Origin of the sequence: Streptomyces lunalinharesii, from assembly GCF_039532155.1 — a bacterium.
Taxonomy (GTDB): Bacteria; Actinomycetota; Actinomycetes; order Streptomycetales; family Streptomycetaceae; genus Streptomyces; species Streptomyces lunalinharesii.
Genome location: NZ_BAAARK010000020.1, coordinates 1 through 54,673, shown reverse-complemented (window position 1 = coordinate 54,673; position 54,673 = coordinate 1). Strand labels below are relative to the sequence as shown.

General features: G+C 68.6%; 64 protein-coding genes and 4 tRNA genes (1 of these 68 cut by a window edge). 63 read left to right on the top strand and 5 right to left on the bottom strand.

Going from position 1 to position 54,673, the window contains the following annotated elements; genetic code table 11:
• From ABD385_RS26485 to ABD385_RS26435, 11 genes are all read left to right on the top strand, one after another.
• On the top strand, nt 1-534 hold the 3' portion of the coding sequence (locus ABD385_RS26485) for an NADH-quinone oxidoreductase subunit B (protein WP_344580602.1). The gene continues 96 nt to the left of window position 1, outside the view; only the last 534 of its 630 coding nucleotides appear in the window; its start codon lies beyond the left edge, outside the window; it ends in the stop codon at nt 532-534.
• Complete coding sequence (locus tag ABD385_RS26480; protein WP_344580600.1) at nt 531-1,802, top strand: NADH-quinone oxidoreductase subunit C; 1,272 nt, start codon at nt 531-533, stop codon at nt 1,800-1,802. The genes ABD385_RS26485 and ABD385_RS26480 overlap by 4 nt, the downstream gene beginning before the upstream one ends.
• Nucleotides 1,799-2,764 (top strand): complex I subunit 1/NuoH family protein, encoded by a 966-nt coding sequence (locus ABD385_RS26475; RefSeq protein ID WP_344580598.1) that lies wholly within the window; start codon nt 1,799-1,801, stop codon nt 2,762-2,764. Before ABD385_RS26480 ends, ABD385_RS26475 begins: the two co-directional genes overlap by 4 nt.
• Nucleotides 2,765-3,352: a NuoI/complex I 23 kDa subunit family protein gene (locus tag ABD385_RS26470; RefSeq protein WP_344580597.1), complete on the top strand. Its 588-nt coding sequence runs from the start codon at nt 2,765-2,767 to the stop codon at nt 3,350-3,352.
• A complete protein-coding gene (locus ABD385_RS26465; RefSeq protein WP_344580596.1) occupies nt 3,349-3,939 on the top strand; it encodes an NADH-quinone oxidoreductase subunit J family protein in 591 nt (196 codons plus the stop codon). Before ABD385_RS26470 ends, ABD385_RS26465 begins: the two co-directional genes overlap by 4 nt.
• Entirely contained in the window at nt 3,939-4,316 is a 378-nt protein-coding gene (nuoK, locus tag ABD385_RS26460; RefSeq protein ID WP_344580595.1) for an NADH-quinone oxidoreductase subunit NuoK, read from the top strand. Before ABD385_RS26465 ends, nuoK begins: the two co-directional genes overlap by 1 nt.
• Entirely contained in the window at nt 4,313-6,310 is a 1,998-nt protein-coding gene (locus ABD385_RS26455; RefSeq protein ID WP_344580593.1) for an NADH-quinone oxidoreductase subunit 5 family protein, read from the top strand. The genes nuoK and ABD385_RS26455 overlap by 4 nt, the downstream gene beginning before the upstream one ends.
• A gap of 113 nt (nt 6,311-6,423) precedes the next feature.
• Complete coding sequence (locus tag ABD385_RS26450; RefSeq protein WP_344580836.1) at nt 6,424-8,013, top strand: complex I subunit 4 family protein; 1,590 nt, start codon at nt 6,424-6,426, stop codon at nt 8,011-8,013.
• On the top strand, nt 8,013-9,536 hold the full coding sequence (locus tag ABD385_RS26445; RefSeq protein WP_344580591.1) for an NADH-quinone oxidoreductase subunit N: 1,524 nt from the start codon (nt 8,013-8,015) through the stop codon (nt 9,534-9,536). The genes ABD385_RS26450 and ABD385_RS26445 overlap by 1 nt, the downstream gene beginning before the upstream one ends.
• A 222-nt stretch (nt 9,537-9,758) precedes the next feature.
• Entirely contained in the window at nt 9,759-10,628 is an 870-nt protein-coding gene (gene htpX / locus ABD385_RS26440) for a zinc metalloprotease HtpX (RefSeq protein WP_344580589.1), read from the top strand.
• 94 nt (nt 10,629-10,722) lie between these two features.
• A complete protein-coding gene (locus ABD385_RS26435; RefSeq protein ID WP_344580588.1) occupies nt 10,723-11,115 on the top strand; it encodes a YccF domain-containing protein in 393 nt (130 codons plus the stop codon).
• A gap of 81 nt (nt 11,116-11,196) precedes the next feature.
• On the opposite strand, the gene ABD385_RS26430 is transcribed toward ABD385_RS26435, so the two are convergent.
• A complete protein-coding gene (locus tag ABD385_RS26430) occupies nt 11,197-11,685 on the bottom strand; it encodes a YajQ family cyclic di-GMP-binding protein (protein WP_344580586.1) in 489 nt (162 codons plus the stop codon).
• A 189-nt stretch (nt 11,686-11,874) separates the two neighbouring features.
• Between ABD385_RS26430 and ABD385_RS26425 the strand changes: the two genes are divergently transcribed.
• Nucleotides 11,875-11,956, top strand: a tRNA-Tyr gene (locus ABD385_RS26425).
• A 295-nt stretch (nt 11,957-12,251) separates the two neighbouring features.
• Here ABD385_RS26425 and ABD385_RS26420 read toward each other — a convergent pair.
• Both ABD385_RS26420 and ABD385_RS26415 read right to left on the bottom strand, forming a co-directional pair.
• A complete protein-coding gene (locus ABD385_RS26420) occupies nt 12,252-12,914 on the bottom strand; it encodes an NAD(P)H-binding protein (protein ID WP_344580585.1) in 663 nt (220 codons plus the stop codon).
• Between the two features lie 57 nt (nt 12,915-12,971).
• A complete protein-coding gene (locus tag ABD385_RS26415; RefSeq protein ID WP_344580584.1) occupies nt 12,972-14,225 on the bottom strand; it encodes an amidohydrolase family protein in 1,254 nt (417 codons plus the stop codon).
• 181 nt (nt 14,226-14,406) lie between these two features.
• Between ABD385_RS26415 and ABD385_RS26410 the strand changes: the two genes are divergently transcribed.
• The 6 genes from ABD385_RS26410 to ABD385_RS26385 all read left to right on the top strand — a co-directional run bounded on the left by ABD385_RS26410 (nt 14,407) and on the right by ABD385_RS26385 (nt 16,949).
• Nucleotides 14,407-14,479 (top strand) — tRNA-Thr (locus ABD385_RS26410).
• 46 nt (nt 14,480-14,525) lie between these two features.
• Nucleotides 14,526-14,598, top strand: a tRNA-Met gene (locus ABD385_RS26405).
• 89 nt (nt 14,599-14,687) lie between these two features.
• Nucleotides 14,688-14,852: a 50S ribosomal protein L33 gene (rpmG, locus tag ABD385_RS26400; protein WP_016578602.1), complete on the top strand. Its 165-nt coding sequence runs from the start codon at nt 14,688-14,690 to the stop codon at nt 14,850-14,852.
• 85 nt (nt 14,853-14,937) lie between these two features.
• Entirely contained in the window at nt 14,938-15,390 is a 453-nt protein-coding gene (locus tag ABD385_RS26395) for an FAS1-like dehydratase domain-containing protein (protein WP_344580581.1), read from the top strand.
• Between the two features lies 1 nt (nt 15,391).
• Nucleotides 15,392-15,826: a MaoC family dehydratase gene (locus ABD385_RS26390; protein WP_344580579.1), complete on the top strand. Its 435-nt coding sequence runs from the start codon at nt 15,392-15,394 to the stop codon at nt 15,824-15,826.
• Between the two features lie 58 nt (nt 15,827-15,884).
• Nucleotides 15,885-16,949: a UDP-N-acetylmuramate dehydrogenase gene (locus ABD385_RS26385; RefSeq protein WP_344580577.1), complete on the top strand. Its 1,065-nt coding sequence runs from the start codon at nt 15,885-15,887 to the stop codon at nt 16,947-16,949.
• Nucleotides 16,950-16,977: 28 nt separating this feature from the next.
• Here ABD385_RS26385 and ABD385_RS26380 read toward each other — a convergent pair whose 3' ends face one another.
• Both ABD385_RS26380 and ABD385_RS26375 read right to left on the bottom strand, forming a co-directional pair.
• Nucleotides 16,978-18,006 carry an adenosine deaminase gene (locus ABD385_RS26380; RefSeq protein WP_344580576.1) on the bottom strand — a complete coding sequence of 343 codons (1,029 nt, stop codon included), beginning with the start codon at nt 18,004-18,006 and terminating at the stop codon, nt 16,978-16,980.
• A 134-nt stretch (nt 18,007-18,140) separates the two neighbouring features.
• Nucleotides 18,141-19,376, bottom strand: coding sequence for a pyridoxal phosphate-dependent aminotransferase (locus tag ABD385_RS26375; protein WP_344580574.1), 1,236 nt, complete (start codon nt 19,374-19,376; stop codon nt 18,141-18,143).
• Between the two features lie 189 nt (nt 19,377-19,565).
• On the opposite strand from ABD385_RS26375, the gene ABD385_RS26370 reads away from it, so the two are divergent.
• The 45 genes from ABD385_RS26370 to ABD385_RS26150 form a co-directional block, all read left to right on the top strand.
• A tRNA-Trp gene (locus tag ABD385_RS26370) sits at nt 19,566-19,638 on the top strand.
• 108 nt (nt 19,639-19,746) lie between these two features.
• Entirely contained in the window at nt 19,747-20,043 is a 297-nt protein-coding gene (gene secE / locus ABD385_RS26365) for a preprotein translocase subunit SecE (RefSeq protein ID WP_344580573.1), read from the top strand.
• A gap of 72 nt (nt 20,044-20,115) precedes the next feature.
• Nucleotides 20,116-21,000: a transcription termination/antitermination protein NusG gene (gene nusG / locus ABD385_RS26360; RefSeq protein WP_344580571.1), complete on the top strand. Its 885-nt coding sequence runs from the start codon at nt 20,116-20,118 to the stop codon at nt 20,998-21,000.
• A gap of 166 nt (nt 21,001-21,166) precedes the next feature.
• Nucleotides 21,167-21,601 (top strand): 50S ribosomal protein L11, encoded by a 435-nt coding sequence (gene rplK / locus ABD385_RS26355; RefSeq protein ID WP_016571043.1) that lies wholly within the window; start codon nt 21,167-21,169, stop codon nt 21,599-21,601.
• A gap of 109 nt (nt 21,602-21,710) precedes the next feature.
• The gene (rplA, locus tag ABD385_RS26350) at nt 21,711-22,427 is read left to right on the top strand and encodes a 50S ribosomal protein L1 (RefSeq protein WP_344580568.1); all 717 of its coding nucleotides are present in this window, start codon (nt 21,711-21,713) and stop codon (nt 22,425-22,427) included.
• Nucleotides 22,428-22,595: 168 nt separating this feature from the next.
• On the top strand, nt 22,596-23,453 hold the full coding sequence (locus ABD385_RS26345; RefSeq protein WP_425585481.1) for an SCO4651 family lipoprotein: 858 nt from the start codon (nt 22,596-22,598) through the stop codon (nt 23,451-23,453).
• Between the two features lie 322 nt (nt 23,454-23,775).
• Nucleotides 23,776-24,306 carry a 50S ribosomal protein L10 gene (gene rplJ / locus ABD385_RS26340; protein WP_344580567.1) on the top strand — a complete coding sequence of 177 codons (531 nt, stop codon included), beginning with the start codon at nt 23,776-23,778 and terminating at the stop codon, nt 24,304-24,306.
• Nucleotides 24,307-24,413: 107 nt separating this feature from the next.
• On the top strand, nt 24,414-24,800 hold the full coding sequence (rplL, locus tag ABD385_RS26335) for a 50S ribosomal protein L7/L12 (protein ID WP_344580566.1): 387 nt from the start codon (nt 24,414-24,416) through the stop codon (nt 24,798-24,800).
• Nucleotides 24,801-25,428: 628 nt separating this feature from the next.
• On the top strand, nt 25,429-28,914 hold the full coding sequence (gene rpoB / locus ABD385_RS26330) for a DNA-directed RNA polymerase subunit beta (RefSeq protein WP_344580564.1): 3,486 nt from the start codon (nt 25,429-25,431) through the stop codon (nt 28,912-28,914).
• A gap of 99 nt (nt 28,915-29,013) precedes the next feature.
• Entirely contained in the window at nt 29,014-32,913 is a 3,900-nt protein-coding gene (locus tag ABD385_RS26325; RefSeq protein ID WP_344580562.1) for a DNA-directed RNA polymerase subunit beta', read from the top strand.
• A gap of 203 nt (nt 32,914-33,116) precedes the next feature.
• Nucleotides 33,117-33,605, top strand: coding sequence for a DUF1707 and DUF4190 domain-containing protein (locus ABD385_RS26320; protein WP_344580832.1), 489 nt, complete (start codon nt 33,117-33,119; stop codon nt 33,603-33,605).
• 383 nt (nt 33,606-33,988) lie between these two features.
• On the top strand, nt 33,989-34,360 hold the full coding sequence (gene rpsL / locus ABD385_RS26315; protein ID WP_003948652.1) for a 30S ribosomal protein S12: 372 nt from the start codon (nt 33,989-33,991) through the stop codon (nt 34,358-34,360).
• A gap of 2 nt (nt 34,361-34,362) precedes the next feature.
• Nucleotides 34,363-34,833: a 30S ribosomal protein S7 gene (rpsG, locus tag ABD385_RS26310; RefSeq protein ID WP_030986135.1), complete on the top strand. Its 471-nt coding sequence runs from the start codon at nt 34,363-34,365 to the stop codon at nt 34,831-34,833.
• A gap of 39 nt (nt 34,834-34,872) precedes the next feature.
• Nucleotides 34,873-36,993: an elongation factor G gene (gene fusA / locus ABD385_RS26305; RefSeq protein WP_344580559.1), complete on the top strand. Its 2,121-nt coding sequence runs from the start codon at nt 34,873-34,875 to the stop codon at nt 36,991-36,993.
• Between the two features lie 157 nt (nt 36,994-37,150).
• On the top strand, nt 37,151-38,344 hold the full coding sequence (gene tuf / locus ABD385_RS26300; protein WP_344580557.1) for an elongation factor Tu: 1,194 nt from the start codon (nt 37,151-37,153) through the stop codon (nt 38,342-38,344).
• A 416-nt stretch (nt 38,345-38,760) separates the two neighbouring features.
• Complete coding sequence (rpsJ, locus tag ABD385_RS26295) at nt 38,761-39,069, top strand: 30S ribosomal protein S10 (RefSeq protein WP_003948644.1); 309 nt, start codon at nt 38,761-38,763, stop codon at nt 39,067-39,069.
• Nucleotides 39,070-39,083: 14 nt separating this feature from the next.
• Nucleotides 39,084-39,728, top strand: a complete 645-nt coding sequence (rplC, locus tag ABD385_RS26290; RefSeq protein ID WP_016571053.1) for a 50S ribosomal protein L3 — start codon at nt 39,084-39,086, stop codon at nt 39,726-39,728.
• Nucleotides 39,729-39,736: 8 nt separating this feature from the next.
• Nucleotides 39,737-40,387, top strand: a complete 651-nt coding sequence (gene rplD / locus ABD385_RS26285) for a 50S ribosomal protein L4 (protein WP_344580554.1) — start codon at nt 39,737-39,739, stop codon at nt 40,385-40,387.
• Nucleotides 40,387-40,710, top strand: coding sequence for a 50S ribosomal protein L23 (rplW, locus tag ABD385_RS26280; protein WP_100604423.1), 324 nt, complete (start codon nt 40,387-40,389; stop codon nt 40,708-40,710). The genes rplD and rplW overlap by 1 nt, the downstream gene beginning before the upstream one ends.
• Nucleotides 40,711-40,749: 39 nt before the next feature.
• The gene (rplB, locus tag ABD385_RS26275; protein WP_016571056.1) at nt 40,750-41,586 is read left to right on the top strand and encodes a 50S ribosomal protein L2; all 837 of its coding nucleotides are present in this window, start codon (nt 40,750-40,752) and stop codon (nt 41,584-41,586) included.
• A 12-nt stretch (nt 41,587-41,598) separates the two neighbouring features.
• Nucleotides 41,599-41,880 (top strand): 30S ribosomal protein S19, encoded by a 282-nt coding sequence (gene rpsS, locus ABD385_RS26270; protein WP_016571057.1) that lies wholly within the window; start codon nt 41,599-41,601, stop codon nt 41,878-41,880.
• A 44-nt stretch (nt 41,881-41,924) separates the two neighbouring features.
• Nucleotides 41,925-42,272, top strand: a complete 348-nt coding sequence (gene rplV / locus ABD385_RS26265) for a 50S ribosomal protein L22 (RefSeq protein WP_344580829.1) — start codon at nt 41,925-41,927, stop codon at nt 42,270-42,272.
• The gene (gene rpsC / locus ABD385_RS26260) at nt 42,272-43,096 is read left to right on the top strand and encodes a 30S ribosomal protein S3 (RefSeq protein ID WP_344580550.1); all 825 of its coding nucleotides are present in this window, start codon (nt 42,272-42,274) and stop codon (nt 43,094-43,096) included. Before rplV ends, rpsC begins: the two co-directional genes overlap by 1 nt.
• Before the next feature lie 5 nt (nt 43,097-43,101).
• On the top strand, nt 43,102-43,521 hold the full coding sequence (rplP, locus tag ABD385_RS26255) for a 50S ribosomal protein L16 (protein ID WP_016571059.1): 420 nt from the start codon (nt 43,102-43,104) through the stop codon (nt 43,519-43,521).
• Entirely contained in the window at nt 43,521-43,745 is a 225-nt protein-coding gene (gene rpmC, locus ABD385_RS26250) for a 50S ribosomal protein L29 (RefSeq protein ID WP_344580548.1), read from the top strand. Before rplP ends, rpmC begins: the two co-directional genes overlap by 1 nt.
• Nucleotides 43,745-44,026: a 30S ribosomal protein S17 gene (rpsQ, locus tag ABD385_RS26245; protein WP_006604882.1), complete on the top strand. Its 282-nt coding sequence runs from the start codon at nt 43,745-43,747 to the stop codon at nt 44,024-44,026. The genes rpmC and rpsQ overlap by 1 nt, the downstream gene beginning before the upstream one ends.
• Before the next feature lie 141 nt (nt 44,027-44,167).
• Nucleotides 44,168-44,536, top strand: coding sequence for a 50S ribosomal protein L14 (gene rplN, locus ABD385_RS26240; protein WP_003998823.1), 369 nt, complete (start codon nt 44,168-44,170; stop codon nt 44,534-44,536).
• Nucleotides 44,537-44,539: 3 nt separating this feature from the next.
• Nucleotides 44,540-44,863 carry a 50S ribosomal protein L24 gene (rplX, locus tag ABD385_RS26235; RefSeq protein ID WP_344580546.1) on the top strand — a complete coding sequence of 108 codons (324 nt, stop codon included), beginning with the start codon at nt 44,540-44,542 and terminating at the stop codon, nt 44,861-44,863.
• A complete protein-coding gene (rplE, locus tag ABD385_RS26230; RefSeq protein ID WP_016571061.1) occupies nt 44,863-45,423 on the top strand; it encodes a 50S ribosomal protein L5 in 561 nt (186 codons plus the stop codon). Before rplX ends, rplE begins: the two co-directional genes overlap by 1 nt.
• Before the next feature lie 5 nt (nt 45,424-45,428).
• Nucleotides 45,429-45,614, top strand: coding sequence for a type Z 30S ribosomal protein S14 (locus tag ABD385_RS26225; RefSeq protein ID WP_003956452.1), 186 nt, complete (start codon nt 45,429-45,431; stop codon nt 45,612-45,614).
• A gap of 239 nt (nt 45,615-45,853) precedes the next feature.
• Entirely contained in the window at nt 45,854-46,252 is a 399-nt protein-coding gene (gene rpsH / locus ABD385_RS26220) for a 30S ribosomal protein S8 (RefSeq protein ID WP_344580543.1), read from the top strand.
• A gap of 21 nt (nt 46,253-46,273) precedes the next feature.
• Entirely contained in the window at nt 46,274-46,813 is a 540-nt protein-coding gene (gene rplF / locus ABD385_RS26215; protein ID WP_344580541.1) for a 50S ribosomal protein L6, read from the top strand.
• Between the two features lie 3 nt (nt 46,814-46,816).
• Entirely contained in the window at nt 46,817-47,200 is a 384-nt protein-coding gene (gene rplR / locus ABD385_RS26210) for a 50S ribosomal protein L18 (RefSeq protein WP_016571064.1), read from the top strand.
• Nucleotides 47,201-47,246: 46 nt separating this feature from the next.
• Nucleotides 47,247-47,849 (top strand): 30S ribosomal protein S5, encoded by a 603-nt coding sequence (gene rpsE, locus ABD385_RS26205; RefSeq protein ID WP_016571065.1) that lies wholly within the window; start codon nt 47,247-47,249, stop codon nt 47,847-47,849.
• Entirely contained in the window at nt 47,849-48,031 is a 183-nt protein-coding gene (gene rpmD / locus ABD385_RS26200; RefSeq protein ID WP_016571066.1) for a 50S ribosomal protein L30, read from the top strand. The genes rpsE and rpmD overlap by 1 nt, the downstream gene beginning before the upstream one ends.
• 1 nt (nt 48,032) lies before the next feature.
• Nucleotides 48,033-48,488, top strand: a complete 456-nt coding sequence (gene rplO, locus ABD385_RS26195) for a 50S ribosomal protein L15 (RefSeq protein WP_344580537.1) — start codon at nt 48,033-48,035, stop codon at nt 48,486-48,488.
• A gap of 228 nt (nt 48,489-48,716) precedes the next feature.
• Nucleotides 48,717-50,030 (top strand): preprotein translocase subunit SecY, encoded by a 1,314-nt coding sequence (secY, locus tag ABD385_RS26190; protein WP_344580535.1) that lies wholly within the window; start codon nt 48,717-48,719, stop codon nt 50,028-50,030.
• Nucleotides 50,030-50,683, top strand: coding sequence for an adenylate kinase (locus ABD385_RS26185; protein ID WP_344580534.1), 654 nt, complete (start codon nt 50,030-50,032; stop codon nt 50,681-50,683). Before secY ends, ABD385_RS26185 begins: the two co-directional genes overlap by 1 nt.
• 107 nt (nt 50,684-50,790) lie before the next feature.
• Entirely contained in the window at nt 50,791-51,627 is an 837-nt protein-coding gene (gene map / locus ABD385_RS26180) for a type I methionyl aminopeptidase (protein WP_344580532.1), read from the top strand.
• 195 nt (nt 51,628-51,822) lie between these two features.
• Nucleotides 51,823-52,044 carry a translation initiation factor IF-1 gene (gene infA, locus ABD385_RS26175; RefSeq protein WP_003956442.1) on the top strand — a complete coding sequence of 74 codons (222 nt, stop codon included), beginning with the start codon at nt 51,823-51,825 and terminating at the stop codon, nt 52,042-52,044.
• 59 nt (nt 52,045-52,103) lie between these two features.
• Nucleotides 52,104-52,217, top strand: a complete 114-nt coding sequence (gene rpmJ / locus ABD385_RS26170; RefSeq protein ID WP_003956441.1) for a 50S ribosomal protein L36 — start codon at nt 52,104-52,106, stop codon at nt 52,215-52,217.
• Nucleotides 52,218-52,413: 196 nt separating this feature from the next.
• Nucleotides 52,414-52,794 carry a 30S ribosomal protein S13 gene (gene rpsM / locus ABD385_RS26165; protein WP_006604894.1) on the top strand — a complete coding sequence of 127 codons (381 nt, stop codon included), beginning with the start codon at nt 52,414-52,416 and terminating at the stop codon, nt 52,792-52,794.
• 64 nt (nt 52,795-52,858) lie between these two features.
• Nucleotides 52,859-53,263, top strand: a complete 405-nt coding sequence (gene rpsK, locus ABD385_RS26160; protein WP_004571845.1) for a 30S ribosomal protein S11 — start codon at nt 52,859-52,861, stop codon at nt 53,261-53,263.
• A 27-nt stretch (nt 53,264-53,290) separates the two neighbouring features.
• Nucleotides 53,291-53,917: a 30S ribosomal protein S4 gene (rpsD, locus tag ABD385_RS26155; RefSeq protein WP_344580529.1), complete on the top strand. Its 627-nt coding sequence runs from the start codon at nt 53,291-53,293 to the stop codon at nt 53,915-53,917.
• Nucleotides 53,918-54,030: 113 nt separating this feature from the next.
• Nucleotides 54,031-54,673, top strand: a 643-nt coding sequence (locus tag ABD385_RS26150; RefSeq protein WP_344580527.1) for a DNA-directed RNA polymerase subunit alpha, incomplete at its 3' end; no start/stop codon positions are given.

The following is a 54,673-nucleotide window of genomic DNA, read 5'->3' as shown; positions in this document are numbered from 1 at the left end:
GTCCTCAACTGGGGCCGCCGCTACAGCCTGTGGGTCTTCAACTTCGGCCTGGCCTGCTGCGCCATCGAGTTCATCGCGGCGTCCATGGCCCGGCACGACTTCATCCGGCTCGGCGTGATCCCGTTCGCGCCCGGTCCGCGCCAGGCCGACCTGATGGTCGTCTCCGGCACCGTCACCGACAAGATGGCGCCCGCGGTCAAGCGGCTCTACGAGCAGATGCCCGAGCCGAAGTACGTCATCTCCTTCGGCGCCTGCTCCAATTGCGGCGGCCCGTACTGGGACTCGTACGCGGTCACCAAGGGCGTCGACCAGATCATCCCGGTGGACGTCTACGTCCCCGGCTGCCCGCCCCGCCCGGAGGCGCTGCTCCAGGGCATCCTCAAGCTCCAGGAGAAGATCGCCCGCGAGTCGCTCGCCGAGCGCTACGGGCGCTCCGCCCGGCCGTCCGCCGCGGCGCTGCGCAGCGGCCTGGTGACCCCGCCGGCCGCCCCCGGGCCGGCCGCGTCCACCGCCGCGGGGGAGGACCCCCGATGACCGAGCAGCCCGAGCAGCCGGCGGTCCCGTCCGAGGAACCGGCCGGGGCGGGTGCCGCGGCCGTCGAGGCGCCCGTCGGCTGGCTGCCGCGTCCGGCCGGCGAGCTCTTCGGCCCCGGCGCCACCGCGGAACTGGCGTACGACCTGCTGACCGTCGACGTCCCGGCGGACGCCTGGCTCACCGCGCTGACCGTCGCCCGCGACGACCTCGGCTGCACCTACTTCGACTGGTTGAGCGCCGTCGACGAGCCCGGCACGGGCTTTCGGATCTGCGTCCACCTCGCCGACGTGGCCCGCCGCGGCACCGTGCGCCGGCTGCTCGTGCGGACCACCGTGCCGCACGACGCGCCCGTGCTGCCCACTGCCGTGGGCGTGTTCGCGGGTGCCGGTTGGCACGAGCGGGAGACCCACGAGATGTTTGGCGTGGACTTCACCGGCCACCCGCACCTGGTGCCGCTGCTGCTGCCGGACGCCTTCGAAGGCCATCCGCTGCGCAAGGACTTCGTGCTCGCGGCCCGGGTCGCGAAGGCGTGGCCCGGCGCCAAGGAGCCGGGGGAGTCCGAGCACGGCGGGCCCAAGCGGCGGCAGATGCTCCCCCCGGGGGTGCCCGACCCCAACGAATGGGGCCCCCTCAAGGGGCAGTTGCCGTCCGCCCCGGCGCGGCCGGCCCGCGGCGCGCGGGCGGCGGGTGCCGCCGGCGAGCGCCCGGCCCGGCGGACCCGCACCGCCGGCGGAGGCTCGGCAAGCCAGCAGGCCCCGGCCACCGGAACGCCGGCCCCCGAGACCCCGGCCCCCGAGACCCCGGCCCCCGAGGCCCCAGCCACCGAGGCGCCGGCCGGCACCCCGGTCGAGCGCCCCGCCCGTGCCGCCCGCCCGGACCGGCCCGCCCGGCGCGCCCGCTCGGCGAGCGACGGTTCGGCCAGCCAGCAGGCGGCCGCCCCCGAGACCACCGCGCCCAAGGACACGTCCGAGACCACCGCGCCCAAGGACACCGCGCCCAAGGACACCGCACCCGACGACGCGGCACCCGGGGGCACCACTGACGCCGGGACCGCGTCCGCCGCGGCCGCCCCGCGCTCCTCCGACGCGCCCTGGCACCACGCCCGCCCGGCCTTCGACGCGCCACAAGCCGCGCCTGGACCGGAACCGGCGAAGGAGCCGAAGCCCGAGCCGGAGCCGGAGTCGGAAGCGCCCCGGAAGCCGGCCCCGGCACCGGAGCCCGCCCCGCAGCAGCCCGACGAACGACCCGAAGGAGGCGACACCCCGTGAGCGACACCCTCGCCCTGGTGCTGCGCCTGCTCGCCGTCTTCGTCGTCTTCCTGGTGTTCCCGCTGGTCATCGGCCAGACCGAGCACAAGGTGATGGCCCACATGCAGGGTCGGCTCGGCCCCATGTACGCGGGCGGCTTCCACGGCTGGGCGCAGCTCGTCGCCGACGGCGTGAAGTTCGCGCAGAAGGAGGACGTGGTTCCGAGCGGCGCCGACCGGCGGATCTTCCAGCTCGCGCCCGCGGTCGCCCTGCTGCCGTACCTCCTGGTCATGATCGCCATCCCGGTCGGACCGCACAACGCCGTCGGGCAGGCCCTGGACGCCGGCGTCTTCTACGTGCTCGCGGTGATGGGCGTCGGCGTGCTCGGCTCCCTGATGGCGGGCTGGGCCTCGGCCAACAAGTTCTCCCTGCTCGGCGGCCTGCGGACGGCCGCGCAACTGCTCGCCTACGAACTGCCGATGCTGCTGGCCGCCGCGTCCGTCGCGATGGCCGCCGGCACCCTGTCGCTGCCGGGCATCCTCGACGCCTTCCACTGGTGGTGGGTGCCGTGGCAGCTCATCGGCGGCGTGGTGTTCTTCACCGCCGGGCTCGCCGAGCTCCAACGGCCGCCGTTCGACATGCCGGTCGCCGACTCGGAGATCATCTTCGGCGCGTACACCGAGTACACCGGACTGCGCTTCGCGCTCTTCCTGCTCGCCGAGTACGCCGGCATCGTCGTGCTCAGCGCCCTGACCGCGGTCCTCTTCCTGGGCGGCTGGCACGGCCCGTTCGGCGCCGACGGCCTGGGCTGGCTGTGGACGCTGGTGAAGACCGTGGCGCTCTGCTTCGTCGTCATCTGGCTGCGGGTCACCTACCCGCGGCTGCGCGAGGACCAGTTGCAAAAGCTCGCCTGGACGGTCCTGATTCCGCTCGCGCTCGCCCAGATCGCCCTCACCGGCGTCGTCAAGGTGGTGATCTCCTAAATGGGTATCCCCGGTTCCGGTCTGGCCAAGGGCTTGGCCGTCACGCTCCGCACCATGACGCGGAAGTCCGTCACCGCGCAGTACCCGGACGCCCAACCCGACCTGCCGCCGCGCGCCCGCGGCGTCATCGGGCTGTTCGAGGAGAACTGCACGGTCTGCATGCTGTGCGCCCGCGAGTGCCCCGACTGGTGCATCTACATCGACTCCCACAAGGAGACGGTGCCGCCGGCCGCCCCCGGAGGCCGCGAACGCAGCCGCAACGTGCTGGACCGCTTCGCGATCGACTTCGCCCTGTGCATGTACTGCGGGATCTGCATCGAGGTCTGCCCGTTCGACGCGCTGTTCTGGTCGCCGGAGTTCGAGTACGCCGAGACCGACATCCGCGACCTGACCCACGAGCGCGACAAGCTGCGCGAGTGGATGTGGACGGTGCCCGAACCGCCCGCGCTGGACCCGGCGGCCGAAGAGCCCAAGGAGATCGCCGCCGCCCACAAGGCCGCGGACAAGCTCGCCGCCCAACAGGCCGCCGCGGCCGCCGAGCCGCCGCCCGCCGACAACGCCACCGACACCACCGGGGAGGGAACGTGACGCTCGCCGCCGCAAGCCACGGCTTCCTGTCGCCCACCGGCGTCGAGATCGCCTTCGTCCTCGTCGGCATCGCCACGCTCGGCGCGGCGCTGCTGACCGTCACCTCCCGGCAGCTGGTGCACGCGGCCCTGTGGCTGGTGGTCGCCCTCGGCGGGGTCGCCGTGGAGTACCTCCTGCTCACCGCCGAGTTCATCGCCTGGGTGCAGGTGCTGATCTACGTCGGATCGGTGGTCGTGCTGCTGCTCTTCGGGCTGATGCTCACCAAGGCGCCCATCGGCCCGTCCCCGGACGCCGATTCGGGCAACCGCTGGGCCGCGCTCACGGTGGCCGGGGCCTCGGCCGCGGCCCTGGTCTGGGTCGTCGTCGACGCCTTCCGTGCCACCTGGATCGACCTCGCCGGGACGGTGCAGGGCTCCGCCGAGGTCTCCGGGCAGAGCCTGTTCCGCTTCTGGGTGCTGCCCTTCGAAGCGCTCTCCGTCCTGCTGCTCGCCGCGCTGGTCGGCGCGATCGTGCTGTCCCGCCGCGGCGGCGATGCCAAGGGCGCCGCCGAGACCTCGGCCCCCGCCGCGGGGGAGGAGCGGCACTGATGCACCTGGCCTATCCGGCGGTCCTCGCCGTCCTGCTCTTCTGCACCGGCCTGTACGGCGTGCTCGCGCGCCGCAACGCGATCCTGGTGCTGATGTCCGTCGAGCTGATGCTCAACGCCGTCAACCTCAACCTCGTCGCCTTCGACGTCTGGCTGCGCGACGCCCTGCACGGCGGCCAGGCGCTCACCCTCTTCACCATCGCCGTCGCCGCCGCCGAGATCGGCATCGGGCTGGCGATCGTGCTCCTCGTCTACCGCAACCGCGGCAGTTCCGACATCGACCGGCTCCGCGACCTCGCCGAGCAGCCGGCCGGGCCGGACGGCGCCGCCGGGTCGCGCGAGGCGCAGCCGGACACCGGGGCGGAGGCCACCGCGTGACGCTCACGACCACCGCCGTACTCGTTCCCCTCCTGCCCTTCCTCGGGGCCGTCGCGGGCCTCCTCATGGGCCGCCGCTCGCCCGGCTTCGTCCGACCGCTGGCGGTGCTGCCGACGCTCGCCGCCGCGGTGCTGACCGTCGCCGTCGCCGTCGGCCAGGGCGGCGGCCCGGCCACCGACGTCGCCACCCGGCTCACCCCGACCGGCTCGCTCCCCATCGACCTGGCGCTGCACGTCGACGGCTTCGCCGCACTGATCGCCGTCCTCGTCGGGGTGGTCGCGACCTGCGTGCAGGTCTACTCCACGGCGTACCTGCGCGACGATCCGCGCTACCCCTCCTACGCCGCGCTGGTCTCGCTGTTCACCTCCGCGATGCTGCTGGTCGTCTACACCGGCGACCTGATGGTGCTGCTGGTCGGCTGGGAGGTCATGGGCATCTGCTCGTACTTCCTGGTCGGCCACTACTGGGAGACCGAGGCCGCCCGCGCCGCCTCGCTCAAGGCGTTCCTCGTCACCAAGCTCGGCGACGTGCCGTTCCTCTTCGGCATCTTCGCGCTGGCCGCCGACACCGGGACCTTCCGGATCACCGGCATCCTCGGCCACGTCGCCCGCGACGGCCTGCACCACCCGACGCTGATCGCGCTGCTGCTGCTGGCCGGCGTCGCGGGCAAGTCGGCGCAGTTCCCGCTGCACACCTGGCTCCCGGACGCGATGGCCGGCCCGACGCCGGTCTCCGCGCTCATCCACGCCGCGACGATGGTCGCCGCCGGCGTCTACGTCGTCGCCCGGCTCCTCCCGGTCTTCGCCGCCTCCGCCGCGGCGCTGGTCGTGCTCGCGGTGCTGGCCGCGGTGACCATGGTCGGCTCCGCGCTGGCCGCGCTCGCCCAGGACGACATCAAGCGCGTGCTGGCCTATTCGACCGTCGGACAACTCGGCTACATGACCGGGGCGCTGGCCGTCGGCGACCGCGGCGCCGCCGTCTTCCACCTGCTGTCGCACGGCGCGTTCAAGGCCCTGCTCTTCCTCGGCGCGGGCGTGGTCATCCACGCCGCGGGCACCAACTCGCTCGCCGCGATGTCGCGGATGGGCGGGCTCGCCCGCCGGATCCCGGACGCCGCCTGGACGCTGGCCGTCGCGCTGCTCGCGCTGGCCGCCATCCCGCCGTTCGCCGGGTTCTTCTCCAAAGAGGCCGTCCTGGGGGCCGCCGAGCACGCCGCCACCGGCCACGCGGCCGGCATCCCCGGCGCCGCCGGCTGGACCGTGCTGGTCTCCGGCCTGGTCACCGCCCTCCTCACCGCCGCCTACGCCACCCGGCTGTGGCTGCTGGTCTTCCGCGGCAGCGGCCCGGAGGTCCCCGACCACGGCCGCCAGCCGCTGGCCATGACCGCCATGCTGTGGGTGCTCTTCGTCCCCACCGTCGGCTTCGGACTGACCGCCCCCCTCCTGCCCGCCTGGTTCGACGGGCGCTCGCTCGTCCCGACCGCCACCACCTCCGTGCTGGGCACCGGCGTCGCCCTCGTCGGCGGCCTGATCACCTACGCCGCCTGGCGCCACACCAAGGCCCTCGCCGCCCGCGCCCCGCTCGGCGCGGTCGTCGTGGCGGAGGACGCCACGCCCGCGCTCGCCGAGGAACTGGCCATCGTCACCCACCCCCCGGCCTACGGCGACGCCGCCGGCGCCCCGGACCCGGCCGACCCCGGCCGGCTCCTCCTCGGCCCGCTGCACCGCCACGCGGCCGCCGGCTTCCACCTCGACGCCGTCTACTCCGCGCTGTTCGTCAAGCCGGTCCGCGGCGCTGCGGAACTGGTCCGCTTCCTGGACCGCGCCGTCGTCGACACCTACGTCAGCGGTGCGGGCGCCGCCCCCCGCTGGCTGGGCGCCGCCGTCCGCCGGGCCCAGACCGGGAACGTGCAGACCTACCTCGGCGCGCTGCTGGCCGGTGCGCTGGTCCTGGGCATCGCCGCCGTCCTCGTCGCCACGGGCACGGGAGCCTGACCGTGCCGCCATCCCCCGGGGGCCGCCCCCCGCACCCCCAGCCGGCAGTCCCCGTGGCCGGCCCCGCCGGAGCCGAAACCCTGAGGAGGGCCTGACCCGTGAACCACACCGCCCTGCAGATCCTCCTCGCGGGCTCCGTCGTCCTCCCCCTCGTCGGCGCGCTCGCCGCGCTGCTGCCGGCCCCGCCCGGCCTGAAGGGGAAGAACCCGGACCAGGCCGTGCTGCGCCACGGCGTGACCGTCACCGGCGTGGTGTTCGCCGCGACCCTCGCCCTGGCCGTCGGCTTCGACCACGCTCACCCGGCGCGTATGCAGGCCACCACCGACCTCAGTTGGATCCCGGCGCTCGGCATCCGCATCCACCTCGGCGTCGACGGCATCTCCCTCCCCCTCGTCGTCCTGACCGCGCTGCTGACCTTCCTCTGCGCCGTCTACAGCTACTTCAAGATGCCAACGGGCCCGTCCCCCAAGGCATTCGTGGCGCTGCTCCTCGTCCTGGAATCCGGCACCCTGGCGACCTTCGCCGTGCTGGACCTGATGCTCTTCTTCCTCGCCTTCGAGATGGTCCTCATCCCGATGTACTTCCTCATCGCCCGCTGGGGCGGGGCGGGACGGCAGGCGGCGGCCTGGAAGTTCATCCTCTACACGCTGCTCGGCTCCGTCGTGATGCTGCTCGGCCTCCTCCTCATCGGGCTGAAATCCGGCACCTTCGACATGGTCGCACTGGCCACTGACAACGGGCCGAAGGCCCAGCTCAGCCACACCGTCCAGCTCGTCGCGGTGCTCGCCGTCGGCATCGGACTGGCCGTCAAGTCGCCGATGTGGCCGCTGCACAGCTGGCTGCCGGACGCGCACACCGCCGCCCCCACCGTCGGCTCGGTGCTGCTGGCCGGCGTCCTGCTGAAGATGGGCACCTACGGCTTCGTGCGGATCGCGCTGCCGATCACGCCCGACGGCCTGCACACCGTCGCGCCGTACCTCGCCGCGCTGGCCGCCGTCGGCATCGTCTACGGCTCGCTGGCCTGCCTCGCGCTGGTGCGCACCGGCGCCAAGGGCGACCTCAAGCGGCTGATCGCCTACAGCTCCGTCGGCCACATGGGCTTCGTCCTGCTCGGCATCGCCAGCATGACCCCCACCGGCATCAACGGCGCGCTGTTCGCCAACATCGCGCACGGCCTGATCACCGGCCTGCTCTTCTTCCTCGTCGGCGGCCTCAAGGACCGCCTGGGCAGCACCGACCTGGACACCCTGGCGGGCACCACCGGCGCCGCCCTCTACGGCCGCGCGCCGCGCTTCGGCGGCCTGCTCGCCTTCGCCGCGGTGGCCTCCCTGGGCCTGCCCGGACTGGCCGGCTTCTGGGGCGAGATGCTGGCGATGTTCGGCGCGTTCTCCCCGGCAGCCGGCCTCAGCCGCCCCGCGTTCCTGACGTTCATGGCACTGGCCGGCCTCGGCACCCTGCTGACCGCCGCGTACCTGCTGCTGGTGGTCCGCCGGATCTGCATGGGCGGCACCCTCAAGGCCCCGACCTCCCCGACGGAGGCCGGCGGGCCGGCCACCGCCCCCGCCCTCCTTGACCTCGCGGGCTACGAATACGCGGCCTGGGGCCCCCTCGCCGTCCTCACCGTCCTCGCCGGACTGTGGCCCGCGGCCCTCCTCGGCCTCACGAACCCGGCCGTCCAGCAGCTCCTCGGAGGCGGTAAGTGATGAGTCAGGTCACCTCGTTGGTCCAGTCCGTCGACTGGGTCGCCATCGCCCCGCCCACCCTCACCGCGGCCGTCGCCCTGGTGGTGCTGGTCGCCGACCTCTTCCTCCCGGCCGCCCGCAAGCCCCTGTTGGGCTGGTTCGCCACCGCCGGCCTGGCCGCCTCCGCGCTCCTGCTGCTGCCCCTCCTGGACGGCCACCGCCGCACCTTCTGCCTGACCGGCACCCCCGAGGCGTGCAGCTACGTCGCCGACCACTTCACCCTGATCGTCCAGTTCCTGGTGCTCGGCGGCGCGCTCCTGACGGCGCTGCTGTCCATCGACGTCCTCAAGGACCACGACCTGCCCGCCGGGGAGTACTGGTTCCTGCTGCTGTCCTCCGCGGCCGGCGCCGCCCTGCTGCCCGCCTCCCGGGACCTGGCCACCCTGGTCATCGCCCTGGAGGTCGCCTCGCTGCCGGCCTTCGCCCTGGTCGGGCTGCGCCGCGGCGACCGGCTCTCCTCCGAGGCGGCGCTGAAGTTCTTCCTCTCCTCGGTCGCCGCCACCGCCGTGATGCTGCTCGGCGTGAGCTTCGTCTACGCGGCCACCGGGAGCCTGCACCTCTCCCGGGTGGCGCACGCCCTGGCCGCCCTCCCGGACCCCCGCCTGGCCACCCTGGCCAGCGCCGGCGTCGCGCTCACCCTCGTCGGCTTCGCCTTCAAGACCGCCGCCGCCCCCTTCCACTTCTGGGTGCCGGACACCTACGTCGGCGCGCCGCTGCCGATCGCCGCGTACCTCTCCGTGGTCGGCAAGGCCGTCGGCTTCTCCGGCCTGATCCTGGTCACCGTCCAGGGCTTCCCCGCGTACGCGGACGTCTGGGGCCCGGCGCTGGCCGTGCTCGCCGCGCTCACCATGACCGTCGGCAACGTCGCCGCGCTCCGCCAGGACCCGGCCCGCACCCACAGCGCGGTCCGCCTGCTCGCCTGGTCCTCCGTCGGCCAGGCCGGCTACCTGCTGGTCCCGATCGCCGCCGCCGGCTACGCCCACGACCCCGCGCACGCCGTCGGCGCCACCGTCGCCTACGCCCTGATGTACGCCGCGGTGAACCTCGGGGCCTTCGCCGTCGCCGCCCTGGTGGCCCGCACCAGCCCCGCCAACCGCCTGGTCGACTACCGGGGCCTCTACCACCGCCGCCCCCTGGTGGCGCTCGCCCTCGGCTTCTTCCTGCTGTGCCTGGCGGGCCTGCCGCCGGGCATCATCGGCCTGTTCGCCAAGGTGACGGTCTTCTCGGCCGCGGTCGACGCCGGACTGGGCTGGCTCGCCGTCGTCATGGCCGTGAACGTGGTCATCGCGCTCTACTACTACCTCCAGTGGACCGCGCTCCTCTTCCGGCCCGCCGAGGCCCCGGCCGGCGAGCCCGCCGGACCGTCCCGCGCCCCGATCCCGGCGGCCCTGACCACCGCCCTGGCCCTGGCCACCGTGCTGGGCGTCGCCCTCTCCGGCGCCCCCCAGCTCGTCCTCCGCTTCGCCGCCGGCGCCCTCCTCTAGGACCGCCGCCGCGCCCCACGGCCCGGGCCGTGGGGCCGCACGGCCCCGCCGTCCGGCGCCCCCGGACGGTCTCCCCGCCGGCCGCACCCCCGCCGCCCGCCACCAGGCACGGCCCGGGGAACCACCCCTGCTCATCTCGCGTTGACCAGTGAGTAAGGGTCCACTGGAGAGTGGAGAAACGAAGCAAAGGGTTCCCCTGCCGCACCACTTGGAGGGCGTACCGTGCACCGCCGGCACAACGGGCTCAGGACCGCCGTACTCCTCGGGGGACTGTCCGCACTCATCATCGTCATCGGCAGCTTCTTCGGCCGTACGGGACTGGTCGTCGCGGTCCTGGTAGCCGTGGGCACCAACGCCTACGCGTACTGGAACAGCGACAAACTCGCCCTGCGCGCGATGCGGGCCCGCCCGGTCAGCGAGTTCGAGGCGCCCCAGCTCTACCGCATGGTCCGCGAGCTCTCGACCACGGCCCGCCAGCCCATGCCGCGCCTGTACATCTCCCCGACCCAGGCGCCCAACGCCTTCGCCACCGGCCGCAACCCCCGCAACGCCGCGGTCTGCTGCACCGACGGCATCCTCCAGATCCTCGACGAGCGCGAGCTGCGCGGCGTCATCGGCCACGAGCTCAGCCACGTCTACAACCGCGACATCCTCATCTCCTCCGTCGCGGGCGCCCTGGCCTCGGTCGTGATGTTCCTGGTCAACTTCGCCTGGCTGATCCCGATGGGCCGCTCCGACGACGATGACGAGGGCCCCGGCCTCCTCGGCACGCTCCTGATCATGCTCCTCGGCCCGATCGCGGCCTCGCTGATCCAGCTCGCCGTCAGCCGCTCCCGCGAGTACCAGGCCGACGCCTCCGGAGCCCAGCTCACCGGCGACCCGCTCGCGCTGGCCTCCGCCCTGCGCAAACTGGAACGGGGCACCCAGCAGCTCCCGCTGCCGCCCGAGCCCCGCCTGGAGACCGCCAGCCACATGATGATCGCCAACCCGTTCCGCCCCGGCGAGGGCCTCTCCCGGCTCTTCTCCACCCACCCGCCGATGCCCGAACGGATCGCCCGACTGGAACGCATGGCCGGCCACCACCACCCCTGAAACCGACCGGCCCCCGAACGACGCAACGTTTCCCGGCACCACTCGCGTCTACGACGGCGGAACCACCACCCGTCCCGCCCTTGGAAGGCCGACCATGAAGTTCATCCTCAACATCATCTGGCTGGTCCTCAGCGGCCTCTGGATGGCGCTCGGCTACGTTCTCGCGGGCGTGATCTGCTGCATCCTGATCGTCACGATCCCCTTCGGCATCGCCAGCTTCCGGATCGCCGGCTACGCCCTGTGGCCGTTCGGCCGGACGACCGTGGAGCGCCACGACGCCGGCGCCGGCTCGGCGCTCGGCAACGTGATCTGGATCATTTTCGCCGGCTGGTGGCTGGCCCTGGGCCACATCGTCAGCGGCATCGCCCTGTGCGTGACGATCATCGGGATCCCGTTCGGCATCGCCAACTTCAAGATGATCCCGATCTCCCTGGTCCCCCTGGGCCGCGAGATCGTCCCCACCGACCAGCCGTTCGCCACCCGGTGAACGCCGCTGGGGCGGCGCGCTCCCGTGCCGCGCCGCCCCAGCGACTCACCGCGTGCTGCTGCACGCCCCTTCCGGGGCCGCTCAGCGGTAGTTGACGAACTGGATCGCGAAGTCCAGGTCCTTGCCGCGCAGCAGCTGCTGAACGGTCTGCAGGTCGTCCCGGCTCTTGGAGCTGACCCGCAGCTCGTCGCCCTGCACCTGCGCCTTGACGCCCTTCGGGCCCTCATCGCGGATGATCTTGGCGACCTTCTTCGCGTTGTCCTGCGAGATCCCCTCCTGCATCGAGGAGGAGATCCGGTACTCCTTGCCCGAGGCCTGCGGTTCGCCGGTCTCCAGCGCCTTGAGCGAGATCCCGCGCTTGACCAGCTTGGACTGGAAGATGTCCAGGACGGCCTTCACCCGCTCCTCGGCGTTGGCCCGCATTTCGATCTTCTCGCCCGACCACTGGATCGACGCGTCCACGCCCTTGAAGTCGTAACGCTGCGAGATCTCCTTGGCGGCCTGGTTGAGCGCGTTGTCGACCTCCTGCCGCTCGACCTTCGAGACGATGTCGAAACTGGAGTCGGCCATGGTGGATTGGCTCCTCGTACGTAGATCCATCAGGGACGCGGCCCTTCCCGGACCGCCCGCCAAGCCTAGCCACCCGACCAAGATCCAGCGCTCCGGAAGCGAGTGGCAGAGCACCCCCTGTCATCGGGTATGGTTTACGTCGTTGCCACAGAGCACCGCCCCACAGCGGGACTCCGGACGACACAACCCGGCGGTGTGCCCGAGCGGCCAAAGGGAGCAGACTGTAAATCTGCCGGCTTCGCCTTCCCAGGTTCGAATCCTGGCGCCGCCACAGCCAAGAAAAGCCCCCGGATCGTAGAAATGCGATCCGGGGGTTCTTTCGTGTTGCCGCCTTTCGTGTGGTGTCGCGGCCCGGTGCCGCGCCGGGTGAATTTCCGCGGGCGCGCCCCTTCGGCGCGCCGCGCCCGCGGCCCCGCCGGCCGCTGACCGGCCGGAGCCGCCGCTACGGGCACCAGCGACCGCACGGGCGCCGACGCCACCCCGGACCCGGGGTGGCGTCGTTGGGGGCGTCACGGGGCGGCAGACGCGCCCTCAGGGCCTTCCGCGGCGCGTTCCGCCGCCGCCCCTCAGTGCGACGCCACGTTCCGCACCGCGTCCACCACCGGCACGTCCCCGCCGATCAGCTCCAGCGTCCGCCCGGCCGTCCCGGGCTCGTCCAACAGCGCCGCCAGCACGGCCGCCACGTCGTCCCGGGACACCGCCCCGCGCCCGGTCGCGTCGGCCAGCGTCACCTGACCGGTACCGGGATCGTCGGTGAGTCGACCGGGCCGCAGGACCGTCCAGTCCAGCCCGGCGCGGGCCCGTACGTCGGCGTCCGCGGCGCCCTTCGCCCGCAGGTAGGCCGCGAAGACCGGATCGGTGCCCTCCGGCGGCTCCCGGTCCGCACCCATCGACGACACGACCACGAACCGCCGTACGCCCGCCGCCTCGGCCGCGTCCGCGAACAGCGTCGCCGCGCCCCGGTCCACGCTGTCCTTGCGCGCGGCGCCGCTGCCCGGCCCGGCGCCCGCGGCGAAGACGGCCGCGTCCGCGCCCTCCAGGTGTCGGGCGACGTCGCCCACCGACGCCGACTCCAGGTCGCAGACCACCGGTTCGGCACCCGCGGCCAGCAGGGCGCCGGCCTGTTCCGGCCGCCGGACGATCCCGGCGACCTCGTCCCCGCGCGCGTGCAGCAACCGCTCCAGCCGCAGCGCGATCTGACCATGTCCACCTGCGATGACAATGCGCATGCTGCCGACCGTACGCCGAACCGCCCCGGCGCACCGCAGGACCGGCCGGTGCGGCGCTCAGCGCTGCGACTGGCGGGGCAACTCCATTGCCACGTCCACCGAATCGCAGTACTCGCGCACCGCACTGGTGCGCGCCACCACGCGGCCCCGGTGCACCACGATCCGGCTGTACGCCAACGACAGCACCCCGGCGATCCGTTCCCCCCGCACCGCCAGCAACTCCGCCGGGAATCCCGCCTCGACCCGCACCTCCGGCAGCCCCAGCGTCGCCCGCGCCGCCGAACTCACCGTCTCGTAGGCTGCCTCAGGCGTCGCCTCGCCCAAGGAGGCCAGCAGGTACGCGGCCTCCAGCGGGTCGCCGCGGCCGACCGGGTTCGCCGCGTCCCGCAGCGCCCCGCTGCCCGCCGCCACCCGCACCCCGGCCGCCCGCAGCAGGCGCACCGGCGCCGGCCGCGACACCCGGCTGCCGTTCCGCTCCAGACCGGTGCAGTCACCCTGCGGCAGGCAGACGACGGTGACGTCGGCGGCCGCCAACTGCTCCGCGACCCGCGCCGCCACGCTCCGCGGCATCCGCGCCATCCCGGCGCACGGCCCGATCGCCACGCCCGGCCGCAGCCCGCCGCACATCGCCGCGAACCGGGCCAGCCGCGCCGGGTCGTCGCCGTCGGTGTGCAGGTCCACCGGGCAGCCGTGCTCGTCCGCCACCTCCAGGACGGTCTCCACGTAGCCGGTCGGATCGGGGTCCAGGTCCGGGCAGCCGCCGATGACCGTGGCGCCCATCTTGACCGCGTCCCGCAGCATCGCCAGCCCGTTCGCGCCGGCCACCCCGGTCAACACCCGCGGCACCGCCACCGCCGCCAGGTCCGCCAGCCCGCGCAGCGCCCGCCGGGCCCGGAGCACCGCCGCCAGGGCCTGGAGCCCCTGGACGCCGCCGATCCGCACGTGGCTTCGCGACGCGGTCGCCCCGTGCCCCAGTTGGAGCAGCGCCGCCTCGGTGGTGCGGCGCTGGACGTCCTCGGCGGAGTCGGAGGCGGGCCCGTCGGCGTCCGCCGTCAGGGCGGTGTCGCAGTGCGCGTGCGGCTCCGCGGGGGCCGGCAGCAGCAGGTAGCCGGCGAGGTCCACCCGGGCGCCCTGCGGGGCCAGGCTGCCGGCCGTGCCGACCGCCTCGATGCGCCCGCCGCCGAGCCGGACGTCCACGGTGCGGCCGTCGGCGAGCCGGGCGCCGCACAGGACCAGTGCGCCGGAATCCGGCCGGGCGTACCGGCCGGCACCCCCGGGCTTCCCCGGCTGCGGCGAACTGCTGTCGGACATCGCGCTCCTCGAAGCCCCGGCGTGCAAGATCACGCGGCGTGGAACCGAGCCTAGGGCGCGGCCCGGAGCGCATCGCGCAGGCGCGAAATAGTCGTACCGGTGTGGTGCGGGGGGTTCTTGGGACGCGACGCGGATACGGATTTCACGTTTGGCGGCGGGCCGTGTAATGTCTTCATCGCTCGCCCCAATAGCTCAGTCGGCAGAGCGTCTCCATGGTAAGGAGAAGGTCTACGGTTCGATTCCGTATTGGGGCTCTGGTGTGTGAGGATCCCGTCTTCGGACGGGGGAATCTCGCACCGCAGCGGTGTAGCTCAGTCGGTAGAGCAAGCGGCTCATAATCGCTGTGTCACCGGTTCAAGTCCGGTCACCGCTACTGACAGTAGCCGATTGTGGGGTCGGTCCTCCGATCGGCTACTCTTTTATGCGTTCACATCGACTACCCGTCCGTCAAGGAGCACTCACGTGGCTGCCACCGACGTCCGCCCGAAGATCACGCTGGCCTGCGTGGAGTGCAAGGAGCGGAACTACATCACCAAGAAGAACCGGCGCAACGACCCGGACCGCATGGAGATGAAGAAGCACTGCCCGCGTTGCAACGCGCACACCGCGCACCGCGAGACGCGATAACTCAGGCTCGTCTGTGAGGCCGTCCCCATTTCCTGGGGGCGGCCTCGCGGCATTAGCACCATCAGTACAGGGAGGTTGCGAGCCCATGGCGCTCGACCAGTCATTCGTCGGACGCACGTACCCGCCCACCGACCCGTACGAGGTCGGCCGGGAAAAGATCCGCGAATTCGCGGAGGCGATCGGTGACACCAACCCCGCTTACACGGACACCGAAGCCGCCAAGGCGCTCGGTCACCCCGATGTGATCGCCCCGCCGACTTTTGTGTTTGCCATCACGTTCAAGGCCGCCGGGCAGGTCGTCGCCGACCCGCAACTCGGTCTGGACTACAGCCGAGTGGTGCACGGCGACCAGAAGTTCGCCTACCGGCGGCCGGTGCGTGCCGGTGACCGGCTGACCGTGACCTCCACCATCGAGTCGATCCGCTCCATGGCCGGCAACGAGGTCATCGACATCCGCGGCGAGGTGCACGACGAGGCCGGCGAGCACGTCGTGACCGCCATCACCAAGCTCGTCGCCCGGCGCGCCGAGGAGGCCTGACATGACCGCGAAGATCGCCTACGACGACGTCGAGGTCGGCACCGAGCTCCCCGCGCAGGACTTCCCCGTGACCCGCGCCACGCTCGTCCAGTACGCCGGCGCCTCCGGGGACTTCAACCCGATCCACTGGAACGAGAAGTTCGCCAAGGAGGTCGGGCTGCCGGACGTCATCGCGCACGGCATGTTCACCATGGCCGTGGCGGTCCGGGTGGTCACCGACTGGGTCGGCGACCCGGGTGCGGTCGCCGAGTACGGCGTGCGCTTCACCAAGCCCGTCGTCGTGCCCAACGACGAGGACGGCGCGCTGATCGAGGTCAGCGGCACGGTCGCGGCCAAGCTCGACGACGACGAGCGGACCGTCCGGGTCGACCTCACCGCCAAGAGCGCCGACCAGAAGGTGCTGGGCATGTCCCGCGCCGTGGTCCGGCTCGCCTGACGCAGCCGCGCGGGGCGGCCGGCCGGCACCGCCGGGCCGCCCCCGTACCCTTGGCCGGGTGCAGGAACGCCACGTAGAGAACAACGCCCCCCTCGCCCCGCTGACCACCTTCCGGCTCGGCGGCCCGGCGACCCGGCTCGTCACGGCCAGCACCGACGACGAGGTGATCGCGGCCGTCCGCGCGGCGGACGACGCCGGCACCCCGCTGCTGGTCATCGGCGGCGGCAGCAACCTCGTCATCGGCGACAAGGGCTTCGACGGCACCGCCCTGCGCATCGCCACCCGCGGCTTCGCCCTCGACGGCACCGCGCTGGAGCTCGCCGCGGGTGAGAACTGGTCGGACGCCGTGGCCCGCACCGTCGAGGCCGGACTGGCCGGCGTCGAGTGCCTGGCCGGCATCCCCGGCTCGGCCGGCGCCACCCCGATCCAGAACGTCGGCGCCTACGGGCAGGACGTCTCCGAGACCCTCACCGAAGTCGTCGCCTACGACCGCCACAGCGGTGAGACCGTCACCCTCTCCCGGGCGGAGTGCGGCTTCTCGTACCGCCACAGCCGCTTCAAGCAGGACCCCGAGCGGTTCGTCGTGCTGCGCGTCCGGTTCGCCCTGGAGGACGCGGACGGGCTCTCCGCGCCCCTGAGGTACGACCAGACGGCCCGCGCTCTCGGCGTCGGCACCGGGGACCGGGTGCCGCTCACCGTCGCCCGCAAGACCGTCCTGGCGCTGCGGGCCAGCAAGGGCATGGTGCTGGACCCCGACGACCACGACACCTGGTCGGCCGGCTCCTTCTTCACCAACCCCGTCCTCACCGAGGCCGAGCACGCCGACTTCGTCCAGCGGGTCCACGACCGGCTCGGCCCCGACGCCGCGCCGCCCGCCTTCCCGGACGGCGACGGCCGGGTGAAGACCTCCGCGGCCTGGCTCATCGACCGGGCCGGCTTCACCAAGGGCTACGGCAGCGGCCCGGCCCGGATCTCCACCAAGCACACCCTGGCCCTCACCAATCGGGGCCGGGCCACCACCGAGGACCTGCTCGCGCTGGCCCGCGAGGTCCGCGACGGCGTGCACGCCGCCTTCGGGGTCACCCTCGTCAACGAGCCGGTGACGGTCGGCGTCAGCCTGTAAGCGCCCCCTGGCCGGCCGTCCCGGGCCGCTACGGCAGCGGGGCGGCCAGCCAGGCGTCGACGTCCGCCAGCGCCGCCCGCCGCACCTCCTCGGGCGCCCGGGAGGCCCGCACGGACTGCCGGGCGAGTTCGGCCAGCTCGGCGTCGGTGAAGGCGTGCGCGCTGCGCGCGATCTCGTACTGGGCGGCCAGCCGCGCGCCGAACAGCAGCGGGTCGTCGGCGCCCAGCGCCATCGGCACCCCCGCGTCGAAGAACGTCCGCAGCGGCACGTCCTCCTGCTTCCCGTAGACGCCCAGCGCCACGTTGGACGCCGGGCACACCTCACAGGTCACCCCGCGGGACGCCAGCCGGCGCAGCAGCACCGGATCCTCCGCGGCCCGCACCCCGTGCCCGATCCGGGTGGCGTGCAGGTCGTCCAGGCAGTCCCGGACGCTCGCCGGCCCGGACAGCTCGCCGCCGTGCGGCGCGGAGAGCAGGCCGCCGTCCCGGGCGATGGCGAAGGCCCGGTCGAAGTCCCGGGCGAGGCCACGGCGTTCGTCGTTGGAGAGCCCGAAGCCGACCACCCCGCGGTCGGCGTAGCGCACCGCCAGCCGGGCCAGCGTGCGGGCGTCCAACGGGTGCTTCATCCGGTTCGCCGCCACCAGGACGCGGATGCCCAACCCGGTGTCGCGGGACGCCCGGTCCACCGCGTCCAGGATGATCTCCAGGGCCGGGATCAGCCCGCCCAGCCGCGGCGCGTACGAGGTTGGGTCGACCTGGATCTCCAGCCACCGGGAGCCGTCCCGGACGTCCTCCTGCGCCGCCTCGCGCACCAACCGCTGGATGTCCTCGGGCGATCGCAGGCAGGACCGCGCGAGGTCGTAGAGCCGTTGGAAGCGGAACCAGCCGCGTTCGTCGGTGGCGCTCAGCCGGGGCGGCTTCCCGCTCGTGAGCGCCTCCGGCAGGTGGACGCCGTACTTGTCGGCGAGGTCCAGCAGCGTCGCCGGTCGCATCGAGCCGGTGAAGTGCAGGTGCAGGTGGGCCTTCGGCAGTTGACGCAGATCACGAACACGCTCCATCCGCAGATACTGCCGCACCCGCCGCCCGCGGGCATAGGCCCAGCCCCGAACGGAGGGACCACCAAAAAGGCGTGCGGGGCCGGACGACGGTCCGACCCCGCACGCCGAGCGGCTGACCGCGCCGCGCTACGCGGCTACTTCGCCTCCGCCAGCAGCTTCTGGATCCGCGAGACGCCCTCGACCAGGTCCTCGTCGCCCAGGGCATACGAAAGGCGCAGGTAGCCGGGGGTGCCGAAGGCTTCACCCGGGACGACGGCGACCTCCGCCTCCTCCAGGATCAGCTCGGCCAGCTCGACGCTGGACTGCGGGCGCTTGCCCCGGATCTCCTTGCCCAGCAGCCCCTTCACCGACGGGTACGCGTAGAACGCGCCCTCCGGCTCCGGGCAGAGCACGCCGTCGATCTCGTTGAGCATCCGCACGATGGTCTTGCGGCGCCGGTCGAAGGCGACCTTCATCTCCTCGACGGCCGTCAGGTCACCGCTGACCGCCGCGATGGCCGCGGCCTGCGCCACGTTGGAGACGTTGGAGGTGGCGTGCGACTGGAGGTTGGTGGCCGCCTTGATGACGTCCTTGGGGCCGATGGCCCAGCCCACCCGCCAGCCGGTCATCGCGTACGTCTTCGCCACGCCGTTGACGACGATGCACTTCTCGCGCAGCTCCGGCACCACGACCGGCAGCGAGGAGAACTCCGCGTCGCCGTAGACCAGGTGCTCGTAGATCTCGTCGGTCAGCACCCACAGGCCGTGCTCGGCGGCCCAGCGGCCGATCGCCTCGACCTGCTCGCGGGGGTAGACCGCACCGGTCGGGTTCGACGGCGAGACGAACAGCAGCACCTTGGTGCGCTCGGTGCGGGCCGCCTCCAACTGCTCGACGGACACCCGGTAGCCGGTGGTCTCGTCGGCGACCACGTCGACCGGCACGCCGCCCGCGAGCCGGATCGACTCGGGGTAGGTGGTCCAGTACGGCGCCGGGACGATGACCTCGTCGCCCGGGTCCAGGATGGCCGCGAACGCCTCGTAGATGGCCTGCTTGCCACCGTTGGTGACCAGGACGTTCGCGGCTTCGATCTCGTAGCCGGAGTCGCGCAGCGTCTTCGCCACGATCGCCGACTTCAGCTCGGGGAGGCCGCCGGCGGGGGTGTAGCGGTGGAACTTCGGGTTCCGGCAGGCCTCGATCGCCGCCTCGACGATGTAGTCGGGCGTGGGGAAGTCGGGCTCGCCGGCGCCGAAGCCGATCACCGGACGCCCGGCGGCCTTGAGGGCCTTGGCCTTGGCGTCGACGGCGAGGGTGGCGGACTCGGAGATCGAACCGACGCGCACGGAAACCCGGCGGTCGGCGGGGGACGATGCAGAGGGAGTGGCAGCGCTCATAGGGGCATCGTTGCAGACGGGACGCGACCGCGTTGCACGGGTTTGCAGGGCGGTACGGGAGGTTCCTGTTCGACGCCCGGCTCCGAACCACGTACACTCGCTGACCGTTGGCTCCCACCGGGTCACCGCGGTGCACGATGACACGACGTAGTGCAGTCGTCCACATGCGGTAGGTTGGGGGAACCACAAAGGGTCGTAGCTCAATTGGTAGAGCACTGGTCTCCAAAACCAGCGGTTGGGGGTTCAAGTCCCTCCGGCCCTGCTACACGCACTTTCATCACCGAGTGCGTGCATGCGTACGTACGAAATGCACCGCCGTGCGGCCGGGCCGGGCGCGGCACGGCCACGACCCGGATTCAGGTGAGGACGAGTGACGGACGCCCTGGGCTCCATCGACATGCCTGAGCGCGGTCGTTCCGAAGAGGACGCCACGGAATCCCAGAAGAAGCCCCGCCGCGGTGGTAAGCGCGGCAAGAAGGGGCCCTTCGCACGGCTCGCGCTCTTCTACCGCCAGGTCATCGCGGAACTCCGTAAGGTCGTCTGGCCGACGCGCGGCCAGCTGTCGTCGTACACCACCGTGGTGATCGTCTTCGTGGCCATCATCATCGGTCTCGTAACCGTGATTGACTTGGGAATCAACCGAGTCGTCGGGTACGTCTTCGGCTGACCCCGCGGAGGTTGCCTCTGCGGGGCGGCCTTTCGCACGTTTAACCCCTTGAAGCAAGGAAGAAGCAGCCACGTGTCTGACCCGAACCTGAACGACGCCGCCAAGCCCGTCGCGGCTGCAGAGGCCGAGGTTGACGAGGCCGTCTCGGCCGAGGTCGAGGGGGAGGCTGCGGCGATCGCTGACGAGGACGCCGCCGCGGACATCGTCGCGGGCGCGGACGACGTCGACGAGCTGGACGCCGAGGACGCCGACGCCGGCGAGCCCGCCGAGGCGGAGGCCGTGCACGTCGAGGACGAGGAAGCCGACGAGGCTTCCGAGGACGTCGAGGAGCAGGAGCCGGTCGACCCGGTGGCCGCCCTCCGTGACGAGCTGCGCGGACTCCCCGGCGAGTGGTACGTCATCCACACCTACGCGGGCTACGAGAACCGCGTGAAGACCAACCTCGAGCAGCGCGCCGTGTCACTGAACGTCGAGGACTACATCTTCCAGGCCGAGGTGCCGCAGGAAGAGGTAGTGCAGATCAAGAACGGTGACCGCCGCACCGTCCGCCAGAACAAGCTTCCGGGCTACGTGCTGGTGCGCATGGACCTGACCAACGAGTCCTGGGGCGTCGTCCGCAACACCCCGGGCGTCACCGGCTTCGTCGGCAACGCCTACGACCCGTACCCGCTGACCCTGGACGAGATCGTCAAGATGCTCGCGCCGGAGGCGGAGGAGAAGGCCGCCAAGGAGGCCGCCGCGGCCGAGGGCAAGCCGGCGCCGTCCCGCAAGGTCGAGGTCCAGGTGCTGGACTTCGAGGTGGGCGACTCCGTCACCGTCACCGACGGTCCGTTCGCGACGCTGCAGGCCACGATCAACGAGATCAACGCCGACTCGAAGAAGGTCAAGGGTCTGGTGGAGATCTTCGGCCGCGAGACCCCGGTCGAGCTGAGCTTCGACCAGATCCAGAAGAACTAGGTTCTTCCGGACCTCCAGCCACCGACCAGGTCAGACCGGCGCAGAGCCGGTCTGACCTGCGCGGTTTTTGGCCGCACGACAGTACCCGTTATCGTGGTGCGGTATGCCTCCATCCGGATGACCGGATTGCGGGGCGAACCACCTCTCACTAGGACCCGGAGAGAGCATGCCTCCCAAGAAGAAGAAGGTCACGGGGCTTATCAAGCTCCAGATCCAGGCCGGTGCCGCGAACCCGGCTCCGCCGGTCGGCCCCGCGCTGGGTCAGCACGGCGTCAACATCATGGAGTTCTGCAAGGCCTACAACGCCGCGACCGAGTCGCAGCGTGGCATGGTCGTGCCGGTGGAGATCACGGTCTACGAAGACCGTTCCTTCACCTTCGTCACCAAGACCCCGCCGGCCGCGAAGCTCATCCTGAAGGCCGCAGGCGTGGAGAAGGGCTCCGGCGAGCCGCACAAGACCAAGGTCGCCAAGATCACCGAGGCGCAGGTCCGCGAGATCGCCACCACTAAGATGCCCGACCTGAACGCCAACGACCTGGACGCCGCGTCGAAGATCATCGCCGGCACCGCCCGTTCCATGGGCATCACGGTCGAGGGCTGATCCTCAGCTCGTCACGGCCGCGCGGCGCAAGCCGCACGTTGGCTCAGCCCGTGGCAGGACCAGGCGCTGGTCCGTACCACGACTCCACCCCACTGCATCAGGAGCAGAAGTGAAGCGCAGCAAGAATCTTCGCAACGCGGACGCGAAGATCGACCGGGAGCGTCTGTACGCCCCGCTCGAGGCCGTCCGTCTCGCCAAGGACACCTCCTCGTCCAAGTTCGACTCGACCGTCGAGGTCGCCATGCGTCTGGGCGTCGACCCGCGCAAGGCCGACCAGATGGTCCGTGGCACCGTGAACCTCCCGCACGGCACCGGTAAGACCGCCCGGGTCCTGGTCTTCGCGACCGGTGACCGTGCTGCGGCCGCGGAAGCCGCCGGCGCCGACATCGTCGGCTCGGACGAACTGATCGACGAGGTCTCCAAGGGCCGTCTGGACTTCGACGCCGTCGTCGCCACCCCGGACCTCATGGGCAAGGTCGGCCGCCTCGGCCGCGTGCTCGGTCCCCGTGGTCTGATGCCGAACCCGAAGACCGGCACCGTCACGCCGGACGTCGCGAAGGCCGTCACCGACATCAAGGGCGGCAAGATCGAGTTCCGCGTCGACAAGCACTCCAACCTCCACTTCATCATCGGCAAGGTGTCCTTCGACGACACCAAGCTGGTGGAGAACTACGCCGCGGCGCTGGAGGAGATCAGCCGTCTGAAGCCGTCCGCCGCCAAGGGCCGCTACATCAAGAAGACGACGATCAGCACCACCGTGGGCCCCGGCATCCCGGTGGACTCCAACCGCACCCGCAACCTCCTCACCGAGGACGAGGCCATCTGATCTCGCTGATCGATGCCTCGTAGCGCGTGACGCGTTACCTGCAGGCCCCGCTCTCCTCAGGGAGGGCGGGGCCTGATGCGTTCCTGTCCGGGCCTGGCGCACGGGCTGTCGGGGGTCTGCACTACAGTCGCCACCGAGGTCCATAGGGAGATCTAAGGGGGAGCCTCAGTGCGCACCACGCGTATTGCCGTCGCCGTTGCGGCGGGAGTTGTCATGATGGCCGGCCTGACCGCTTGTAACAGCGGCGGCGACAAGAGCAACGGCACCGGCGGTGGCAGCGCCAGCGGTGGCAGCAACGACGCGGCGGGGGCGAAGTCCCCGCTGGACGCGGCGCTCGCCTCGCTGAAGTCCGCCTCGCAGCAGACGAACGGCAAGAACTCCGCCAAGGTCGAGGGCACCACCAAGAACGGCGCGATGACCCAGACCATGAAGGGCGCGATGGACTGGGCGTCCGGCATGCACATGTCGGTGGACATCACCCAGGCCGGCGGTCCGATGGGCGGCTCCGGCAAGCCCATGAAGGCGCTGTACACGCCGGACGCGATGTACATGAACATGGGCATGCCCATGGGCGGCAAGAACTGGATCAAGTACGACTACGACGTCATGGCCAAGAAGATGGGCGCGGCCGGCGCCCTCATGAAGGACATGATGAACAACAACAACCCGGGCCGGTCGGTGGACCTGCTGATCGCCTCGGGCAAGGTCAAGGAAGTCGGCAAGGAAGACGTCCGCGGCGTCCAGGCGACCCACTACAGCGGCACGCTCTCGGTGAGCGAGCTGACCCGCATGCAGACGAAGAACGTCAGCGAGGCGGACCTGAAGTCCCTGGAGCAGCAGCTCCAGGGGATGGGCGCCAAGAACGAGACCATCGACCTCTGGGTCAGCTCGGACAACCTGCTGGTCAAGAAGCACGAGCAGATGGACGGCAAGTCGCCGTACGACTCGACGGTCTACTACTCGGACTACGGCACCAAGGTCTCGGTGACGCCGCCGCCGGCGAGCGACACCACCGAGTACAAGTGAGCCCACTGCGGTAGAGGTCCACTGGTGAGCGGGGGCCCGGGGCGCGTTCCCGGTGCCCCCGCTCAGCCGATTTGCTCTGGCCCAGGCCGTTCCCGTACGGTGTCCCGGAAGCCAAAGACCGCTGGTTGTCTCTGTGTGTCCGATCCCGGACGCGCGGCGGCCGAAGGATCCGCTAGCTGCGGACGGCCTGCGCAGGTTGTGTGGAGAAACTCCCGGACAGTTTTCTGACCGGTTGAGTGACGCCCCGTGCCCTGCGCCGGGGCGTTTGTTTTGCCCAGCCCCTTCTGCGCGGTCCTCATCACCCGGAAGGAGGCCGAGGCTCATGGCGAGGCCCGACAAGGTCGCAGCAGTCGACGAGATTGCCGAGAAGTTCCGCAACTCGAACGCCGCTGTTGTGACCGCGTACACCGGTCTTACCGTTGCGCAGATCAAGGATCTGCGCCGTTCGCTCGGTGAGAACGCTCAGTACCGTGTGGTGAAGAACACGCTGACCAAGATCGCGGCCCAGGAGGCCGGGATCTCTGTGCTGGACGAGCACCTCAGTGGCTCGACGGCCGTCGCCTTCGTGACCGGTGACCCGGTTGAGGCGGCGAAGGGTCTTCGTGACTTCGCCAAGGAGAACCAGAACCTCGTCATCAAGGGCGGTGTCCTTGATGGCAAGGCGCTCTCCGCCGACGAGATCAAGAAGCTTGCGGACCTCGAGTCCCGCGAGGTTCTGCTCAGCAAGCTGGCCGGTGCCTTCAAGGCGAAGCAGTCCCAGGCTGCCTCCGTCTTCCAGGCGCTGCCGTCGAAGCTCGTCCGCACCGTGGACGCGCTGCGCGCCAAGCAGGCTGAGCAGGGCGGTGCCGAGTAATTCGGCTCGCGTCATGATCCGTGCCGTCCCGGCGCGGGTTACAGCGGGCCGCACGCCCGCCGAAATGTACATCCGGCACCAGCCGAATTAGTGGAAGGACCGCCATCATGGCGAAGCTCACCCAGGACGAGCTGCTCGAGCAGTTCGAAGGCATGACCCTCATCGAGCTCTCCGAGTTCGTGAAGGCCTTCGAGGAGAAGTTCGACGTCACCGCCGCCGCTGCCGCGCCGGTCGTCGTCGCCGGTGCCGCTGGTGGCGCCGCTGCCGAGGCCGAGGAGGAGCAGGACGAGTTCGACGTCATCCTCACCGGTGCCGGCGACAAGAAGATCCAGGTCATCAAGGTCGTGCGCGAGCTGACCTCCCTCGGCCTGAAGGAGGCCAAGGACCTGGTCGACGGCACCCCGAAGCCGGTTCTGGAGAAGGTTGCCAAGGACGCCGCCGAGAAGGCCGCCGAGTCCCTCAAGGCTGCCGGCGCCTCCGTCGAGGTCAAGTGACCTTGGTGAGTCTCTGACTCCCGTCCGCTGCGCCTGACGGTGTAACGCGGACACCGCGAAGGGCGATCACCCATACGGGTGGTCGCCCTTCCGCGTACCCGCCCCGGCTGCGTTGCCCCGCGACGGAGTGCGAGTATGGTGATCTTCGTTGTCCGGACGCACCTCGGTGTGACGATCTCCCAGAGGCGGGGGGCCTTGACGAACCGGACGCGGCGCGCAATTCTCGGGACGCGACGCAGAAGCGGTCCAGGGTTCGAGGCATGGATCGCAGACGAAGAGGGAAGCATCGGTGTGCGCCACTGGCGCAGGGCTTTCGGCAGGCGCAGGGCATTGGGCGTAGAGAAGAACAACGAGGCGCACCTCCGTTGCGGAGGGCATCACCTCCCGGAGGGAGAAGATCGGCACACGGTGCGGTACCGGTCTCCGGAAACTCGCTCTGGACATCAGTGGGCCATGTGGCTACACTGACCCTTTGCGCTGCCTGTTAGCTGCTCCCTGCCCGTCACCAGGGGCATACCCGAGCCCGAGCAAAGCTGACTGACCCGCCCTGACCTGGGCTTTCCATCGCTTTGCTCGATTCGGGACCGGTACGCGCGTAGTGAGTCCGAGCCCTCGGAAGGACCCCCTCTTGGCCGCCTCGCGCAACGCCTCGACTGCCAATACGAACAACGGCGACAGCACCGCCCCGCTGCGCATCTCTTTTGCGAAGATCAAGGAGCCCCTCGGGGTTCCGAACCTCCTTGCGCTGCAGACCGAAAGCTTCGACTGGCTGCTCGGCAATGCCGCATGGAAGGGTCGCGTCGAGGCTGCGCTGGAGAGTGGGCAGGAAGTTCCCACCAAGTCCGGTCTGGAAGAGATCTTCGAAGAGATCTCCCCGATCGAGGACTTCTCCGGGTCGATGTCGCTGACTTTCCGCGACCACCGCTTCGAGCCTCCGAAGAACTCCATCGACGAGTGCAAGGAGCGCGACTTCACGTACGCGGCTCCGCTCTTCGTCACCGCGGAGTTCACCAACAACGAGACCGGCGAGATCAAGTCCCAGACGGTCTTCATGGGCGACTTCCCGCTCATGACCAACAAGGGCACCTTCGTCATCAACGGCACCGAGCGTGTCGTGGTGTCGCAGCTGGTCCGCTCGCCGGGTGTGTACTTCGACAGCTCGATCGACAAGACGTCCGACAAGGACATCTTCTCCGCCAAGATCATCCCGTCCCGGGGTGCCTGGCTGGAGATGGAGATCGACAAGCGCGACATGGTCGGTGTGCGCATCGACCGCAAGCGCAAGCAGTCCGTGACCGTCCTGCTCAAGGCGCTCGGTTGGACCACCGAGCAGATCCTTGAGGAGTTCGGCGAGTACGAGTCGATGCGCGCCACCCTGGAGAAGGACCACACCCAGGGCCAGGACGACGCGCTGCTCGACATCTACCGCAAGCTGCGTCCGGGCGAGCCGCCGACCCGTGAGGCCGCGCAGACGCTGCTGGAGAACCTCTACTTCAACCCCAAGCGCTACGACCTCGCCAAGGTCGGCCGCTACAAGGTCAACAAGAAGCTCGGCGGCGACGAGCCGCTGGACGCCGGTGTGCTGACCACCGATGACGTCATCGCCACGATCAAGTACCTGGTCCAGCTGCACGCCGGCGAGACCGAGACGATCGGCGAGAACGGCAACAGCATCGTTGTCGAGACCGACGACATCGACCACTTCGGCAACCGCCGCCTGCGCAACGTCGGCGAGCTGATTCAGAACCAGGTCCGTACGGGTCTCGCCCGTATGGAGCGCGTCGTGCGCGAGCGCATGACCACCCAGGACGTCGAGGCGATCACGCCGCAGACCCTGATCAACATCCGGCCGGTCGTCGCCTCCATCAAGGAGTTCTTCGGCACCAGCCAGCTGTCCCAGTTCATGGACCAGACCAACCCGCTGTCGGGTCTGACCCACAAGCGCCGTCTGTCGGCGCTGGGCCCGGGCGGTCTCTCCCGTGAGCGGGCCGGTCTGGACGTCCGTGACGTGCACCCGTCGCACTACGGCCGCATGTGCCCGATCGAGACGCCCGAAGGCCCGAACATCGGTCTGATCGGTTCGCTCGCTTCCTACGGGCGGGTCAACGTCTTCGGCTTCATCGAGACGCCGTACCGCAAGGTCGTCGACGGCCAGGTCACGGAGGAGGTGGACTACCTCACTGCGGACGAGGAGGACCGCTTCCTCATCGCCCAGGCCAACGCCAAGCTCAGCGAGGACCTGCGCTTCGCCGAGCAGCGCGTGCTGGTCCGTCGTCGTGGCGGCGAGGTCGACCTCGTCCCCGCCGACGAGGTGCACTACATGGACGTCTCGCCGCGCCAGATGGTGTCGGCCGCGACCGCCATGATCCCGTTCCTCGAGCACGACGACGCCAACCGCGCGCTCATGGGATCGAACATGATGCGCCAGGCCGTTCCGCTGATCAAGGCGGAGTCGCCGCTGGTCGGCACCGGCATGGAGTACCGCTGTGCGGTCGACGCCGGTGACGTCATCAAGGCCGAGAAGAACGGTGTGGTCCAGGAGGTCTCCGCGGACTACATCACCGTCGCCAACGACGACGGCACGTACACCACGTACCGCGTCGCCAAGTTCACCCGCTCCAACCAGGGCACCTCCTTCAACCAGAAGGTCGTCGTGGACGAGGGCGCGCGGGTCATCGAGGGCCAGGTCCTCGCCGACGGTCCGTCCACGGACGAAGGCGAGATGGCGCTCGGCAAGAACCTGCTCGTGGCGTTCATGCCGTGGGAGGGTCACAACTACGAGGACGCGATCATCCTGTCGCAGCGCCTCGTGCAGGACGACGTCCTCTCCTCGATCCACATCGAGGAGCACGAGGTCGACGCCCGTGACACCAAGCTCGGCCCCGAGGAGATCACCCGGGACATCCCGAACGTCTCCGAGGAGGTCCTCTCCGACCTCGACGAGCGCGGCATCATCCGGATCGGTGCCGAGGTCGTCGCCGGCGACATCCTCGTCGGCAAGGTCACGCCCAAGGGTGAGACCGAGCTGACCCCCGAGGAGCGCCTGCTCCGCGCGATCTTCGGTGAGAAGGCGCGCGAGGTGCGCGACACCTCGCTGAAGGTGCCGCACGGCGAGATCGGCAAGGTCATCGGCGTCCGCGTCTTCGACCGCGAAGAGGGCGACGAGCTGCCTCCGGGCGTGAACCAGCTGGTCCGCGTCTACGTCGCGCAGAAGCGCAAGATCACCGATGGTGACAAGCTCGCCGGCCGTCACGGCAACAAGGGCGTCATCTCGAAGATCCTGCCGGTCGAGGACATGCCGTTCATGGAGGACGGCACCCCGGTCGACATCATCCTCAACCCGCTGGGCGTCCCGTCCCGAATGAACCCGGGACAGGTCCTGGAGATCCACCTCGGCTGGCTCGCCAGCCAGGGCTGGGACGTCTCCAGCCTCGGTGAGGAGTGGGCCCAGCGCCTCCAGTCCATCGCCGCCGACCAGGTCGAGCCGCGCACCAACGTCGCGACCCCGGTCTTCGACGGCGCCCGCGAGGACGAGCTGGCCGGTCTGCTGGAGAACACCCGGCCCAACCGCGACGGCGACCGCATGGTCCTGCCGTCCGGCAAGGCGCGGATGTTCGACGGCCGCTCCGGTGAGCCGTTCCCGGACCCGATCTCCGTCGGGTACATGTACATCCTCAAGCTCCACCACCTGGTCGACGACAAGCTGCACGCGCGCTCGACCGGTCCGTACTCGATGATCACCCAGCAGCCGCTGGGCGGTAAGGCTCAGTTCGGTGGCCAGCGCTTCGGTGAGATGGAGGTGTGGGCGCTGGAGGCTTACGGCGCCGCGTACGCCCTCCAGGAGCTGCTGACGATCAAGTCCGACGACGTCACCGGCCGCGTGAAGGTCTACGAGGCCATCGTCAAGGGCGAGAACATCCCCGAGCCCGGCATCCCCGAGTCCTTCAAGGTGCTCATCAAGGAGATGCAGTCCCTGTGCCTCAACGTGGAGGTGCTGTCCTCGGACGGCATGTCCATCGAGATGCGCGACACCGACGAGGACGTCTTCCGCGCTGCGGAGGAGCTCGGCATCGACCTGTCCCGGCGCGAGCCGAGCAGCGTCGAAGAGGTCTGACGGGAGTTCGGTCGGGGAGCCAGTGATGGTTCCCCGGCCGGCCCCAGGACCCCCGTTTCAGACCCCAAGACTTACAACCCTGAGAGGGATTGACGCATAGTGCTCGACGTCAACTTCTTCGATGAGCTCCGGATCGGTCTGGCTACCGCTGACGACATCCGTCAGTGGAGCCACGGCGAGGTCAAGAAGCCCGAGACCATCAACTACCGCACCCTCAAGCCCGAGAAGGACGGCCTCTTCTGCGAGAAGATCTTCGGCCCCACTCGGGACTGGGAGTGCTACTGCGGTAAGTACAAGCGTGTCCGCTTCAAGGGCATCATCTGCGAGCGCTGCGGCGTCGAGGTCACTCGCGCCAAGGTGCGTCGTGAGCGGATGGGCCACATCGAGCTGGCCGCTCCCGTGACCCACATCTGGTACTTCAAGGGCGTGCCGAGCCGGCTGGGCTACCTGCTGGACCTCGCGCCCAAGGACCTCGAGAAGGTCATCTACTTCGCCGCCTACATGATCACGTGGGTGGACGAGGAGCGCCGTACGCGCGACCTGCCCTCGCTGGAGGCGCACGTCTCCGTCGAGCGTCAGCAGATCGAGCAGCGCCGCGACTCCGACCTGGAGGCCCGCGCCAAGAAGCTCGAGACCGACCTGGCCGAGCTGGAGGCCGAGGGCGCCAAGGCCGACGCGCGCCGCAAGGTGCGCGAGGGTGCCGAGCGCGAGATGAAGCAGCTGCGTGACCGCGCGCAGCGCGAGATCGACCGTCTCGACGAGGTCTGGAGCCGCTTCAAGAACCTCAAGGTCCAGGACCTGGAGGGCGACGAGCTCCTCTACCGCGAGCTGCGTGACCGCTTCGGCACGTACTTCGACGGCTCCATGGGTGCCGCTGCGCTGCAGAAGCGCCTGGAGACCTTCGACCTGGACGAGGAGGCCGAGCGCCTCCGCGAGATCATCCGGACCGGCAAGGGCCAGAAGAAGACCCGTGCGCTCAAGCGCCTGAAGGTCGTCTCCGCCTTCCTGCAGACCCGCAACAGCCCCAAGGGCATGGTGCTGGACTGCATCCCGGTCATCCCGCCGGACCTGCGTCCGATGGTGCAGCTGGACGGTGGCCGCTTCGCGACCTCCGACCTGAACGACCTGTACCGCCGCGTCATCAACCGCAACAACCGCCTGAAGCGGCTTCTCGACCTCGGCGCGCCCGAGATCATCGTGAACAACGAGAAGCGCATGCTCCAGGAGGCCGTCGACGCGCTCTTCGACAACGGCCGTCGCGGTCGCCCGGTGACGGGCCCCGGCAACCGTCCGCTGAAGTCCCTCAGCGACATGCTGAAGGGCAAGCAGGGTCGATTCCGTCAGAACCTGCTCGGCAAGCGCGTGGACTACTCCGCGCGTTCCGTCATCGTCGTCGGCCCGCAGCTGAAGCTGCACCAGTGCGGTCTGCCCAAGGCCATGGCGCTGGAGCTCTTCAAGCCGTTCGTGATGAAGCGCCTGGTGGACCTCAACCACGCGCAGAACATCAAGTCGGCCAAGCGCATGGTCGAGCGCGGTCGCACCGTGGTGTACGACGTCCTCGAAGAGGTCATCGCCGAGCACCCGGTGCTGCTGAACCGTGCGCCCACCCTGCACCGCCTCGGCATCCAGGCCTTCGAGCCGCAGCTGGTCGAGGGCAAGGCCATCCAGATCCACCCGCTCGTCTGCACCGCGTTCAACGCGGACTTCGACGGTGACCAGATGGCCGTCCACCTGCCGCTCTCCGCGGAGGCGCAGGCCGAGGCCCGCATCCTGATGCTGTCCTCGAACAACATCCTCAAGCCGGCCGACGGCCGTCCGGTCACCATGCCGACCCAGGACATGGTGCTGGGCCTCTTCTTCCTCACCACGGACGAGGAGGAGCGCGAGGTCAAGGGTGAGGGCCGCTCGTTCGCCTCGGTCTCCGAGGCGATCATGGCCTTCGACGCCCGCGAGCTCTCGCTCCAGGCGAAGGTCGACATCCGCTTCCCGATCGGCACGGTGCCGCCGCGCGGCTGGACCCCGCCGGCCCCGGTCGAGGGCGAGCCGGAGTGGCAGCAGGGCGACAGCTTCCGGCTGCGGACGACCCTGGGCCGCGCGCTCTTCAACGAGCTGCTGCCCGAGGACTACCCGTTCGTCGACTACTCGGTGGGCAAGAAGCAGCTCTCCGCGATCGTCAACGACCTGGCCGAGCGCTACCCGAAGGTCATCGTGGCGGCGACGCTCGACAACCTGAAGGCGTCCGGCTTCTACTGGGCCACCCGTTCCGGCGTCACCGTCGCCGTCTCCGACATCGTCGTGCCGGAGGCCAAGAAGGCGATCGTCGCTGGTTACGAGGCGCAGGACGAGAAGGTCCAGAAGCAGTACGAGCGCGGTCTGATCACCAAGGACGAGCGCACGCAGGAACTCATCAACATCTGGACCAAGGCGACCAACGAGGTTGCCGAGGCGATGAATGAGAACTTCCCGAAGACCAACCCCATCTTCATGATGGTGGACTCGGGTGCGCGCGGAAACATGATGCAGATGCGTCAGATCGCGGGTATGCGTGGTCTGGTGTCGAACGCCAAGAACGAGACGATCCCGCGTCCGATCAAGGCGTCGTTCCGCGAGGGCCTGACCGTGCTGGAGTACTTCATCTCCACCCACGGTGCCCGTAAGGGTCTCGCCGACACCGCCCTGCGTACCGCCGACTCCGGTTACCTCACCCGTCGTCTGGTCGACGTCTCCCAGGACGTCATCATTCGCGAGGAGGACTGCGGCACCGAGCGCGGCCTGAAGCTGCGGATCGGTTCGAAGGGCGCGGACGGCATCCTGCGCAAGGCGGACGACGTCGAGTCCTCCGTGTACGCGCGGATGCTCGCCGAGGACGTGGTGGTCGACGGCAAGGTCGTCGCCCCGGCCAACGTCGACCTCGGTGACGTGCTGATCGACCAGCTGATCGCGCACGGCGTGGAGGAGGTCAAGACCCGCTCGGTCCTGACCTGTGAGTCCGCGGTCGGTACCTGTGCCTTCTGCTACGGCCGTTCGCTGGCCACCGGCAAGCTGGTCGACATCGGTGAGGCGGTCGGCATCATCGCCGCCCAGTCCATCGGTGAGCCCGGCACCCAGCTGACGATGCGTACCTTCCACACCGGTGGTGTGGCCGGTGACGACATCACCCTGGGTCTGCCGCGTGTCGTCGAGCTCTTCGAGGCCCGTACGCCCAAGGGCGTCGCCCCGATCTCGGAGGCGGCCGGCCGCGTCCGGATCGAGGAGACCGAGAAGACCAAGAAGGTCATCGTCACGCCGGACGACGGCAGCGACGAGACGGCCTACCCCGTCTCCAAGCGTGCCCGCATGCTGGTGACCGAGGGTGACCACGTGCAGGTCGGCCAGCCGCTGACCGTCGGTGCGATCAACCCGCACGACGTGCTGCGGATCCTGGGTCAGCGTGCCGTCCAGGTCCACCTGGTCGGCGAGGTCCAGAAGGTCTACAACAGCCAGGGCGTGGCGATCCACGACAAGCACATCGAGATCATCATCCGGCAGATGCTGCGCCGCGTGACGATCATCGAGTCCGGCGACGCGGAGCTGCTGCCGGGCGAGCTCGTGGAGCGCTCGAAGTTCGAGGGCGAGAACCGTCGCGTGGTGGCGGAAGGCGGCCACCCGGCCTCCGGCCGTCCGCAGCTGATGGGTATCACCAAGGCTTCGCTGGCGACGGAATCCTGGCTGTCGGCCGCCTCCTTCCAGGAGACGACCCGAGTTCTGACGGACGCGGCGATCAACGCCAAGTCCGACAGCCTCATCGGCCTCAAGGAGAACGTCATCATCGGTAAGCTCATCCCGGCCGGTACGGGCCTGTCCCGTTACCGCAACATCCGGGTCGAGCCCACCGAGGAGGCCAAGGCCGCGATGTACTCGGCCGTCGGTTACGACGACATCGACTACTCGCCCTTCGGCACCGGCTCCGGCCAGGCGGTCCCGCTGGAGGACTACGACTACGGTCCGTACAACCAGTAAGGCCACAGGCGCCTTCGCAGGGCGGTCACCCCACGGGGGTGGCCGCCCTGCGGCGTTCGGCGGGCCGTGGGAACTTGTCCTCCCATTGCCGCGTCTGTGATGAGAGGATGGGGACAACTGTTGAGCGGGGGGAGGTTCGCGACATGGCATTTCAGCCGTGGCAGGGTGGGCAGCCCGCGCAGAACCCGTATCAGGTGCCGGCCATGCGCGCCTCGCACGCCGATCGCGAGCGAGCGGTGGACGTGCTGAAGGCGGGCTTCGCCGAGGGGCGACTGGGGCAGCCGGAGTACGAGCAGCGGATCAGCCGGGCCTATCAGGCGCAGACCCACGCCGAGCTCCAGATGCTGGTCGCCGACCTGCCGCAGGGGCCGGTTCCGCAGGCGCAGTTCACGCCGCGGCCCGCGGTGCCCGCGGTGCCCGCGACGTTCCTCCCGATGCAGATGCCGGTGGCGCCGGCCACCAACGGTTCGGCCACCGGAGCGCTGGTCTGCGGACTGATAGGGCCGTTCACCTGGGGGCTGACGTCGATCCCCGCGGTGATCCTGGGGCACAAGGCGCGGGCCGAGATCCGGCGCACGGGGGAGCGGGGGGACGGTCAGGCGGTCGCCGGATTGGTGCTCGGTTGGCTCGGGATCGGTGCCTGGGCACTGTTCTTCCTGGTGATGGTGCTGCTGGCCGTGGGCCGTTCCTGACGGCGCCGTGCCTTCTTCCGTAGTGCACTTGATCCCACTACGGTGGCGGCAACGTCGGGGGAGTCCGGCGTGTCCTTCGCGTGTGCATTTGTTTTGACCGCAGCCAATGCGCTAGGTACGCTCTGACCTTGTGCCTGGGGTGTCCCTGGGCTGCCGTGCGCGCCTTCTCCCGCCCGCGGGTACCGCCCGGGTCGTCACAGACCCAGGAGGATCCCCGGCCGGAGAGTCCCGGCAGCGCGGAAGCCGGGTTTTGACACCGCAATCTGCCGCCGCCCTCGTCCCAGCGAGGACAGGTCTGCAGTGTTCGACACACCCGACCGCGTGGGTCGGGGAATGTTCCAGGTTAGCTTTACCGAGACTGGCACACAGAAACCGGAGAAGTAGTGCCTACGATCCAGCAGCTGGTCCGTAAGGGCCGGCAGGACAAGGTCGAGAAGAACAAGACGCCCGCACTCGAGGGTTCGCCCCAGCGCCGTGGCGTCTGCACGCGTGTGTTCACGACCACCCCGAAGAAGCCGAACTCGGCCCTGCGTAAGGTCGCGCGTGTGCGTCTGACCAGTGGGATCGAGGTCACCGCTTACATTCCGGGCGAGGGCCACAACCTGCAGGAGCACTCGATCGTGCTCGTGCGCGGCGGCCGTGTGAAGGACCTGCCGGGTGTTCGGTACAAGATCATCCGCGGCTCCCTCGACACGCAGGGCGTCAAGAACCGCAAGCAGGCTCGCAGCCGCTACGGCGCCAAGAAGGAGAAGTAAGAATGCCTCGTAAGGGCCCCGCCCCGAAGCGCCCGGTCATCATCGACCCGGTCTACGGCTCTCCTCTGGTGACCTCCCTCATCAACAAGGTGCTGCTGAACGGAAAGCGCTCCACCGCCGAGCGCATCGTTTACGGCGCCATGGAGGGTCTGCGTGAGAAGACCGGCAACGACCCGGTCATCACGCTGAAGCGCGCGCTGGAGAACATCAAGCCGACCCTTGAGGTCAAGTCCCGCCGTGTCGGTGGCGCGACCTACCAGGTCCCGATCGAGGTCAAGCCCGGCCGCGCCGCGACCCTCTCGCTCCGCTGGCTCGTGGGCTACTCCCGCGCCCGCCGCGAGAAGACCATGACCGAGCGCCTCATGAACGAACTGCTCGACGCCTCCAACGGCCTCGGCGCTTCGGTCAAGAAGCGTGAGGACACGCACAAGATGGCCGAGTCCAACAAGGCCTTCGCGCACTACCGCTGGTAGTCGCAACCCACATCGAGACCGAGAGAAGACTGAGCCACTATGGCTACCACTTCGCTTGACCTGGCCAAGGTCCGCAACATCGGGATCATGGCCCACATCGACGCGGGCAAGACGACCACCACCGAGCGGATCCTGTTCTACACCGGTGTCTCCTACAAGATCGGTGAAGTCCACGACGGCGCTGCCACGATGGACTGGATGGAGCAGGAGCAGGAGCGCGGCATCACGATCACGTCTGCCGCGACGACCTGCCACTGGCCGCTGGAGAACGTCGACAACACCATCAACATCATCGACACCCCGGGCCACGTCGACTTCACCGTCGAGGTGGAGCGCTCGCTGCGCGTGCTCGACGGCGCGGTGACGGTGTTCGACGGCGTCGCCGGTGTCGAGCCCCAGTCCGAGACCGTTTGGCGTCAGGCGGACCGCTACGGCGTTCCGCGCATCTGCTTCGTCAACAAGCTCGACCGGACGGGTGCCGAGTTCCACCGCTGCGTCGACATGATCGTGGACCGCCTGGGCGCGACCCCGATCGTGATGCAGCTGCCGATCGGCACCGAGGCCGACTTCAAGGGCGTCGTCGACCTCGTGACGATGAAGGCCCTGGTCTGGTCCGCCGAGGCCGCCAAGGGCGAGATGTACGACACCGTCGACATCCCGGACACGCACATCGAGGCCGCCGAGGAATGGCGCGGCAAGCTCCTCGAGGCCGTGGCCGAGAACGACGAAGAGGTCATGGAGCTGTACCTGGAGGGCCAGGAGCCCACCGTGGAGCAGCTCTACGCCGCGATCCGTCGCATCACCATCGCCTCCGGCAAGGCCGACGTCACCACCGTCACCCCGGTGTTCTGCGGTACCGCGTTCAAGAACAAGGGCGTGCAGCCCCTGCTCGACGCGGTCGTGCGCTACCTCCCCTCCCCGTTGGACGTCGAGGCCATTGAGGGCCACGCGGTCAACAACCCGGACGAGGTCGTCAAGCGCAAGCCGTCCGTGGACGAGCCGCTGTCCGCCCTCGCGTTCAAGATTGCGAGCGACCCCCACCTGGGCAAGCTCACCTTCATCCGGGTGTACTCGGGCCGCCTCGAGGCCGGCACGCAGGTGCAGAACTCGGTGAAGGGCAAGAAGGAGCGCATCGGCAAGATCTACCGGATGCACGCGAACAAGCGTGAGGAGATCGACGCGGTGGGTGCCGGCGACATCGTCGCCGTCATGGGTCTGAAGCAGACCACCACCGGTGAGACCCTCTGCGACGCGGGTTCCCCGGTGATCCTCGAGTCGATGGAGTTCCCGGCTCCGGTCATCCAGGTCGCCATTGAGCCCAAGTCCAAGGGCGACCAGGAGAAGCTGGGTGTCGCCATCCAGCGTCTCGCCGAGGAAGACCCCTCGTTCCAGGTGCACACCGACGAGGAGACCGGCCAGACCATCATCGCGGGTATGGGCGAGCTGCACCTCGACGTGCTGGTCGACCGTATGAAGCGTGAGTTCCGGGTCGAGGCCAACGTCGGCAAGCCGCAGGTCGCGTACCGCGAGACCCTGCGCAAGCCGGTCGAGCGCCTCGACTACACGCACAAGAAGCAGACTGGTGGTTCCGGCCAGTTCGCGAAGGTGCAGATCGCCATCGCGCCGCTCGAGGGCGACGGGTACGAGTTCGAGAACAAGGTCACCGGTGGCCGCATCCCGCGGGAGTACATCCCGTCCGTGGACGCGGGCTGCCAGGAGGCCATGGAGTTCGGTGTTCTCGCCGGCTACCCGCTGACCGGTGTCAAGGTCACCCTCCTCGACGGCGCTTTCCACGAGGTCGACTCGTCGGAAATGGCGTTCAAGATCGCCGGCTCGATGGCCTTCAAGGAGGCCGCCCGCAAGGCCAGCCCGGCCCTGCTCGAGCCGATGATGAAGGTCGAGGTCACCACGCCCGAGGACTACATGGGCGACGTGATCGGCGACATCAACTCCCGCCGTGGTCAGATCCAGTCCATGGAGGAGCGCGCCGGCGCCAAGCTCGTCACGGGCCTGGTTCCGCTCTCGGAGATGTTCGGCTACGTCGGAGACCTCCGCAGCAAGACGTCGGGTCGCGCGAGCTACTCGATGCAGTTCGACTCCTACGCCGAGGTTCCCAAGAACGTCGCCGAGGAGATCATCGCCAAGGCCAAGGGCGAGTAACTCACCCGTCGAGTTCACGCTCTAGGCTTGACTCCGGAGCCTGCCGGGGCATTCCGCCGCAACAGCGGAGGAATGCCCCCGGGCCCCGGGCTATCCAGCAAAGATCACCTGGCGCCGATGAGTAAGGCGTACAGAACCACTCCACAGGAGGACCCCAGTGGCGAAGGCGAAGTTCGAGCGGACTAAGCCGCACGTCAACATCGGCACCATCGGTCACATCGACCACGGTAAGACGACCCTCACGGCCGCCATTACCAAGGTGCTGCATGACGCGTACCCGGACCTGAACGAGGCCTCGGCCTTCGACCAGATCGACAAGGCTCCTGAGGAGCGCCAGCGCGGTATCACCATCTCGATCGCGCACGTCGAGTACCAGACCGAGACGCGGCACTACGCCCACGTCGACTGCCCCGGTCACGCGGACTACATCAAGAACATGATCACGGGTGCCGCGCAGATGGACGGCGCCATCCTCGTGGTCGCCGCCACCGACGGCCCGATGCCGCAGACCAAGGAGCACGTGCTCCTGGCCCGCCAGGTCGGCGTTCCGTACATCGTCGTCGCCCTGAACAAGGCCGACATGGTGGACGACGAGGAGATCCTGGAGCTCGTCGAGCTCGAGGTCCGTGAGCTCCTCTCCGAGTACGAGTTCCCCGGCGACGACGTTCCGGTCGTCAAGGTCTCCGCTCTGAAGGCCCTTGAGGGCGACAAGGAGTGGGGCAACTCCGTCCTCGAGCTGATGAAGGCCGTCGACGAGTCGATCCCGCAGCCCGAGCGCGACGTCGACAAGCCGTTCCTGATGCCGATCGAGGACGTCTTCACGATCACCGGTCGTGGCACCGTCGTCACCGGTCGTATCGAGCGCGGCATCCTCAAGGTCAACGAGACCGTCGACATCATCGGCATCAAGCAGGACAAGACCTCGACCACCGTCACCGGTATCGAGATGTTCCGCAAGCTGCTCGATGAGGGCCAGGCCGGTGAGAACGTCGGTCTGCTGCTCCGCGGCATCAAGCGCGAGGACGTCGAGCGCGGCCAGGTCATCATCAAGCCGGGCTCGGTCACCCCGCACACCGAGTTCGAGGCGCAGGCCTACATCCTGTCCAAGGACGAGGGTGGCCGCCACACGCCGTTCTTCAACAACTACCGTCCGCAGTTCTACTTCCGTACGACTGACGTGACCGGTGTTGTGACCCTCCCCGAGGGCACCGAGATGGTCATGCCGGGTGACAACACCGAGATGAAGGTGGACCTCATCCAGCCCGTCGCGATGGAAGAGGGCCTGAAGTTCGCCATCCGTGAGGGTGGCCGGACCGTCGGCGCCGGCCAGGTCACCAAGATCGTCAAGTAAGACGGTCTCCGGTTGATCCGGTAGTAGTTCGGGAAGCCCCGCTCGCCACCAGGTGGGCGGGGCTTCTTGACAGTTGGGCCTCGATTGGCCTTACGCGCGGCCTGTGTGGCACACTGTCCAGGTTGCTCGGTTGAGTGCCGATGCTGCGCGCCTCCCGCCGGGGGGACCGGAAGCGAGTCCCAGGTATTCGTCGTTCCTTTTCAGGGGCGGAAGTACGGGAATCTTCCGGGAAGCGTCAGCGGGGTGCCTCCTCCAGGCGCCCGGTGGGTGTTCTTCCCCCACGTTCTCCTCCTCGAGGGATCTTCCATGTGGAGATTTACGGGAAGGGGTGCGACACGCCCGACCGCGTGGGTCGGAGAAGAACGGTGACCTCCCGGGTCCCAGAGCGTTACGAGAGACAGGACTACGAAGTAGCCATGGCGGGACAGAAGATCCGCATTCGGCTCAAGGCCTACGACCACGAGGTCATCGACTCTTCGGCGAAGAAGATCGTCGAGACGGTGACCCGCACTGGTGCGTCGGTCGCGGGCCCGGTGCCGCTGCCCACTGAGAAGAACGTGTACTGCGTCATCAAGTCGCCGCACAAGTACAAGGACTCGCGCGAGCACTTCGAGATGCGCACGCACAAGCGCCTGATCGACATCCTCGACCCGACGCCCAAGACCGTTGACTCGCTGATGCGCCTGGACCTTCCGGCCGGCGTTGACATCGAGATCAAGCTCTGAGAGGCGCGGAAGAGATGGCTAAGCAGATCAAGGGGCTCCTGGGCGAGAAGCTCGGCATGACCCAGGTCTGGGACGAGAACAACCGTGTCGTCCCGGTGACCGTGGTGAAGGCCGGCCCCTGCGTCGTTACCCAGGTGCGCACCAATGACCAGGACGGTTACGACTCCGTCCAGATCGCCTTCGGCGAGATCGACCCGCGCAAGGTGAACAAGCCCCTCAAGGGCCACTTCGCGAAGGCCGACGTCACCCCCCGTCGCCACCTCGTCGAGGTCCGTACCGCCGATGCCGGCGAGTACACCCTCGGTCAGGAGCTGACCGCTGAGACCTTCGAGTCCGGCGTCAAGGTGGACGTGACCGGCAAGAGCAAGGGCAAGGGCTTCGCCGGCGTCATGAAGCGTCACGGCTTCCACGGCGGCAAGGCATCGCACGGTGCCCACCGCGTGCACCGTAAGCCTGGTTCCATCGGTGGCTGCGCCACCCCGGGCCGTGTGTTCAAGGGCATGCGGATGGCCGGCCGTATGGGCAATGAGCGGGTCACCACCCAGAACCTGACCGTCCACGCCGTTGACGCGGAGAAGGGTCTGCTGCTCATCAAGGGCGCAGTTCCTGGTCCGAACGGCGGCCTCGTCCTGGTCCGTACCGCGGCCAAGGGGGCCTGAGGTAACCGATGAGCACCATTGACATCCTTTCGCCGGCAGGCGACAAGGCCGGGACCGTCGAACTCCCCACGGAGATCTTCGACGCGAAGGTCAGCATTCCGCTGATCCACCAGGTCGTCGTCGCACAGCTGGCCGCTGCCCGACAGGGCACGCACAAGACCAAGACCCGTGGCGAGGTCCGCGGCGGTGGCAAGAAGCCGTACCGCCAGAAGGGCACCGGCCGCGCGCGCCAGGGTTCGACCCGTGCGCCGCAGTTCGCCGGTGGTGGCGTCGTCCACGGCCCCGTGCCGCGTGACTACAGCCAGCGGACCCCGAAGAAGATGAAGGCCGCCGCGCTGCGTGGTGCCCTCACCGACCGGGCCCGCCACAGCCGCATCCACGTCGTCTCCGGCGTGGTCGACGGCGCGGTGTCCACCAAGGCCGCCAAGGGCCTGCTCGGCAAGGTCAGCGACCGTAAGAACGTCCTGCTGGTCGCCGAGCGCTCCGACGAGGCCGCGTGGCTGTCCGCCCGCAACCTGCCCCAGGTGCACATCCTGGAGCCGGGCCAGCTGAACACGTACGACGTGCTCGTCTCGGACGACGTGGTCTTCACCAAGGCCGCCTTCGAGTCCTTCGTGTCTGGCCCCAAGGCCGTTGAGACCGAAGGGAGCGACGCCTGATGACTGAGGCCGTCGTCACCAGCAAGACCTTCACGGACCCGCGCGACGTCCTCGTCAAGCCGGTTGTTTCCGAGAAGAGCTACGCGCTGCTGGACGAGAACAAGTACACGTTCATCGTCGCGCCCGGCGCGAACAAGACCCAGATCAAGCAGGCCGTCGAGGCGGTCTTCTCGGTCAAGGTCACCGGGGTCAACACGATCAACCGTCAGGGTAAGCGCAAGCGCACCAAGACTGGTTTCGGGAAGCGCGCCAACACCAAGCGCGCCATCGTGACCCTCGCCGAGGGCGACCGTATCGACATCTTCGGCGGCCCGGTCTCCTAACGGAGTCCGAGTCGTCCGGAATCGGACGAGGACTGAGAAATGGGTATCCGCAAGTACAAGCCGACGACCCCGGGCCGTCGTGGCTCCAGCGTCGCCGACTTTGTCGAGATCACGCGGTCCACGCCGGAGAAGTCGCTGGTCCGCCCGCTGCACAGCAAGGGCGGCCGTAACAACGCCGGTCGTGTGACCGTTCGCCACCAGGGCGGTGGCCACAAGCGCGCCTACCGCGTGATCGACTTCCGTCGTCACGACAAGGACGGCGTGCCGGCCAAGGTCGCGCACATCGAGTACGACCCGAACCGCACCGCGCGCATCGCGCTGCTGCACTACGCCGACGGCGAGAAGCGCTACATCATCGCGCCGCGCGGCCTGCAGCAGGGTGACCGGATTGAGAACGGCGCTGGCGCCGACATCAAGCCGGGCAACAACCTGCCGCTGCGCAACATCCCGGTCGGTACGACCATCCACGCCATCGAGCTGCGGCCCGGCGGCGGCGCGAAGTTCGCCCGCTCCGCGGGTGCCTCCGTGCAGCTGCTGGCGCGTGAGGGCTCCATGGCCCACCTGCGCATGCCGTCCGGCGAGATTCGCCTGGTCGACGTCCGCTGCCGCGCCACCGTCGGCGAGGTCGGCAACGCCGAGCAGTCGAACATCAACTGGGGCAAGGCCGGCCGCATGCGCTGGAAGGGCGTCCGCCCGACCGTGCGTGGTGTCGTGATGAACCCGGTTGACCACCCGCACGGTGGTGGTGAGGGCAAGACTTCCGGTGGTCGCCACCCGGTCTCGCCCTGGGGCAAGAAGGAGGGTCGTACTCGCTCGCCGAAGAAGGCCAGCAACAAGTACATCGTCCGCCGCCGCAAGACGAACAAGAAGCGCTAGGAGCGGGTTTAGATGCCGCGCAGTCTCAAGAAGGGGCCCTTCGTCGACGACCACCTCGCCAAGAAGGTGGACGTACAGAACGATGCAGGCACCAAGAACGTCATCAAGACCTGGTCCCGCCGCTCCATGATCGTCCCGGCCATGCTCGGCCACACGATCGCGGTGCACGACGGCCGCAAGCACGTCCCGGTGTTCGTCACCGAGTCGATGGTCGGCCACAAGCTCGGCGAGTTTGCGCCGACCCGCACCTTCCGTGGCCACGAGAAGGACGACCGCAAGTCGCGTCGTCGCTGATCGACCGGAGTGCGAAGACTATGACTGACACCGAAGGGACAACCATGGAAGCCAGGGCCCAGGCGCGGTACATCCGCGTCACGCCCATGAAGGCCCGCCGCGTGGTGGACCTTATCCGTGGCATGGATGCCACGGAGGCTCAGGCGGTCCTGCGTTTCGCCCCGCAGGCCGCGAGCGTGCCCGTCGGCAAGGTGCTGGACAGCGCCATTGCCAACGCCGCGCACAACTACGACCACCCGGACGCCTCCACGCTGGTCATCAGCGAGGCATACGTGGACGAGGGCCCGACCCTGAAGCGGTTCCGTCCGCGTGCCCAGGGTCGTGCCTACCGGATCCGCAAGCGGACCAGCCACATCACCGTGGTCGTCAGCAGCAAGGAAGGAACCCGGTAATGGGCCAGAAGGTAAACCCGCACGGGTTCCGACTCGGCGTGACGACGGACTTCAAGTCCCGCTGGTACGCCGACAAGCTGTACAAGGACTACGTCAAGGAAGACGTCGCCATTCGTCGCATGATGACGAAGGGCATGGAGCGCGCCGGCATCTCCAAGGTGGAGATCGAGCGCACCCGTGAGCGCGTCCGCGTTGACATCCACACCGCTCGCCCGGGCATCGTCATCGGCCGCCGCGGCGCCGAGGCCGACCGCATCCGCGGTGAGCTGGAGAAGCTGACCGGCAAGCAGGTCCAGCTGAACATCCTCGAGGTCAAGAACCCCGAGACCGATGCTCAGCTGGTCGCCCAGGCCGTCGCCGAGCAGCTCTCGTCCCGCGTCTCCTTCCGTCGCGCCATGCGTAAGAGCATGCAGTCGACGATGAAGGCCGGCGCCAAGGGCATCAAGATCCAGTGTGGTGGCCGTCTCGGCGGCGCCGAGATGTCCCGCTCGGAGTTCTACCGCGAGGGCCGTGTGCCCCTGCACACGCTCCGCGCGAACGTCGACTACGGCTTCTTCGAGGCCAAGACCACCTTCGGCCGCATCGGCGTGAAGGTCTGGATCTACAAGGGCGACGTCAAGAACATCGCCGAGGTGCGTGCCGAGAACGCTGCCGCCCGTGCGGGCAACCGCCCGGCCCGTGGTGGTGGCAACGAGCGCCCGCGTCGCGGTGGCGAGCGTGGCGGCCGCGGCCGCAAGCCGCAGCAGCAGGCGTCGGCTGCCGAGGCCCCCAAGGCCGAGGCCGCTGCCGCTGCTCCGGCGGAGAACCCTGGAACGGAGGGCTGACCGACATGCTGATCCCTCGCAGGGTCAAGCACCGCAAGCAGCACCACCCGAAGCGGAACGGTATGGCCAAGGGCGGTACCGAGCTTGCCTTCGGTGAGTACGGCATTCAGGCCGTCACCGCGGCCTATGTGACGAACCGTCAGATCGAGTCCGCTCGTATCGCCATGACGCGTCACATCAAGCGTGGCGGCAAGGTGTGGATCAACATCTACCCCGACCGCCCGCTGACGAAGAAGCCGGCCGAAACCCGCATGGGTTCCGGTAAGGGTTCCCCGGAGTGGTGGATCGCGAACGTCAAGCCCGGTCGGGTGATGTTCGAGCTGTCCTTCCCGAACGAAAAGGTTGCCAAGGAGGCGCTGACCCGCGCCGCCCACAAGCTTCCGATGAAGTGCCGCATTGTGCGGCGCGAGGCAGGTGAGTCGTGATGGCGGCCGGTATCAAGGCGACCGAGCTGCGCGAGCTGAACAACGAGGACCTCGTTGCCAAGCTGCGTGAGGCCAAGGAGGAGCTGTTCAACCTCCGCTTCCAGGCGGCGACCGGACAGCTCGAGAACCACGGCCGGCTGAAGGCCGTCCGCAAGGACATCGCCCGGATCTACACCCTGATGCGGGAGCGCGAGCTCGGCATCGAGACGGTGGAGAGCGCCTGATGAGCGAGAAGAATGTGACTGAGACGAACGAGCGCGGTTTCCGCAAGACCCGTGAGGGTCTGGTCGTCAGCGACAAGATGGACAAGACCGTCGTCGTCGCCGTCGAGGACCGCGTCAAGCACGCGCTGTACGGCAAGGTCATCCGCCGTACCAACAAGCTCAAGGCGCACGACGAGCAGAACGCTGCCGGCGTCGGCGACCGCGTCCTCCTGATGGAGACCCGGCCGCTGTCCGCCACCAAGCGCTGGCGCATCGTCGAGATCCTCGAGAAGGCCAAGTAATTCCCTCACGGGGATTTCGACAGGCAAGCACATCCCTCCTGGGGGGACCCCCTAGGAACAGTTCCGCCAGGCTCGGCAGGGGCTGACGTCCCGTAAGGGGCGGGCCCCTGCCGGGAACCGGCAGACATTCAGGAGATAGACGTGATCCAGCAGGAGTCGCGACTGCGCGTCGCCGACAACACTGGTGCGAAGGAGATCCTTTGCATCCGTGTTCTCGGTGGCTCGGGTCGCCGCTACGCGGGCATCGGTGACGTCATCGTCGCCACCGTCAAGGACGCGATCCCCGGTGGCAACGTGAAGAAGGGTGACGTCGTCAAGGCCGTCATCGTTCGCACCGTCAAGGAGCGCCGCCGTCCGGACGGCTCGTACATCCGCTTCGACGAGAACGCGGCCGTCATCCTCAAGAACGATGGCGACCCCCGCGGCACCCGTATCTTCGGCCCCGTGGGCCGTGAGCTGCGCGAGAAGAAGTTCATGAAGATCATCTCGCTCGCGCCGGAGGTGCTGTAACCGATGAAGATCAAGAAGGGCGACCTGGTCCAGGTCATCACCGGCAAGGACAAGGGCAAGCAGGGCAAGGTCATCGCGGCCTACCCCCGCGAGGACCGTGTTCTGGTCGAGGGTGTCAACCGGGTCAAGAAGCACACCAAGGCCGGACAGACCGCTCGTGGTTCGCAGACCGGCGGCATCGTGACGACCGAGGCCCCTGTCCACGTCAGCAACGTGCAGCTGGTCGTGGAGCAGGACGGCAACAAGGTCGTCACCCGCGTCGGGTACCGCTTTGACGACGAGGGCAACAAGATCCGCGTTGCCAAGCGGACCGGTGAGGACATCTGATGACTGCCACCACCAACGCGCCGCGTCTCAAGACGCGCTACCGCGAAGAGATCGCCGGGAAGCTGAAGGACGAGTTCTCCTACGAGAACGTCATGCAGATCCCCGGTCTGACCAAGATCGTGGTCAACATGGGTGTGGGCGACGCCGCCCGCGACTCCAAGCTGATCGAGGGCGCCATCCGCGACCTCACCACGATCACCGGCCAGAAGCCGGCCGTCACCAAGGCCCGTAAGTCCATCGCGCAGTTCAAGCTGCGCGAGGGCCAGCCGATCGGTGCCCACGTCACCCTCCGCGGTGACCGCATGTGGGAGTTCCTGGACCGCCTGCTGTCGCTGGCGCTGCCGCGCATCCGCGACTTCCGTGGTCTGTCCCCGAAGCAGTTCGACGGTCGGGGCAACTACACCTTCGGTCTCACCGAGCAGGTCATGTTCCACGAGATCGACCAGGACAAGATCGACCGTACCCGGGGTATGGACATCACCGTGGTGACCACGGCGACCAACGACGACGAGGGCCGTGCCCTGCTTCGTCACCTCGGCTTCCCGTTCAAGGAGGCGTAAGCGAGATGGCGAAGAAGGCTCTTATTGCCAAGGCTGCTCGTAAGCCGAAGTTCGGTGTGCGTGCCTACACCCGCTGCCAGCGCTGTGGCCGCCCGCACTCCGTGTACCGCAAGTTCGGCCTGTGCCGCGTGTGCCTTCGTGAGATGGCTCACCGTGGCGAGCTGCCGGGCGTGACCAAGAGCTCCTGGTAATCCCCTAGTTGGGCATTACCGGAGGCTCTCGGTAAGCAATCGGCTGGTGGGCGCCCGGACCCGTTTCCCGTACGCTGGAAGGGTTTGGGCGCCCCGCCGCCCGAGACCGACCGCGGGCTCAGCCCGCATAACGTCGCTTACTACGCCGTAGGTCCCCGTGCCGCACCCGTCCCGACCGAGATCGGGGAGAGGGATGGCGCATATAGGAAACCCCGGCGAGAGAGGCCGAAGGCCAATTCATGACCATGACTGATCCCATCGCAGACATGCTGACCCGTCTGCGGAACGCGAACTCGGCATACCACGACACCGTGGCGATGCCGCACAGCAAGATCAAGTCGCACATCGCGGAGATCCTCCAGCAGGAGGGTTACATCACCGGCTGGAACGTCGAGGACGCCGAGGTTGGCAAGAACCTCGTTCTCGAGCTCAAGTTCGGGCCGAACCGCGAGCGCTCGATCGCCGGCATCAAGCGAATCTCGAAGCCGGGTCTGCGGGTCTACGCAAAGTCCACCAACCTGCCGAAGGTCCTCGGCGGCCTGGGCGTGGCGATCATCTCCACGTCCCACGGTCTCCTGACCGGCCAGCAGGCCAGCAAGAAGGGCGTGGGTGGGGAAGTCCTCGCCTACGTCTGGTAATCGGGAACGGAGGAATAGCTAATGTCGCGTATTGGCAAGCTGCCCATCCAGGTTCCCGCTGGTGTGGACGTCACCATCGAGGGCCGCACGGTCAACGTGAAGGGCCCCAAGGGTTCCCTCACGCACACCGTCGCGGCGCCCATCGAGGTCGCCAAGGGTGAGGACGGCGTCGTCGCCGTCTCCCGTCCGAACGACGAGCGTCAGAACAAGGCCCTGCACGGCCTGTCCCGCACGCTGGTGGCGAACATGATCACCGGCGTGACCCAGGGCTACGTGAAGAAGCTCGAGATCAGCGGTGTCGGTTACCGCGTCCAGGCCAAGGGTTCCAACCTGGAGTTCTCCCTGGGCTACAGCCACCCGATTCTGATCGAGGCGCCCGAGGGCATCTCGTTCAAGGTCGAGTCGCCGACGAAGTTCAGTGTCGAGGGCATCGACAAGCAGAAGGTCGGCGAGGTCGCCGCGAACATCCGCAAGCTGCGGAAGCCCGACCCGTACAAGGCCAAGGGTGTCAAGTACGAGGGCGAAGTCATCCGCCGCAAGGTCGGAAAGGCGGGTAAGTAAGCCATGGCATACGGTGTGAAGATCGCTAAGGGCAACGCCTACAAGCGCGCTGCTGCCAAGCGTCGCCACATCCGCATCCGCAAGCGGATTTCGGGTACTTCGGAGCGTCCGCGTCTGGTCGTGACGCGGTCCAACCGCGGCATCTTCGCCCAGGTGATCGACGATGTTGCGGGCCACACTGTGGCCTCGGCGTCGACCCTGGACGCGTCGATCCGTGGTGGCGAGGGCGACAAGAGCGCCCAGGCTCAGAAGGTGGGCGCCCTGGTCGCCGAGCGTGCCAAGGCCGCCGGTGTCGAGGCCGTCGTGTTCGACCGCGGTGGCAAGCAGTACGCCGGGCGGATTGCCGCTCTGGCCGACGCCGCCCGCGAAGCCGGGCTGAAGTTCTAAGCCCCGGTTCCGGAGCTAGCGGACGTAACAGAGAGAGGTAAATCCAATGGCTGGACCCCAGCGCCGCGGAAGCGGTGCCGGTGGCGGCGAGCGGCGGGACCGGAAGGGTCGCGACGGTGGCGCTGCCGCCGAGAAGACCGCGTACGTTGAGCGCGTTGTCGCGATCAACCGCGTCGCCAAGGTTGTCAAGGGTGGCCGTCGCTTCAGCTTCACCGCGCTCGTCGTGGTGGGCGACGGTGACGGCACCGTAGGTGTCGGTTACGGCAAGGCCAAGGAAGTTCCGGCTGCCATCGCCAAGGGCGTGGAAGAGGCCAAGAAGAACTTCTTCAAGGTTCCCCGTATCGCCGGTACCGTCCCGCACCCGATCCAGGGCGAGAAGGCTGCGGGCGTCGTCCTGCTCAAGCCGGCTTCCCCCGGTACCGGTGTGATCGCCGGTGGCCCGGTGCGCGCCGTCCTGGAGTGCGCGGGCATCCACGACGTGCTGAGCAAGTCGCTCGGCTCGTCCAACCCGATCAACATCGTGCACGCCACGGTGACGGCGCTCAAGGGCCTGCAGCGGCCCGAGGAGATCGCCGCCCGTCGTGGCCTGCCGCTGGAGGACGTGGCCCCCGCCGCTCTGCTGCGGGCGCGTGCAGGGGTGAGTGCGTAATGGCTCGCCTCGAAATCACGCAGGTCAAGTCCGTGATCGGCAGCAAGCAGAACCACCGCGACACCCTGCGTTCGCTTGGTCTGAAGCGGATCAACGACGTGGTTGTCAAGGACGACCGTCCCGAGTACCGCGGCATGGTGCACACCGTCCGCCACCTCGTGTCGGTCAAGGAGGTCGACTGACATGGCGGAGACCAACCCGCTGAAGGTCCACAACCTCCGGCCCGCCCCGGGCGCCAAGACCGCCAAGACCCGTGTCGGTCGTGGTGAGGCGTCCAAGGGTAAGACCGCTGGTCGTGGTACCAAGGGCACCAAGGCCCGTTACCAGGTTCCGGAGCGCTTCGAGGGTGGGCAGATGCCCCTCCACATGCGCCTCCCGAAGCTGAAGGGCTTCAAGAACCCCGCCCACAAGCAGTTCCAGGTCGTGAACCTGGACCGGCTGGCCGCGCTCTACCCGCAGGGTGGCGAGGTCACGGTGGCCGACCTGGTCGCCAAGGGCGCGGTGCGCAACAACGAGCTCGTCAAGGTGCTCGGCACCGGCGAGATCTCCGTGGCAGTGCAGGTGACGGTTGACGCCGTCTCCGGCTCCGCCAAGGAGAAGATTGCCGCCGCCGGCGGCACCGTCACCGAACTCCTCTGAGTTCGTTGGTTCAACTGACCGGGGATGCCCATCGTTTGGGGCATCCCCGGTTGGTCGTTCCACGGGGGTACGGTCGCCGGTAAGGTGGCCTGCACTGTTTGATTTGTCCGGGGTCCGCTCCGGAACGCACCGTGCGGGCGCTGTCCGCGCGGTACAGCCGCTACGTATTCGTCGATCCTCAAGACCGTCACCTCTCAGCCTGTGAAGGCGGGAGGCGCAGGAGGCACCGTGCTCACCGCGTTCGCCCGAGCGTTCAAGACGCCCGACCTGCGCAAGAAGCTGCTGTTCACGTTGGGCATCATCGTGCTCTACCGGATCGGAGCGCACGTCCCGGTCCCAGGAGTGAACTACGCGAACGTCGAGACCTGCATGAAGCAGGCCGGCGGCAACAGCGGGTTGTTCGCCCTGGTGAACATGTTCAGCGGTGGAGCGCTGCTGCAGATCACGATCTTCGCGCTGGGGATCATGCCGTACATCACGGCGAGCATCATCCTCCAGCTGTTGACCGTGGTGATTCCCCGGTTGGAGGCCCTCAAGAAAGAGGGGCAGTCCGGCCAGGGGAAGATCACCCAGTACACCCGCTACCTGACCGTGGCACTGGCCGTGTTGCAGGGCACCGGCCTGGTGGCCACCGCCCGCAGCGGTGCGCTCTTCCAGAGCTGCCCGGTCGCCAGCCAGATCGTGCCCAACGACTCGATCTTCACCACCATCACGATGGTGGTCACGATGACCGCCGGCACCTGCCTGATCATGTGGCTCGGTGAACTCGTCACCGACCGCGGCATCGGCAACGGCATGTCGATCCTGATGTTCATCTCGATCGCCGCCGGCTTCCCGGGCGCGCTGTGGCAGATCAAGCTCCAGGGCAAGCTCGCCGACGGTTGGATCGAGTTCTTCTCGGTGATCGTGGTGGGCCTGGCGATGGTCGCCCTCGTGGTCTTCGTCGAGCAGGCGCAGCGGCGCATTCCGGTGCAGTACGCGAAGCGCATGATCGGGCGCCGTTCCTACGGCGGTACGTCCACTTACATCCCGCTCAAGGTGAATCAGGCAGGTGTGATTCCTGTCATCTTCGCGTCGTCACTGCTCTACATCCCGGCGCTCATCGCACAGTTCAGCGGGTCGAAGGCGGCATGGGCGACCTGGATCGCCACCAACTTCACCAAGGGAAATCACCCCGTTTACATCCTTACGTACTTCTTGTTGATCGTTTTCTTCGCCTTCTTCTACGTGGCCATCAGCTTCAACCCCGAAGAAGTTGCCGACAACATGAAGAAGTATGGTGGCTTCATCCCGGGCATCCGGGCTGGTCGCCCGACGGCCGAGTACCTCAGCTACGTGCTCAACCGGATCACGTGGCCGGGATCGCTGTACCTGGGGCTGATCGCGCTCGTACCAACAGTGGCGTTGGTGCTGTTCAACGCGAACCAGAACTTCCCGTTCGGCGGGACGAGCATCCTGATCATCGTGGGTGTGGGTCTGGAGACCGTGAAGCAAATCGAGAGCCAGCTTCAGCAGCGCAACTACGAAGGGTTCCTCCGCTGATGCGAATCGTCCTCGTCGGACCCCCGGGGGCCGGTAAGGGTACGCAGGCCGCGTACCTCGCCAAGAACCTCGCGATCCCGCACATCTCCACGGGGGACCTGTTCCGCGCCAACATCTCCCAGGGCACGCCCCTGGGGGTCGAGGCGAAGTCCTACATGGACGCCGGCAACCTCGTGCCGGACTCGGTCACGATCGGGATGGCCGAGGACCGCATGGGGCAGGCCGACGCGGCCGAGGGTTTCCTGCTGGACGGTTTCCCGCGCAACCTCGGCCAGGCCGAGGCGCTGGACGCCTACCTCCAGGGCAAGGGCCTGAAGTTGGACGCCGTCCTGGACCTGGAGGTCCCCGAGGACGAGGTCGTCAAGCGGATCGCCGGCCGGCGGATCTGCCGCAAGGACTCCAGCCACGTCTTCCACGCCGAGTACAACAAGCCGGCGGCCGAGGGTGTCTGCGATGTCTGCGGCGGCGAGCTGTACCAGCGCGAGGACGACCACGAGGACACCGTCCGCAAGCGGCTGGAGGTCTACCACGCGGAGACCGAGCCGATCATCGACTTCTACCGGGCCCAGGGCCTGGTCTCCACGATCTCTGCCCTCGGCAAGGTCGCGGAGGTCACCGAGCGCGCGATGAGTGCCTTGGGCGGCGACGCGTAGAGCGGCACGCTCCGAACGGCCGCGGTTGTCCAGCACGGGCGCCGCGGCCGTAGTGTTGGGTGGGCGGGAAAAGCCCGCGGACGAGAGTGAAGGCGGAAGGCACCGGGATGCTGGAGATCAAGAACCCCGCACAGATCGCGAAGATGCGCGAGGCGGGGCTGGTGGTCGCCGCCATTCACGCGGCCACGCGTGAGGCCGCGGTGCCGGGTGCCACGACCAAGGACCTGGACGACGCGGCGCGCAAGGTGCTCGCCGAGCACGGTGCGAAGTCCAACTTCCTCGGGTACGGCGGCTTCCCCGCCACGATCTGCACCTCCGTGAACGACGTCGTCGTGCACGGCATCCCGTCCGCCGACGAGGTGCTGCAGGACGGCGACATCATCTCCATCGACTGCGGCGCGATCATCGACGGCTGGCACGGCGACGCCGCGTACACGGCCTTCGTCGGGTCCGGTCACTCCGCGGAGCTGGTCGAGCTCAGCCGGGTCACCGAGGAGTCGATGTGGGCGGGGATCGCCGCGGTCGCCAAGGGCAACCGGCTGGTGGACATCTCCAAGGCGATCGAGGGGTACATCCGTCGCCAGCCGCGGCCGGCCAGCGGCAAGTACGGCATCGTCGAGGACTACGGCGGCCACGGCATCGGCTCGCAGATGCACATGGACCCGCACCTGCTGAACTACGTCGACCGCAAGCGCGGCCGCGGACCGAAGCTGGTGCCCGGCTTCTGCATCGCCATCGAGCCGATGGTCAACCTCGGCACCGCCAAGACCCACGTGCTCGAGGACGACTGGACGGTCAAGTCCAACGACGGCAGCTGGTCCTCGCACTGGGAGCACTCGGTCGCGGTGACCGAGGACGGCCCGCTGGTGCTCACCGCCCCCGACGGCGGCAAGGCCAAGCTCGCGTCCCTCGGCATCACCGCGGCGCCCGACCCGTTGGCGTAGGACCGGTCGTTCGGCCCGCGTCGTCGCCGGGCCTTATGCGTAACGATCTCCGCGGTTGGGCAATACTCCTGGATTCGTCTTTTCTCAGGCACTGACGTAGACTGACGCGTCGGCTCTCGTGCACCCGTGTGCCCGCACGTCGGGTGCGACACGTGCAAGTTAGTCGATCAAGGTAGCCGATCCGAAAGGCGAAGCGTGGCCAAGAAGCAAGGTGCCATCGAGATTGAGGGCACCGTGATCGAGTCTCTACCGAACGCAATGTTCAAGGTAGAGCTCCAGAACGGTCACAAGGTCCTCGCGCACATCAGCGGCAAGATGCGGATGCACTACATCCGCATCCTCCCGGATGACCGGGTCGTCGTGGAGCTCTCTCCCTACGACCTGACGCGTGGCCGTATCGTCTACCGGTACAAGTAGATCTTGCCGACGCCCCGTTCCCGTGGGGCAGCGGCACTGACCCGGAGAACCTGCATCCCATGAAGGTCAAGCCGAGCGTCAAGAAGATCTGCGACAAGTGCAAGGTGATCCGCCGCCACGGCCGGGTCATGGTCATCTGCGACAACCTGCGCCACAAGCAGCGCCAGGGCTGACGCACGCCGACCACCTGCATTTCGCAGTTCGCGCGACGCAAGCACATCACGTACATACGCAGTCACCCGACTCCCGCGCCCCGCGCGAGGGACGACACCCCCGGCTCGGAGGCCGGGGACCCGGCTCGTAATGCCGAAGAGTCTTACGGGAACGGTGCTGCGGAAGACCTCCGAATAGCCATCAGGAGCCACATCAATGGCACGCCTCGCAGGCGTTGACCTCCCGCGCGAAAAGCGGGTGGAGGTCGCCCTCACCTACGTCTTCGGTATCGGGCGGACGCTCTCGCAGCAGACCCTCGCCGCCACCGGCGTGAACCCGGACACCCGGGTCCGCGACCTGGCCGAGGAAGACCTGGTCAAGATCCGCGAGTACGTGGACAACAACCTCAAGACCGAGGGTGACCTCCGTCGCGAGATCCAGGCCGACATCCGCCGCAAGGTCGAGATCGGCTGCTACCAGGGTCTGCGCCACCGTCGCGGCCTGCCGGTGCACGGTCAGCGCACCAGCACGAACGCCCGTACCCGCAAGGGTCCGCGTCGCGCGATCGCCGGCAAGAAGAAGCCGGGCAAGAAGTAGTCCTCAGCAGGACCACGTCAGCGGTCTTCGCTGTAGGACCGACCACCTCCACGGGAGATATTGAATGCCTCCGAAGGGCCGTACGGCTGGCGCCAAGAAGGTGCGCCGCAAGGAGAAGAAGAACGTCGCCCACGGGCACGCTCACATCAAGAGCACGTTCAACAACACGATCGTTTCGATCACCGACCCGACCGGGAACGTGATCTCTTGGGCCTCTGCCGGCCATGTCGGCTTCAAGGGCTCGCGCAAGTCCACCCCCTTCGCCGCGCAGATGGCTGCCGAGTCGGCCGCCCGCCGCGCGCAGGAGCACGGCATGCGCAAGGTCGACGTCTTCGTCAAGGGTCCGGGCTCGGGCCGCGAGACCGCCATCCGTTCGCTTCAGGCGACCGGTCTTGAGGTGGGCTCCATCCAGGACGTCACCCCCACCCCGCACAACGGATGCCGCCCGCCCAAGCGTCGCCGCGTCTGACCCACTGAAGTAGGAGACAACTAGACAATGGCGCGTTACACCGGGGCCGACTGCAAGCGTTGCCGTCGGGAGAAGCAGAAGCTCTTCCTCAAGGGGAGCAAGTGCGAGAGCGCGAAGTGCCCGATCGAGATCCGTCCTTACCCCCCGGGTGAGCACGGTCGCGGGCGCACCAAGGACAGCGAGTACCTGCTGCAGCTTCGTGAGAAGCAGAAGTGCAGCCGCATCTACGGTGTCCTTGAGAAGCAGTTCGTGAACTACTACAAGGAAGCGAACCAGAAGTCCGGCAAGACCGGTGAGAACCTTCTGCGCATCCTTGAGACCCGCCTCGACAACGTGGTCTACCGGGCCGGCTTTGCCAAGTCCCGCGACCACGCCCGTCAGCTGGTGCGTCACGGACACATCCAGGTCAACGGCCGCAAGACCGACATCCCGTCGTCTCGCGTCGCTGTGAACGACATCATCGAGGTCCGCACGGGCTCCAAGAACCTGACCCCCTTCGAGGTGGCCAAGGCGGAGGCCGGCGAGAAGACCGTCCCGGCGTGGCTCGAGGCGATGCCCTCTCAGCTGCGGGTCCTCGTGCACGGCCTGCCCGAGCGCCAGGTGATCGACACCCAGGTGCAGGAGCAGCTGATCGTTGAGCTCTACTCGAAGTAAGAGTTGAGCGAGGTGGTCCGGGCGGTACGGAGCCGATGGCGTCGTACCGCCCGTACCCTTTGAAGTACAGCGGACGTCAAATAGCGGGCGTCCACGACTGAAGGAAAGACACCATGCTGATTGCTCAGCGTCCCTCGTTGACCGAAGAGGTCGTCGACGAGTACCGCTCCCGGTTCGTGATCGAGCCGCTGGAGCCGGGCTTCGGTTACACCCTCGGCAACTCCCTGCGCCGGACCCTGCTGTCCTCGATCCCGGGTGCGGCGGTCACGTCGATCCGCATCGACGGCGTGCTGCACGAGTTCACCACCGTGCCGGGCGTCAAGGAAGACGTCACCGACCTGATCCTCAACATCAAGCAGCTGGTCGTCTCCTCGGAGCACGACGAGCCGGTCGTGATGTACCTGCGCAAGCAGGGCCCGGGTCTGGTCACCGCCGCCGACATCGCGCCGCCGGCCGGTGTCGAGGTGCACAACCCCGACCTGGTCCTGGCCACGCTGAACGGCAAGGGCAAGCTGGAGATGGAGCTGACCGTCGAGCGCGGTCGCGGCTACGTCTCCGCCGTGCAGAACAAGCAGGTCGGCCAGGAGATCGGCCGGATCCCGGTCGACTCGATCTACTCGCCGGTCCTCAAGGTCACCTACAAGGTCGAGGCGACCCGTGTCGAGCAGCGGACCGACTTCGACAAGCTGATCGTCGACGTCGAGACCAAGCAGGCGATGCGTCCGCGCGACGCCATGGCCTCGGCCGGCAAGACCC

Bases quoted from the DNA above. Each gene is read 5' to 3' on its own strand.
- ABD385_RS26395 (WP_344580581.1), top strand. From the start codon at position 14,938: ATGGCGCTCGACCAGTCATTCGTCGGACGCACGTACCCGCCCACCGAC.
- ABD385_RS26445 (WP_344580591.1), top strand. From the start codon at position 8,013: ATGAGTCAGGTCACCTCGTTGGTCCAGTCCGTCGACTGGGTCGCCATC.
- rpmC (WP_344580548.1), top strand. From the start codon at position 43,521: ATGGCGGCCGGTATCAAGGCGACCGAGCTGCGCGAGCTGAACAACGAG.
- rplE (WP_016571061.1), top strand. From the start codon at position 44,863: ATGACTGCCACCACCAACGCGCCGCGTCTCAAGACGCGCTACCGCGAA.
- rplW (WP_100604423.1), top strand. From the start codon at position 40,387: ATGACTGAGGCCGTCGTCACCAGCAAGACCTTCACGGACCCGCGCGAC.
- rplK (WP_016571043.1), top strand. From the start codon at position 21,167: ATGCCTCCCAAGAAGAAGAAGGTCACGGGGCTTATCAAGCTCCAGATC.
- rpsM (WP_006604894.1), top strand. From the start codon at position 52,414: ATGGCACGCCTCGCAGGCGTTGACCTCCCGCGCGAAAAGCGGGTGGAG.
- rpsC (WP_344580550.1), top strand. From the start codon at position 42,272: ATGGGCCAGAAGGTAAACCCGCACGGGTTCCGACTCGGCGTGACGACG.
- ABD385_RS26415 (WP_344580584.1), bottom strand. From the start codon at position 14,225: ATGTCCGACAGCAGTTCGCCGCAGCCGGGGAAGCCCGGGGGTGCCGGC.
- ABD385_RS26470 (WP_344580597.1), top strand. From the start codon at position 2,765: ATGGGTATCCCCGGTTCCGGTCTGGCCAAGGGCTTGGCCGTCACGCTC.
- rpsG (WP_030986135.1), top strand. From the start codon at position 34,363: ATGCCTCGTAAGGGCCCCGCCCCGAAGCGCCCGGTCATCATCGACCCG.
- ABD385_RS26435 (WP_344580588.1), top strand. From the start codon at position 10,723: ATGAAGTTCATCCTCAACATCATCTGGCTGGTCCTCAGCGGCCTCTGG.
- rplD (WP_344580554.1), top strand. From the start codon at position 39,737: ATGAGCACCATTGACATCCTTTCGCCGGCAGGCGACAAGGCCGGGACC.
- rplJ (WP_344580567.1), top strand. From the start codon at position 23,776: ATGGCGAGGCCCGACAAGGTCGCAGCAGTCGACGAGATTGCCGAGAAG.
- rpmJ (WP_003956441.1), top strand. From the start codon at position 52,104: ATGAAGGTCAAGCCGAGCGTCAAGAAGATCTGCGACAAGTGCAAGGTG.
- rpsH (WP_344580543.1), top strand. From the start codon at position 45,854: ATGACCATGACTGATCCCATCGCAGACATGCTGACCCGTCTGCGGAAC.
- ABD385_RS26185 (WP_344580534.1), top strand. From the start codon at position 50,030: ATGCGAATCGTCCTCGTCGGACCCCCGGGGGCCGGTAAGGGTACGCAG.
- rpsK (WP_004571845.1), top strand. From the start codon at position 52,859: ATGCCTCCGAAGGGCCGTACGGCTGGCGCCAAGAAGGTGCGCCGCAAG.
- ABD385_RS26480 (WP_344580600.1), top strand. From the start codon at position 531: ATGACCGAGCAGCCCGAGCAGCCGGCGGTCCCGTCCGAGGAACCGGCC.
- map (WP_344580532.1), top strand. From the start codon at position 50,791: ATGCTGGAGATCAAGAACCCCGCACAGATCGCGAAGATGCGCGAGGCG.
- ABD385_RS26380 (WP_344580576.1), bottom strand. From the start codon at position 18,006: ATGGAGCGTGTTCGTGATCTGCGTCAACTGCCGAAGGCCCACCTGCAC.
- ABD385_RS26420 (WP_344580585.1), bottom strand. From the start codon at position 12,914: ATGCGCATTGTCATCGCAGGTGGACATGGTCAGATCGCGCTGCGGCTG.
- rpsJ (WP_003948644.1), top strand. From the start codon at position 38,761: ATGGCGGGACAGAAGATCCGCATTCGGCTCAAGGCCTACGACCACGAG.
- rplC (WP_016571053.1), top strand. From the start codon at position 39,084: ATGGCTAAGCAGATCAAGGGGCTCCTGGGCGAGAAGCTCGGCATGACC.
- ABD385_RS26320 (WP_344580832.1), top strand. From the start codon at position 33,117: ATGCGCGCCTCGCACGCCGATCGCGAGCGAGCGGTGGACGTGCTGAAG.
- ABD385_RS26375 (WP_344580574.1), bottom strand. From the start codon at position 19,376: ATGAGCGCTGCCACTCCCTCTGCATCGTCCCCCGCCGACCGCCGGGTT.
- rplB (WP_016571056.1), top strand. From the start codon at position 40,750: ATGGGTATCCGCAAGTACAAGCCGACGACCCCGGGCCGTCGTGGCTCC.
- rplR (WP_016571064.1), top strand. From the start codon at position 46,817: ATGGCATACGGTGTGAAGATCGCTAAGGGCAACGCCTACAAGCGCGCT.
- rplP (WP_016571059.1), top strand. From the start codon at position 43,102: ATGCTGATCCCTCGCAGGGTCAAGCACCGCAAGCAGCACCACCCGAAG.
- ABD385_RS26225 (WP_003956452.1), top strand. From the start codon at position 45,429: ATGGCGAAGAAGGCTCTTATTGCCAAGGCTGCTCGTAAGCCGAAGTTC.
- rplX (WP_344580546.1), top strand. From the start codon at position 44,540: ATGAAGATCAAGAAGGGCGACCTGGTCCAGGTCATCACCGGCAAGGAC.
- rplF (WP_344580541.1), top strand. From the start codon at position 46,274: ATGTCGCGTATTGGCAAGCTGCCCATCCAGGTTCCCGCTGGTGTGGAC.
- rplV (WP_344580829.1), top strand. From the start codon at position 41,925: ATGGAAGCCAGGGCCCAGGCGCGGTACATCCGCGTCACGCCCATGAAG.
- rplL (WP_344580566.1), top strand. From the start codon at position 24,414: ATGGCGAAGCTCACCCAGGACGAGCTGCTCGAGCAGTTCGAAGGCATG.
- rpsE (WP_016571065.1), top strand. From the start codon at position 47,247: ATGGCTGGACCCCAGCGCCGCGGAAGCGGTGCCGGTGGCGGCGAGCGG.
- rpsD (WP_344580529.1), top strand. From the start codon at position 53,291: ATGGCGCGTTACACCGGGGCCGACTGCAAGCGTTGCCGTCGGGAGAAG.
- nuoK (WP_344580595.1), top strand. From the start codon at position 3,939: ATGCACCTGGCCTATCCGGCGGTCCTCGCCGTCCTGCTCTTCTGCACC.
- rpsS (WP_016571057.1), top strand. From the start codon at position 41,599: ATGCCGCGCAGTCTCAAGAAGGGGCCCTTCGTCGACGACCACCTCGCC.
- fusA (WP_344580559.1), top strand. From the start codon at position 34,873: ATGGCTACCACTTCGCTTGACCTGGCCAAGGTCCGCAACATCGGGATC.
- rpsQ (WP_006604882.1), top strand. From the start codon at position 43,745: ATGAGCGAGAAGAATGTGACTGAGACGAACGAGCGCGGTTTCCGCAAG.
- ABD385_RS26390 (WP_344580579.1), top strand. From the start codon at position 15,392: ATGACCGCGAAGATCGCCTACGACGACGTCGAGGTCGGCACCGAGCTC.
- rplO (WP_344580537.1), top strand. From the start codon at position 48,033: ATGGCGGAGACCAACCCGCTGAAGGTCCACAACCTCCGGCCCGCCCCG.
- ABD385_RS26430 (WP_344580586.1), bottom strand. From the start codon at position 11,685: ATGGCCGACTCCAGTTTCGACATCGTCTCGAAGGTCGAGCGGCAGGAG.
- rpmD (WP_016571066.1), top strand. From the start codon at position 47,849: ATGGCTCGCCTCGAAATCACGCAGGTCAAGTCCGTGATCGGCAGCAAG.